Below are 57,671 nucleotides of genomic sequence, written 5' to 3'. Positions count from 1 at the left end.
CAGGGCCATGAGGCCCACGCCCTTCGCGGCCGCCAGGGCCTTCTTCGTCAACTTCTTCGGCGGCGCTCCGTCCACGCGGAACATGCCCAGCATGAGGTCCTCCAACATGACGGGGTACTCGGTGAACATGCGCCGCGTCTGCTCCATGAAGGAGGGGAAGCCGCGATAGAACCTCAGATCCTGCATCACGAAGCTCTCGTCGAGCAGCGTGCGGTACACGCCCAGGCTGGCGGCGCCGTAGTCGTCGGCTTCGCGCGCCTTGAGGATGGCCTCGGCCGCCAAGCGTCCCGATTCGATGGCGAAGTCCATGCCGCGCACGCAGTAGCCGGTGTTCAGCCCGAAGCCCGCGGCGTCGCCCGCGATGAGCACCCCGTCGCGCACGAGCTCGGGGACGGCGGCGATACCGCCCTCGAGGATCATGCGGCCCGTGTATTCGCGCAGGGTGCCGCCCTCGATGAGCGGCGCCACCACGGGATGGCGCTCCAGGCGCTTGAGCATCTCGGGCACCGAGGTGTCGCTGTGGTCGATGTCGCCGATGGTGGTGACCACGCCCAGCGAGATGCTGTCGCGGTTCGTGTACAGGAAGCCGCCGCCGATGTGCCCGTCGGTGCACGACCCGTCGAACAGCCAGGCGCAGCCCTCGCCCGGCGCGCAGCCGAAGCGATCCGACACCGTTTTCTCGTCCAGCTGGATGACCTCTTTGGCCGACACCGCCATGGCGTGCGGGTCGAGCGGCGCGACCATGCCCAGCTTCTGGCCCAGCAGCGACACCGCGCCGTCGGCCAGCAGCACCACCTTCGCCTCCATGTCGTCCTCGCCCGCATGCACGCCGCACACGCGGCCGTCGCGCACAATGAGGTCGTCCACGCGGATCTCGTTGACGAACAGCGCGCCCTCGTTCTCCGCTTGCTCGGCCAACCACTGGTCGAACGAGGCGCGCAGCACCGCGTACGAAGCGCACACCGGCGCGCCTAGAGACGTGCTCGCGAAGTCCATCGTGGTGGCGCTGTCGTCGGTGAGGAACGACAGGCGCTCGCGCGTGATCAGCCGCTCCACCGGCGCGGATGCCGCGAAGCCCGGTATGAGCTTTTCAAGGCTGTGACCGTACAGGCGGCCGCCCGTCATGTTCTTGGAGCCGCTGAACGGGCCGCGCTCCACCACGACCACCTCCACGCCGGCCTTCGCCAACGCGTACGCCGCCGCGCAGCCGGCCAGGCCGCCGCCGACGATCATGACATCGAATACTTCTTCATCCACCGGGTCGTTCTCCTCTTTCTCTCGATTGCGCGATTTACCGATCGCTGCGCTTCCACGACTTCTGGGACAGCGCAAGCGTGATGGGAACCAGGACGACGGCCAGCACGTACAGGGCGATGACCAGGATGAAGCACAGGTCGAACGAGCCCGTCGTGTCGTAGATCATGCCGTACACCAAGAACGACACGGCCGTTGCGATGAAGATGCCCGTGGACACCCAGGAGTAGATTTGCGAGTAGTTGAGCGAGCCGAAAGCCGCGCGCGCCAGCATGGGAGCGATGACCGTGAGGCCCGCGTAGCCGCCGCCGAACACCACCATGCCCGCGTAGAACAGGGCCACGTTCTCGCCGGCGATGTAGGCGAGCAGGATGCCGATGGCGCCGCACGACGCGGCGATAATGCCCGTGTACTTGACGCCGATCTTGTCGTTGAGCGCGCCCAGCAGCAGCTTGAACACCACGCCGCCCACCATGATGATGGACACGGCCATGGCGCCCGCGCTCGCGCCCAGCGCGCCGTGCGCGGCGAACGCGGGGATCTGCTGGAAGAACGCGGCGCACATGACGAAGATGCAGGCCACGAGAATGAGCAGGTAGAGGCCGGGCGACTTGATGGCCTGCGCCACCGTGGCGCCCTCGTCGGCCTCGGGGGCCGCGGCGAGCTTGTCGTCGGACGCGTCCTTCTCGCCCGCGCCGAACGGCAGCAGCCCCATCACCGACGGGCTCTTGCGCACGAACGCCACCGTCAGCACCACCGACAGCACCGTGGTTACGATGGACAGCGCGGCGCGCGCCGTCTGCCAGCCGAACTGGTTGATCAGCTCTTGCCCCACCGGGCTGGCCACGGCGGCCAGGATGGACAGCACCGCCGCCGTGATGCTGATGGCCAAACCGGCGCTCTTCTTGAACCAGGCGTTGATCAGGACGGGGGCCGCGAGGTACATGTAGAACGCCGACGTCACGCCGTACACGACGCCGTAGAGGTTCCACTGCCACAGCTCGGTGGCGTAGGCGCTCGCCCACGACGCCAGGCCGAAGGCCGCCGACACCGCGGCGAGGATCCAGCGCGGGTTGTACTTCTCCATCAGCTTGCCGGCGATCGGCGCGCACACGGCCGCGACGAGCGGCTGGATGGTACGGTACATGGTGGTGTCGGTTTGCGTCCAACCGAACTGGTCCATCACCGGAGCGACAAAAATACCCGAGGTGTTGCCGACGATGCCCGTCGGAATCGAATAGAAGCCGATGCACCCGATAACGACGAGCCAAGCCCACACGGCTCCTTTGGTACGTGCAGTGCCCATGTCCTCATCTCCTTGTCTCAAAATCCCCTGAAACTTCCGATGGAGAACAGAAAGCAAATACCGTGCCAAGTTGGAATGGGACGGGGGCGGGACAAGAGAGAGAGGGGGGGGGAGGCGGGGACGATGTCTCGTTCGGAATGCTATTCGGCGAAGCGGGGGGACGGGGAATGAGACATCGTCCCCGCCCCCCTGTCTCGCCCTATCTCATTCCGGCATGCTGTTTGCGTAAGATTCCGATATCAAATCAGATAATTATCAGATAACCTGGTAGAATGAATCGAGACAAACATGACAGGAGGCTGGTATGACGGTGATTACAAAAACCACAACTGACCTGCAACGCAACATCGGCGAGGTCTCGGCCCTGTGCCGCGAAACACGTCAACCCATCTACATCACGCGCAACGGCGGCGTCGATCTCGTTGTCATGGATGCGCAGGCATTCGACGAGGCCATGGAGCTGCGTGATTTGGCTTACAAACGCGAAATGCGCACGTTGGAGGGGATCAAGCAAGGCCGCGATGAGATTCGGCGAGGTCTCGGCAGGCCCTATCGCGAAGTGCGCGAAGAATTGGGCCTTTGATGGACGAGCTGCACGAGGAGAACGGGCCGGAAACCTACGAGGTGATCATATCCCCTACGGCCCTTGAGGCGATAAGCACCATTGCCTCAAGGGCCGATAGGGCGAGAATCGACAAGGTCCTCTCCATTCTCGACACCGTCCCCGGAATCGGACGCACGTACGATCCCGTATACGAAGCCGCGAGACCCAAGGAGCCGGTAATGGTAGCCTACGCTGGACACTACAGCATCTATTATGAAGTGTCCGACGATCGCGGCGAGGTGCATATCTACTATATCGAGGATCAGCGTCGCGACCCCTTATCCCGATTCAGCGCTCGACCCTGAGACGTCAAACCCGTCTCTTCCAGTATTCCCGGAATGACGGGGCGAGACATACGTCGCGCCCCGTCCCCCTATCACATTACCCGAAGGGGCCGTTCTCCTTCTTGAGGAGCTGCTCGTCGTAGAGGCTGGCGACGTCGTCGGGCGTGGCGCCCAGCTCTTCGAGGATGTCCTCGTTGTCGGCGCCCACGAGCGGCATGCCGCGCCAAATCTGACCGGGGTTGTTCTTCATGCGGGGCACCACGTTCACCCCGCGGATGGATTCGTCGTCGTAGGAGTTCTTCCACGACGTGAAGCTTTCGCGCGCCTGGTAGTGGGGATCCTGCTCGGCCATCTCAAAGGTGTAGATGCGGCTGCACGGAACGCCCGCATCCAGCATGATGCGCTCGGCCTCCTCGGCGGTGTGCGACCCGAAGAACGCCTCCATCGCCTCCTCCAGTACGTTACCGGCCTCGCTGCCGAACGAGATGACCGGCGTGCCTTCGGGGAACAGCTCGCTGCCGTACTCCAAACCGAACACGGGCAGTGCGGCGCGCACCACGCCGGGACCCAGGATGAGCGTGTAGATGGGCACGCCGTCCTGGCAGATGTAGGTGCCGTAGCCGGCGCTCGACGTGCTGTGCGACCCCTCGCGCACGGGCAGCGCGCCCGTGTTCAGGTAGTTCAGCGCATAGAAGCCCTCGCAGCGCAGCATGGCCTCGTACTGGGCAACGTCCACGCTGTCGCCCTTGCCGGTTCGCTGCGCGTTGATGTAGCCGGCCAGCGCGCCGATGCTGGCCATGAAGCCCGCGTAGTAGTCCGACACCTGGGGAAACGCGAGCACCGGCAGACGATCGGGATAGCCGTTCATCTCCATGAAGCAGCCGTAGGCCTGGCCGATGCCGTCGAACGAGGCGCGCGACACGTACGCCGGATCGCCCGTCTGACCGAAGCCCGAGATGTGCGCGATGGTCAGCTTCGGGTTGACCTCCCACAACGCTTCGTCGGTCATGCCCCACTTCGCCATCTGGCCGCCGCGGAAGCCGTCCACGAGGATGTCCGCCTGCTTGAGCAGCTCGAAGAACCAGGCGCGGCCCGCGCCGTCCTTCACGTTCATGCACAGCGAGCGCGTGTTGCGTCGCTCCATCTGCGTGCCCCACCCCTGCAACGCCTGATTGGTGGGACGCGAGGTGTCGCGGCCGCGCGGGCTTTCCACGCCGATGACCTCGGCGCCCAGGTCGGCCAGCAGGCTGCAGGCGAACGGGCCCGCGATGGCCATGGTGAGGTTGACCACCTTCACCCCTTGCAGCGGGCCGAACTTCGGGCAATCTTGAGCTTTCATACGGTTCCTCCTTCTCGACGTTGCCACCCAGGAGAGCGGCTGCGAAATCCACTGCAAAATTGATGCCAACATGGCATGATTTTTGCGATGATCGAGGCAAGGGATACCCGATCGATGCAGGAGGAGCGACTATGGCGAGCAAGGCTTCCGACCTCTATCAGAATATGGTTCGCGTCGACGAGCCCGAGGCGCGCATACAGGTGGAGCTGCCCGACGGCCTGCTGCCTCTGGCCCTCAACGTGGAGCTGCCGGGCGGCTACGTGTCCGAGGTGGTCCCGAGCGACGTGCGCGTGCCCCATACGGCGTCCACGATGTTTTCCACGGCCGACTCGTTCCAGATGGCCGCGGAGTTCCACGTCCTCATGGGGAACCGCCCGCTCGCGCGCGACGGCATCGAGCTGTGCCGCATCCGAGTGCGCAACATCAAGTGGAGCGGCGCGGGCGTGCCCCAGATCGAGCTGCGGTTCGAGCTGGACGCGACGGGCGTCTTGACCGTGTCGGCCGCGAACCTGGACCGGAGCAACGCGGAGATCGTCGTGTTCACCGCCGGAGACGTCGTCACCCAGAGCGACATCCAGCAGGCCTTGGCCGACGCGCGCGAGCACGAGGCGGCCGACCGGGCCACCCGCGACCTCATCCAGAAGATGCTCGAGTGCTACGCGTTCATCGGGGCGACGAACGACTACTACAGCGCGGCGAAGAAGAAGATGAGCCACGGCGCGAAAAGCACGTACAAGCAAACCCGCAAGCGCCTCGAGAAAGCGCTGAGTGTGGATGTTGCCGACGCGACCGACGACACGGTGGCCGAGCTGCGCGCCGCCGAAGCCGCCTTCCGCGCACAGCGTCAGCAGATCCTCCCCCTCTACAAGCAAGTGATGGACTGGTACCGGTAACGAAGGGCGAGGCTGCCTCGACGCCGTTTCCGAGCCACGCCCCCACGCAAACGGGCCGCCCGAGGGCGGCCCGTTGTGCGATTGGGTGCGAAGCGCGGGCGAGCTTACTTCTTCGCCCAGGAGCGGCGGCCCATCGGGACGATCACGAGCGAGCAGATGAGCGTCACCACGTAGAAGCCGATGATGAGGTAGAAGCAGCCGGCGAACGATCCGGTGATGTCGAAGATCTGCGCGTAGATGAGCGCCGAGAAACCGGAGAACACGTTGAGGCCGGTGGCCACCATCGAGAAGATGTTGGCGTAGTCCTTCTGACCGAACGCCTGGCGGCACGCCATGGGCGGCACGATGTTGAGCGCCGCGAAGCCGATGCCGAACAGGAACACGCCCACGTAGAACATCATGGCGTTGTCGACGCTGAACAGCACGATGGCGATGCCGAGCGCGCCGAAGACGCTGGCCACCACGCCGGAGACGCGGGCGCCGGTGTGGTCGCACAGCCAACCCAGGCCGAACTTGCCGAACAGCTGGCCGATCATGCACACGGTCACGCCCATGGCGCCCACGGCCGCGCCGAGCGCGCCGGTGGAAGCATAGGACGAGAACTGCTGCATCATGCCGGCAGCGATCACGAAGAAGCCGGCCATGATGATGAGCAGCCACAGCGCGGGATTCTTGCGCGCCTGCGCAGCCGTGGCACCCTCGTCGGCGGCAACGTCGATAACGGACTTGGCCTCGGACTTCGCGGATGCGACCTCAGCAGCGCCGTAGCCCCAGGGCAGCACGCCCATCTTCTCGGGCGACTCACGCAGCAGCGCCGCGGTCAGCACGACGGACGCGACAAGCGCGATCACGCTGATGATGATACGGGCGGTGTGCCAGCCGTAACCGCTGATCCAACCCTGGATAACCGGGCTCATGAACGCGCCCAGCAGCGACGCGCACACGCCGATGACGCCGATGACGGTGCCGTTGCTCTTGGCGAACCAACGGTTGATGAACGTCGGCGTGGCGATGTACATCCAGAACGCGGCGGACGCGCCGTACAGCACGCCGTACACGTTCCACTGCCACGGCTCGGTGAACCAGGCGCACGCGAGCGATGCCAGGCCGAACACGGCGGCGGCAGCGGTCATCACCCAGCGGGGATTGAACTTGGTGATGAGCTTGCCGGCGAACGGCGTGCAGATGGCAGCCACCCACGGCTGGATGGACATGTACAGCGTCGCGTCGGTGCGGGACCAGCCGAACTCCTCCATGACCGGCGACGCGAACAGGCCCGCTTGGTTGGCCACGAAGCCAAGCGGTATAGCGTAGAAGGCTACGCAGGCGATGGCGATCGCCCATGCGTAGTTGCTACCCTTCATTGTTTCAGATCCCATAATGCCTCCTTTGTCGAACGTAGAATCCCCAACGCTCTAGCGATGAGCAAAATCCATGCCATCGTTAGGGCGTCAGAGGATTTCCCTTTCCCTGCCTGCCCGGCGACGCGGCCCCGATCGAAGCGCATCGAGGCCGCCGATCGCCCGGCGCGTTATTCGCCCTTGCGCAGCACCCCCTTCTCGTACAGCAGCTCGATCTCCTCTTCCGAGTAGCCGAATTCGTTCAGCACGTCTTTCGTATCGGCGTCGTACTTCGCGCCGCCGCGCACGATCTTGCCGGGATGCTTCTTGAAGCGCGGGATCATGTTCACCTGCTTGACCGTCTTCTGCGTGATCTCGTCGTAGCAGTCGATGAACACCTCGCGCGCCTGGTAATGCGGGTCGTTCAGCATCATCTCGTAGGTCATGTGGGGGCTCACCGCCACGCCCATCTGGCCGAAGATCTGGTTGACCTCCTCAACCGTGTGCTCCTCGCACCAGCTGTCGAGGGCGGCGCGGAATTTCGCGGCGCGGTCGGGCAGCGGCTCATCGAGGCTCTTGCAGCCAGGCTTGCGCGTGATGGAGGGGTACGTGCCGAGCGGCTGGAAATCGGGATCGTCGGCGAACCCGAAGAACTCGACGAGCTTCTTCACCGGGCCGGCGCCGCCCACGGCCACCTGGCAGTAGCCGTCCTTGCACTTCTGCGCGCCGGCGCAGGCGCCCACGAGGTCTTCGTTGCCGATGCGCATGGGCTGGATGCCGTGGTTGATGCCGTCGGACAGCGTGGCGCCCTGCAGGCGCACGAGCGCCTCGAACTGGCAGCAGTCGATGGACTCGCCCTCGCCCGTCTCGCGCGCGCGGATCACGGCGGCCAACGTGGCCCATGCGCCCATGAGGCCGGTCATGAAGTCGCCGGTGAAGGGCTTGGTCACGCTGGGCGGGCTATCCGGGAATCCGTTGAGGTTCGAGTAGCCCGAGAACGCCTGGCCGATGGGATCGAACGACGCCTTGCGCACGTAATCCGGATCGCCCCAGTTGCCGAAGCCGGAAATATGCAGGATGACCAGCGCCGGGTTCGCCTCCCACAGCACCTCGTCGGTAAGCCCCCACTTCTCCCAGGTGCCGCCCTTGGACGACTCGACCAGCACATCGGCCCACTTCACCATCTGCAGCAAGATCTCCTTGCCCTCGGGCGAGGGGATGTTGAGCGTGATCATGCGCTGGTTGCGGCGATCGACCGACCATGCGTCGCCGTACATGCGGTACATATCGGGCGCCACCGTGCTTTCCAGCTCGATGACGTCGGCGCCTTGCTCGGCGAACAGCTCGCAAACGAACGGCGCCGCGATGACGGCGCCCGCGTTGAGCACCTTCAAGTTCTGCAAGTTGCCGAACTTGGGGCGATCCGATGACTTCATGTGCGTTCCTCCTTGTGTCCTGATCCCGTATCCTGCGTCGCCCGCGCTTGCGGGACGACAACCTTCTCTGGCCTCCCCATAGCAACTACCGTGCCAATCTTTCCCTCTTACTTTTGTGAATTCCGCGCGCGTCGATTCCCGACGGGTCGCTTTTTCGTATGCTGCTGGCAGGAAGACGACGACCGGAGGGCGAGCGGCATGATCATCGGCATCACCACCACGTATGTTGAAGAGGAGCAGAAGGACGAACGCGTTCCCGTGGAGCGCGTGACGGTGGAATACGTGCGGCGCGTGGCCGCCACCGGGGCGGTGCCCGTGCTGCTGCCGCCCGTCGCGGGCGGGGCGGATGCGAACCGCCGCGCGGCACGCGAGCTGGTGGAGCGGCTGGACGGCCTGGTGCTGGCCGGCGGCGGGGATCTCAACCCGGCGACCTACGGCGACGAGGCGCGCCTGACGGAAACCGTGTACGTGTTCGACGATCGCGACGCGCTCGAGCTGGAGCTGGCGCGCGTCGCCCACGAGCTCGACCTCCCCACCCTGGGCATCTGCCGCGGCATGCAGGTGCTCAACGTGGCGCTGGGCGGATCGCTGTACCAGGACGTGCACGCCTGCGGGCTCACCGACGCCGTACACCAGCAGAAGCCGCCCTATGACGTCGTCGCGCAACGCGTGGACATCGCGCCGGGAAGCGTGCTCGACCGCGTGCTGTGCGACGGCCCGGGCGGCGGCATGGTATCGGGATGCAAGGCGGGATGGCCCGCGTCGCTCGAGGCGAGCTGGGAAGGCGTCGCCCCCGCGCCGCGCTCGCTGCTGGTGAACTCGATGCACCACCAGGCGCTCGCCCGCGTGGCCGATCCGCTGCAGGTGTGTGCGGTCAGCGGCGACGGCATCGTCGAGGGCGTGGAAGACCCCGCGCACCGCTTCTACCTGGGAGTCCAATGGCACCCCGAGTACCTCGACAGCAACGCGTCGCTGTTCGAAGCGCTGGCCGCCGCCGCGCGGTAGGGGGGGCACCGGAGCTTTGCGGCGCCAAGGCATCCGAACGGAACGGATGTTTCACGTGAAACATCCGCACCGCATCCGCCCCTTTGTGAAGGTCGCTTGGGTTTCTGACGGGGAACAGGCTCGGTGCTATAATGCATTTAGTTTGATTATCAAAGCATTGACGACGCGCCCGGCGTAGGCGCGATCGAGGACGGAGCAGCATGGGCAGCACGATCATCGGATGCGGAAAGTCCCTCCCGAAGCTGGAAGTGGCGAACGACGACCTGAAAGCGCTCGTCGACACGAACGACGAATGGATCAGCACGCGCACGGGCATCAGGACCCGCCACGTCGCCGTCGAGGAAACCGCAACCGACCTTGCCGAAGCCGCCGCGCGCCAGGCCCTCGGCCTCGTCGAGGGCGGCTGGTGCGAAGGGGCCGTCGACCCCTCCACCATCGACCTCGTCATCTTCGCCACTATCACGCCCGACGTCGTGGTTCCCTCCGCCGCCGGCCTGCTGCGCCGCCGCCTGGGCCTCGAGCACGCCATCGCGTTCGACCTGAACGCCGCATGCACGGGCTTCGTGTACGGCCTGACCGTTGCCGAATGCATGATGGCCGGCTCCGCCTCCGGCACGCCGGGCGCGACGGGCCGCAACCCCATCCGCCGTGCGCTCGTGGTGGGCGCCGAGCGCCTCACGCGCGTCACGAACTGGAGCGATCGCAACACCTGCGTGCTGTTCGGCGACGGCGCCGGCGCCGCCGTGCTCGAGTGGGACGAATCGCGCCCGGGCATCATGAGCAGCTTCATCACGAACGCTGACGACGACACCAATGCGCTGACCTGCTCGTTCGCTTTCGATGCACCCAGTCCGTTCACCGTCGAGGGCGTGGATGCCGCGCGCTCCGAGGATGCCACGCTCTCCCGCATCGACGACGAGCTGGATATCGCCGAGCTCGTGGACGCCGGCGAGCCGCGCCAGGTGCTGCGCATGGACGGCCCCAAGGTGTTCAAGTTCGCCGCCGAGGCCATGACCGTCGCCGTGCACGAAGCGCTCGACCGCGCGGGCCTGACGCTCGACGACGTCGCCTGCATCGTTCCCCACCAGGCCAACGAGCGCATCATCAAGTACGCGGCCAAGAAGCTGGGCCGCCCGATGGACTTCTTCCAGCTGTCCATCGACCACACCGGCAACACGTCGGCCGCCAGCCTGCCCATGGCCCTGTGCGACGCCTACGCCAGCGGCCGCATCGCGCGCGGCGACAAGGTGGTGCTCGTCGCGTTCGGCGGCGGCTTCACCTCGGGCGCCGTGCTCATCGAGGCATAGCGACCCTCCCCCCCCATCATCATGAAAACGGGCACCCGCGGGTGCCCGTTTTCATGCTCTAGCGCTTCGGCAGCGCGCGCTTCACGGCGCGGGCGCACAGCACGGCCGCCACCGCCTTCAGCACGTCGGGCACCGCGAACGGCGCGATGGTCACGGCGAAGGCGGCGGCCAAATCGACCCCCACCACGGCGGCGTACTGGAAGCATCCGCACACGTACGTCACCACGATGAACGCGAGGCACGCCGTCATGTCCACGGCAAACGCCTTCGTCCCCCCGAGGCTCTTCGCGCCGCCCATCGCGCGCCCGAGCGCCTCCCGCACGAGCAGCGCCGCGACGGCGCCCAGCAGATACCCCCACAGATAGCCGCCCGTCGGACCCATCAGCATGCCGATGCCGCCGCGCATCCCCGAGAACATCGGCAGCCCGACGGCGCCCAGCACCAGATAGCCCGCGATGGCCGCCATGCACTGCTTCGGCGTGAGCGCCATGATGGCGAACATGAGCGCGAACATCTGCAGCGTCAGCAGCACCGGGCCGAACGGGATGGCCACCCATGCCGACACGCCCATGATCGCGATGGTCAACCCGACGAACGCGATGGAACGCGTGCGCGACACCCGCGCGGAACCCTGTTTCACCTTGCTTGCCTCCATGTGCTGCTTCCTTTCCCAAAGCTCAAATGCCGTTTTCAACAGCATCGCACTATAAGCAAGCCCCGCGGTTTTGTGAACCGCGGGGCTTAGCCAAGGGTGACAATCGGGATGAGCGATGCGGAAGCACGCAGTTTCCGCACGTTCCGCACGCACCGCACGCGCGGCGGCGCGGGCTAGAACTTCGCCTTCAGCTCGCCGCTCTTGAGCTTCCGCAGGCGGCCCATCTCCAGGATGATGAACACCACCGTGGTGAAGATGGCCAGGAAGTCGGCCGCAGGCGTGGCGAAGTACAGCGCATCGAGGCTGGTGAACTGCGGGAACCAACCCGGCAGCAGCATCGGCAGCACGACGAGCAGCGGGATGAGGAACAAGATCTGGCGCGTCAGCGACAGGAAGATGGACTTCAACGGCTGCCCCGTGGCCTGGAAGTAGTTCGAGCCCACGATTTGGAAGCCGATGAAGGGCAGCATGAGCAGCTGCACCTTGAGCGCGAACACGGTGAAGTCGCGCAACGACTCGCTCGTGATGCCGAAGAACCCGACGATCTGCTCGGGGAACAGGTGCACGAGCGTCCACAGCACCACGCCGATGCCCGTGGCGCCGATGATGCCGTACCACAGCGTCTTCTTCACGCGCTCGAACAGGTGCGCGCCGTAGTTGTACCCCAGCAACGGCTGGATGGCGATGGCCACGCCGATGAGCGGCAGCACGGCGAACATCGACACGCGCTGCACCACGCCGATGGATGCGAGCGCGCCCTCGGCCCCCAGCGGGCTCATGGCGCCGTACATGTTCAGCAGGTTGTTCAGCACGAAGTTCACCACGGCCATGCCCGCCTGCACCGCGAAGCTGGCCAGGCCGAGCGACAGGATGAGGCGCACCGTGCGCACATGCAGCGGCATGAAGCGCAGGTGCAGCTTCATGGGCACGTTCTTCGTGAAGATGAAGTACCACAGCACCGCACCGCATGAGATGGCCTGGCCGCACACCGTGGCCAGCGCGCTGCCCTGCACGCCCCAGCCCAGCACCATCACGAACAGGAAGTTGAAGATGGTGCACGACACGGCGCCGATGATCATGGTGCCCAGCGCACGGTTCGGCGCGCCGGCCGTACGGATGAAGTTGTTCACGCCCATGCCGATGCACTGGAACACGAAGCCCAGCGAGATGATCTGGATGAACGAGCGCGCGAACTCCCAGTCCTCAGCCGTGGCGCCCGACACGCTCAGCAGGCCGTCGACGCATGCGGGGATGTGCATGGCCACGGCCACCACCACCGCGAACGCGATGGACAGGCACACCGTGTTGCCCAGGCTGCGCTCGGCCTCGACCCGGTTGCCCTCGCCCATGCGCAGCGCGGCCAGCGCGTTGCCGCCGTTGCCCACGAGCATGGCGATGGCCATGAACACCGTCATGATGGGCATCGCCACCGTGGCGGTGGCCAGGCCGATCTCGCCCAGCGCCTGGCCGAGGAAGACGGAGTCGATGACGTTGTACGCGCCGTTCACCAGCATGCCGAGAATGGACGGGATGGCGAATTCGACGATGAGGCGCGGAATGGATGCCGTGCCCATGCGACTGACTTTGTCGTCGCGCCCCGGGCGCTTCGGATCCTTGCCGACGGGTGCGCCGGTGCTTTCTTCCGTGAAGTTGAGAGTGGGGTTCGTTGCTTCTGTTTCCATGAGTTCGCTGCTGCCTTTCAACCTTCTCCATTTTCGAGGAACGGCATATTGTAACCCATCATCTTGGCATCGCACAGCCCTGAAATCAGATACACCGTAAAGCAGCACCGCGTATGCTATATTGAACGGCGTCACCACGATGCATGGAGGTTGGGGGAACATGTACCGGATGAAGGAATTCGCAGCCATGACCGGGCTGCCGCAGTCGAAAATCCGCTTCTACGAGAAGCGCGGGCTGGTCCTGTCGGATCGCGAAGAAAACGGTTACCGCGTATTCACACCCGAAGACGCGTTCAAGTCAAATGCGTTTCGCGTGCTGCTTCAATACGGGTTCAGCATCGACGAGGCCGTCGCGATGCTCGACGCCCAGCAGGGCACCGAGGAGTTCGAACGCTCGCTGCTGACCCAGCAGGAGAAGCTCACGCGCGAGGCCGACCTGATCGCGTACCGCCTCAGGCGGCTCGAAAGCACCCTCGGCGCGATAAGGTCCGAACCAGGTTCAGAGTTCGAGCTGGTGGATGCCGCCGACCAGCTTTACATCAACACGTCGCACGGTCGCGACTTCCACGTTTCGCTCGAGCATGAGAAGACCATCTCGCAGTATTACGACTTGCTGAGCATCACCAGCTGCGCGCGCATCATCAAACGGGACGACCTGCTTGACCAGTCGCCCACGGTGAATCCCGATTACGTGCTGACGATGCCCGAACACGAGAGCCATCGGCTGGACAGCGACGCGTTCAAGCAGGTAAAACGACTGTACCTGGGAAAATGCATCCGCTTCAGAAGGCAGGCCACCCGAACGGAAAGCGTGCGGAAGGAAACGTTCGCCACCCTGTTCGCGTACCTCGACGGCCACGGCTATCAACTCCGCAACGACATCATCCTCTTCCCGTCCTTCCTCAACCTCGACGGTTTGGGAAGCGATATCGAAACGCTCTACGTGCCCGTCAGCTGAAACGGTCGAGGGGCTCCGGGGCGAAATCGCCAGCCGGAGCCCCTCAAGAAGGCGCGTTGCCGCAGCGCGTGCCGCTAGTACAGCGGCTCTTCGTCGGGAGCGTACACGTGGCAGTTCTCGCAGTAGTTGAACGTGATCTCCTTGTCCTTCTCGTGGCAGTTCACGCATGCGTTGTAACCGCCATGCAGGGAGTCGTGCGGATTCCAGTCGCCCAGATCGGCCGTGCGTTCCGCAAGCGCCTCGTAGCTGCCTCCGTGGCAGCTGAGGCACTGCTCGTCCGAAACGTAGGCTCCCGCTTCGCCCGACACCGCCTCGGTTTTCGCCCCGTCGCTCGACGAGGAGCTGGTCTGCTGCGGCGCGCATCCCGCCGCCGCGAAGATCGCCACCAGCGCAATCGCAGCGAAGGCGATCGCAACGCTACCGCGCACCTTGAATCGGCTCATGCCTGGCCTCCTTTCAACATATGCTCTACCGCCACGTAGCCGAACGTCGCCGCACGCCCCACCGACGTGCCGGGAATGTGGCGCGGATAGTTTCCTGCGTAGAAATTGCCGGACACGTTGCCCGTCGCGTACAAGCCCTCGATCACGGCCCCGTCCCGGTCGAGCACCTGCGTGTCGCCGTTGATGGTGAGACCGCCCACCGTCGCCAGGATGACGCTGTTCGTGACCAGCGCATAGTACGTGCCGCCCGTGAACGCGACGTTGTTCCCCGTGTAACGGTAATAGTCGGGATCACGCTCGAGGCCGTCTTCGAAGAAGCTGTTGTACCGCTCGACCGTGCCTTCGAGCGCCGCCGCATCGACATCGATCATGCCGGCAAGCTCGCTCAAGGACGACGCGCGGAACAGGTGGCCCTTCTCCTCGTCGCGCTCGAGCTGCTGCTCCGCGCTCGGCTCCTTCTCCAGCGCAGAAGCTATCATGGCCTGGTCGAAAAGGTGATAGCACTTCTTGCCGCGGCGAATCTGCATGTTGATGGCGTTGGAGATGTACTGGCGTGCCTGATTCTCGTTCACGAAGCGCTGACCGTCGGAATTCACGATGATCGAGTAGTTCATCGCGCCCGGGAAGTACACGCGTTTCTCGACGAACGTGGAGGGCGTGGCGTTGCTGAAGTTCATCACCGGATGCGGCAGCGAGTCCATGTCGGCGCCCACTTTGAGGCCCATCATGTGGCCGTCGCCCGTGGTTCCCCAACTGGGATTCCACCAGGAAGACGACTCGTAGTCTTCGGGACGGACCCACGTTTGCATCATCTCGGGGTTCGCGTCGTAGCCGCCGGTTGCCAGCAGCACGCCCTTCGAGGCGTTGATGCGAACGTACTGGTCGCCGCTTTTGGCGATGCACCCGGTCACGCGCCCGCCAGACTCGCGAACCAGCTGTACGGCCGGCATCTCGTAGCGGATGGAAAGGTTGTCGTAGGTCTCGGCGACCGCGCGCAGCTCCTTGCATACGTACAGACCGTACAGCCACGTGGTGCTGATGCCCTCGGGCATCTTGAAGTTGACGTAGCTGTCGATGACGGGGAAGCCGTTGTAGTTCGGTGCCTGATCGAACTTGTACAGCTGCCACCCGGACCCGCCCTTGTCGAGCATCTCCTGCCAGAAGTCGGCCATCTCGCCCGACCGGCTCACGTACGTCTCGATGGGGCCGGGGTCGACGCGCCAGTCGGCGGCGCGATAGATCTCGTCGCGCAGCTGGGCGGGATCGATCTCGATGCCCTGCTCCTTTTGGAACTTCGCACCGACCGCGCCGAAGCTCTCCCACGCCGAACGGCCCTCGGTCATCTTCTCGAGCGTGATGACGTTCGCACCCTCCACCGCCGCTTTCAAGCTGCCCATCAAGCCGCCGATGCCCGCCCCCACGATGAGGATCTCGCATTCCTCGGTGCTGGTTATCTCGGATTCGGCGATCTCGCGATCTTCGAACGCGATGGGGCCGCGCGGGCCGGGACAAGCGGCCTTGCGCAGCGGCAGCAGCGAGGCATCGTCCCCCAACACCCGGGAGTACAGGTTGCCCGCGCTTTCCTCACCGTCTGCTTGCGTGGCAGTGGCGCCGTCGTCCGCAAACGCCGCGCCCGCCCCGGGGAACGCGAGCATGCCCGCGGCGGCCGCCCCGGTCAATCCCGCTCCCCTGAGAAAATCGCGCCGTGATAATCTGGCTTGTTTCATCTCTCCTCCTTTGCGTGCGTTTCCCTCGATGCGCCTTTGGCGCACAAACCACGGTAGACCCTGAACCAGGTCGAGGGTCAAGCGGGAATTCGGGAACGAGCGGAGGACGACAGCAACCGCGGCACGCGGGCGCTACCTGAGGTGGGCTTCGCCTGATGAGACAGGGGTTTCGGCGCCGGACGCGTCGAGGAGGACGAGGCGGCCTTGGGCGTCGATGCGCCGCACGGCGCCTTCGGCCAAGGTGGAGCCCGCCCGATCGACGACGCTCACCGTGCGGCCGATGAGGCTCGCATGGGCGTTGAACTCGTCGACGAGGGCGGCGAAACCGGCGCGCGTCCATTCGTCGTACAGCGGCGAGAAGGCGGCGAGGAAGGCGGCGAGCACGGTTTCGATGGAGGGAGGCGCGGCGGGGACGAGGTCGGCCACGTACGCGGCGCGGTTCTTGCCGCCCACGTCGGGGCGCTCGTCCGGCGGCAGCACGTTCACGCCCACGCCCACGCACACGCCGCCGCCGTGCGCCTCAAGCGAGATGCCGCAGAGCTTGCCCTGCTCGCACACCACGTCGTTGGGCCACTTGATGCGAACGCTTTGCGCGGCGGCATCCCCCGCCAACGCCACGAGCGCTCGGCGCACCGCCATGCCCACGACCAGGCTCAACGTCGGCAGCTCGCGCGGCTCCACCTGCGGGCGCAGCAGCAGCGAGCAGTACAGCCCGCCTGCGGGGCTGGTCCATGCGCGGCCCTGACGACCGTACCCGGCAACCTGCCGAAGCGCGCGAACCACGAGACCCTCGGGTTCGCCGTCGTCCAGCGCGCGTTTGACCTCGTCGTTCGTGGAGGAGACTTCGTCGAGCAGAAGCACGCGGAAGGGGAAACCGCCCGGCGCGCCGCCTTTCCCCTCGCTCACAGCCGTACGGCCTTTCCCACGCACGCGCCGTCAGCCGTGACGGGAACGTCGTTGGCCAGCACGTGGCCCGGCACCAACTCCAGCAAAGGCTGCACCACGAAGTCGCGCTCCAGCAGGCGCGGATGCGGCAACGTGAGGACATCGGTGTCCACGACGTACAGTTGGTAGTCGAGGATGTCGAGATCGCAGGTGCGCGGCCCGTTCTCCACGGTGCGCACGCGACCCAGGCTGTTCTCCACCGCGTGGAGGTAGCCCAGCAGCTCCTTCGGCGGGATGCCCGTGCGCAGCAGCACGACGGCGTTCACGAACGCGTCCTGATCGAGGTAGTAGGCGGGCTCGCTCTCGTAGAAGCTCGAGATGTCGACGATCTGCGAGTCGGGCAGCGAGCACAGCTCGGTGATGGCCTGATTGAGCATGGCGATCTTGCCCTCGCGCTCCTCGCCCGGATGAGCCACGAGCGGCACGTTGCAGCCCATGCCGATGAGCGCGTACGGCCGCAGCCCTTCGAGCGCGGCGATCGTGGCGGCCACGTTGTGCGTACGCACCACGCTGGCCCCCAGCTCGCACGCCATGAGCGCCTCGGTGGCCGACACCTCGTCGCGCGCGGACGGCTCGTCGATCCCGTACGCCCAGCCCAGGAAGCTCTTGCGCGACACCGCCACCATCACCGGGTAGCCCAGGCGCACGAACTCCTGGAAGTTGCGCACCAGCTCGAGCGTCTGCGACGGCGTCTTGCCGAACCCGGGGCCCGGATCGATGCAGATGCGGTCGTGCGCAATGCCCGCCGCTTCCAGCGCGGCAGCCTGGTCGCGCAGCCAATCGCGCACGTCCGTCACCACGTCGTCGTAGGCGGGCGCGTCCTGCATCGTGGAGGGGTCGCCCTGCATGTGCATGACCACGAGGCCGCAATCGCTCGCGCGCGCCGCCTCCACCATGGCCGGATCGCGGAAGCCGGACACGTCATTCACGATGGCCGCACCCGCTTCCAAACACGCGCGCGCCACGTCGGCGTGCCGCGTGTCGATGCTCACGCACACGTCGCGCTGCGCGAGCGCGCGCACCACCGGCAGCACGCGCGCCAGCTCTTCGTCCACCGACACCGGCGCGGCGCCGGGACGCGTGGACTCGCCGCCCACATCGATGATGCGGGCACCCTCCTCCAGCATGCGCTCGGCATGGGCCAGCGCGGCATCGAAGCCGTCGTGCTGACCGCCGTCGGAGAAGGAATCGGGGGTAACGTTGAGGATGCCCATAACCATGGGCATCCTCGTATCGAACTCATAGGTTGAACAGCGCCAGATCATCGTTCGGTGCCGTCGCCTTTCTGCTCAGGGGCTTGCTGCGGGTCGGTTCCCTCGGCCACATCGGAAGGCGCGCGGAACGGCGGGTTCGGATCCTGATCGCCCGGCTCCACCGGCTCTTCCTTCCAGTTCGGATCGGCCAGATGCTCGTCGCGAGCACGCGCGGCGGCCTCTTCGGCCTCCTTGCGGGCGTTGATCTCGTCCTCGTGCTTGAGGTACTCGTCCCACGTGTTGTCCAGCAGGGCCAGGCAGGCCTCGCCTTCCACCGTCTCGCGCTCGAGCAGCACGTTCGCCATGAGGTCCATCTGCTCGCGATGGCTCGACAGAATCTCGTAGGCGCGGTCGTGCGCGTCCTTCATGATGCGGGCGACCTCGTCGTCGATGCGCTTGGCCGTCTCCTCCGAGTAGTCCTGCGTGTTGCCGTAGTCGCGGCCCAGGAACACCTCGTGGTTCGGCTGGCCGAACACCTGCGTACCCAGCTCGGCGCTCATGCCGTACTGCGTCACGATGGCGCGGGCCATCTTCGTGGCGCGCTCAAGATCGTTCGAAGCGCCCGTGGTGATGTCGTCGCAGAAGATCTCCTCCGCCACGCGGCCGCCCATGAACACGGCCAGCTCGTCGCGCATCTCGCCGAGCGAGTTGAGCACCTTGTCCTCCTTGGGGATGGACAGCGTGTAGCCCAGCGCGCGGCCGCGCGAGATGATCGAGATCTTGTGCACCGGGTCGGCGTGCGGCAGCGAGTGGCCGACGAGGGCGTGGCCGCTCTCGTGGTAGGCGATCGTGTGCTTGGTCCGCTCGTCCAGCACGCGGCCCTTGCGCTCCGGTCCGGCGATGACGCGCTCCATGGACTCGGACACTTCCTGCTGCGTGATGATCTTCTTGCCGCGGCGCGCGGTGAGCAGCGCCGACTCGTTCATGAGGTTCGCCAGGTCGGCGCCCGTGAAGCCCGGGGTGAGCTTCGCGACCTTCGACAGGTCCACGTCGCTGCCGATGGGCTTGTCCTTCGAGTGCACCTGCAGGATCTTCTCGCGGCCCTTCACATCGGGCGCGTCCACCACGATCTGGCGGTCGAAGCGGCCGGGGCGCAGCAACGCCGGGTCCAGCACGTCCGCGCGGTTCGTCGCGGCGATCAGCACCACGGAGTCGTTGCTCTCGAAGCCGTCCATCTCGACGAGCAGCTGGTTGAGCGTCTGCTCGCGCTCGTCGTGGCCGCCGCCGAGGCCCGTGCCGCGCTGGCGGCCGACGGCGTCGATCTCGTCGATGAAGATGATGGCCGGCGAGGCGTCCTTCGCCTGCTGGAACAGGTCGCGCACGCGGGACGCGCCCACGCCGACGAACATTTCAACGAAGTCCGAGCCGGAGATGCTGAAGAACGGCACGCCCGCCTCGCCCGCAACGGCGCGCGCGAGCAGCGTCTTGCCGGTGCCCGGAGGGCCCACCAGCAGGCAGCCGCGGGGGATCTTCGCGCCCATGGACTGGTACTTCGCCGGGTTCGCCAGGAAGTCCTTGATCTCCTGCATCTCCTCGACGGCCTCGTCCACGCCGGCGACGTCAGAGAACTTCACGTCGGGGCGCTCCTCGATGGATTTCTTCGTCTTCGCCTTGCCGAAGCTCATCTGCGAGTTGTTCGCCTTCTGCATCTGCGTGAAGAAGAACAGCAGCACGAGCGCGATCAGGCCGATGGGCAGCAGCGTGCCCAGCAGCTCCATGAAGGGGCTCGGCAGCGACACCTCATAGGGGATGTTCGGGTGCGCGGCCATGAGGTCGCCCAGCGAACCGCCGTAGTAGGTGGAGGTGAAGTTGTGCTCGGTGCCCAGCGTCGCCGCATTGATGTCGGTGGTACCCACGCCGCCGAGCGCCTTGCCGGTGTCGGGGTTCTTGATCGTGGCCATGCGCGCGTTGAGCGCCTGGAACGCCTCGTTGAAGGCGTCGGCGCCGGTGGAGCCCGCCGTGACCGCGGGGTAGTACGTGCCGGACACCGAGTAGTCGCCGGCGCTGTACACCACCTTCGTCGCGCGATCCTGCTCGACGGCCTGCACGAACTCAGACGTGATCAGGCGGTCGGTGGGCTTGGCGTTCGAGGACGACATGTTCAGGAACTGCTGGCCCACGAAGAAGGCCACCAGCATGAACAGGACGACCGAGATGATGGTCGTCCTCGGACTGGGCTGCTGGAACTGCGATTGTTTGTTTTGCTGTGCCATAGCGTCTTACTTTCCTTTTCTCACCGACTCGCGCTGCGAGAGGGACCGGGCTGGTGCCCGACCCGCCGTCGCACGCGGCCGATGCCGCATACCCTCAGTGCGCCGCACGGTTCGACCGAGCCGAACCGACCGCCCGCCAAGGCTGCTTCGCTAGTAAATCTCCGGCTTCAAGATGCCGATGTAGGGCAGATTGCGATACCGTTCTGCAAAGTCCAGCCCGTAGCCCACGATGAACTCATCGGGGCACTCGAAACCAATGTATTTGCAATCGATCTTCGCCTGTGCGAGCGTCTTCTTGCGAAGGAGCGTGGCCACCGCGATGGAGGCCGGCTGACGCGACGACAGGTTTTTCAGCAGGTACGTCAGGGTAAGACCGGAGTCGAGGATGTCCTCGGCCACGATAACGTGGCGACCTTCGATTTCGGACGAGAGGTCTTTCAGAATGCGCACCACGCCGGAGCTTTTCGCGCCGTTTCCGTACGACGAGATGGCCATGTAGTCCATCTCGACCGGAAGATCGATCTGCCGCGCGAGATCCGCCATGAAGATGGCCGCTCCGCGCAGCACCGAGATGAGGACGATGCCCTCATCGGCCGCATCGGCGTAGTCGCGTGTGATGGCGGCGCCGATTTCGCCTACGCGGCCTGCGATCTGCTCTTCGGTGAATAGGATCTCCGAAATGTCGTTGTGCACGTTCCTAACCTCTTCATCGCGTTTCGCTTCTGCCATCGCCCCTGATCGCATCACATGATCACGAAGCGACGGCGTCACGCTTACCTTGAATTCGGTTAGTGTACCATTGCCATCCCGGGAAAAGGAGACGATACGGTAACGCCAGCCCACCTGTCACGATTTTTACATTTCGCAACGGGAACTGGGACGATAGGTTGTGTTGGGCCGTTACGCCGGCGAACCGGCGAGGTCGGGGAATTCCTCGAGCAGGCGGCCGACGGGCAAGCCGATGACCGTGTCGAGCGCGCCGTCCACGCGCGCAACCAGGTCGGCTCCGGCCCCCTGCACGGCATAGGCGCCCGCCTTGTCGAACGACTCGCCCTTGCGCAGGTAGTCGGCGATCTCCTCGTCGGTCAGCTCGTGGAACGTCACGGCCGAGCGCTCGACGAACGTGCGAAAGCCCAGTGAGATCTTCTCGGGCTCGGGCGCGGCCACCATCCACACGGACACGGCGGTGAGCACCTCGTGGGTGCGGCCGGACAGGCGGCGCAGCATGCGCTTCGCGTCGGACAGGCTGACGGGCTTGCCGAAGATCTCGCCGTCGAGCACCACCATGGTGTCGGCGCCGATGACGGCGGCCATGCCGGTGTAGTCCTCGGCCAGCACCTCCTGCACCACCGCGCCGGCCTTGCGTTCGGCCAGCTTCTTGCACGCCTCGGGCGGGTCGGCCAGCAGGTCGGGTTCCAGCGTTTCGTCCACATCCGAGGAGTGCACGACGAAGCGCACGCCCGCGTCCGCAAGCAGCTGCTTGCGACGGGGCGAGGCGCTGGCCAGCACCACGTCGAGGGCGGGCATCGATTCGTCCGAGGAGGCCGAAGCCTCCGGGGCGTTTTGGGTGTTCTCTTCGTTTTCCATGCGACGCATTGTAGCGCAACCCCGGCGCAAGCGCCTAGCGCGAATGCTACGCGCGCTTTCTTCGGGCCCGGTAGGCGGCCATGGGCTCGATGCGCACGCCGTGCTTGTTGGCGCTGACCGCGAGGTCGCCTTGGATGTTGGTCACGTAGCCGCCGCGGGGCTTGCCGTCCGCCCCCTCGTCGAACGCGGCCAGCACCGCCTCGACCGAAGCCGTCTCCACGCGGGCGTCGCGTCCCAGCATCAGCTGCAGGGCGCGCAGCACGGCGCGGCGGCGCAGCGGCAGCGGCTCCGCGCCGAACGCGGGGGCCAGCACGCAGCCTGCGCCGTAGTCGTCGCCGAGCGCCTCGACGTGGCCGGCCATCAGCTCGTCCACCATGCGCTCCAGCATGTCGTCCTCGTCGGCGATGAGGTTCATGGTGCGGCCGAGCACCTCGAGCAGCTGGGGGTTGCGCTCCTTTGCGCGCGGGACGATCTCATGGCGCACGTAGGCGCGGAAGCGGTCGGTATGCGCGTTCGTCGCGTCCTCGCGCCACAGGTTGCCCTCGCCGTCGCAGGCCACGAGCGCGCCGACCTGCTTTCGCTCGGAAACGTACGCGCGCAGCTCCTCGCGGCTCGCATCGAGCAGCGGGCGCACCACGGGCCCGTTGCGGTACTTCATGGCGCGGAACCCGCCCGGCCCCGTGCCCACGATCGAGCGCATGTAGAAACTCTCCACGCGGTCGTCGGACGTGTGCGCCGTGAGAATGCGGCCGTCGGCGAGCGGCGCGGCCGCGTGAAGGCACAGGCTTTCGAGCGCCTCGTTCGCGGCCAGGTAGCGCTCGCGGCGGGCGACGGCTTCCACGTTCTCGCCCGTGCGCCGGGCCTCGCCCGCGATGTCGATGTCGCACGAGAACAGCGGGATGCTCAGCAGCTCGGCCAGCCGGGCGACGAAGCGCGCGTCGTCGTCGGCGTCGGCGGCGCGCAGCTGGTGGTTGACGTGCAGCATGGCCAGCTGCCCCAACATTCCTCGTTCCCGCAGGTCACAGGCGATGTAGGCGAGCGCCGTGGAGTCCGATCCGCCCGACACCATCAGCAGCGCCGGCGTATCGGCGTCGGCCAAAGCGCGCGCCGCCAGCACCTCCCCCACGCGGTCGACCAGCGCGTCCGTCCGTGCGGCAGCCATCACGCATGCACCTCCAAGAACCTCCGCTCGAATTCGCCTTCGGGCAGGGGGCGTCCGAACAGGAATCCCTGGATGTAGTCGAGCCCCATGCCGCCCACCACTTCGTACTCCTCATCGGTTTCCACGCCTTCGAGGCACACGCTGATGCCCACGGCATGGCACAGTTCCACCACGAACTTGATGAACGTGGCATCGAACGTGCTCGTCTGGATATCGCGGATGAAGGCCCGGTCGATTTTCACGATGTCGGCGGGCGAGGTCTTCAGCACGCCCAGCGACGAATAGCCCGTGCCGAAATCGTCCATGGCCACACGCACGCCCTGCATGCGCAGCTGGTGGAACAGCTGATGCGTGGCCTGGGCATCGTCGGCGAAACGGCTCTCGGTCATCTCCACCACGAGGCTCTCGGGAGGCAGCCCCGCCTCGTGCAGCGTGTCCACGATGAGCGGCACGAGGCCGTCCTCGTCAAGCTGGCGATACGAAAGGTTCACGCTCATGGTGAACGTCGGGATCACCTTTCTCCAGCGCCTGCACGTATCCACGGCATGCTGCAGCACCCACGTCCCCATCGGCACGATGAGGCCGCTCTCCTCGAGCAGCGGGATGAACTCGAGCGGCGACAGCTCGCCGTACGCGTCGCAGCGCCAGCGCGCGAGGGCCTCGGCGCCCACGACCCGTCCCGTGGCGGCTTCCACCTGGGGCTGATAGCACAGGCTGAACCCCTTGAACCCGTTTTCCACGCTGTCGCGCAGCAGCTCCATCAACTCGAGCTCGCGCGTGCGCTCGGCCAGGATAGGCTGCGAGAAGTTCACGCAGCGCTTCTTGCCGTGCCCCTTCGCGTACTCCAGCGCGTAATCGGCGTACTTCACGAGGCTCTCGTACGTCTCGGCATCGCCGGGGTACTGCGCGATGCCGCCGGACAACGTGCAGTAGAACTTGCGGCCCTCGTGGTCGTGTTGCCGTTGGAACATGCCGCCCAACTGGGCGTACGCTCCGCGCAGCACGTTGACGTCGTCGTTGATGATCACGGCGAACTCGTCGCCGTCGAGACGGTACACGCGCGCCTCCTCGGGCAGCGCGCTCTGGATGCGCTGCGCCACGAACCGGATGACCTCGTCGCCGAATGCGCGGTCGTAGCGGTCGTTGATATGCCGCAGGTCGTCGATGCCGAGCACCATGAGGCTGATCGTCTCGCTCGGCGCCGTCTCCATGCGGCGGCGCAGGTCGTCCTCGAACTCGAACCTGTTGAACAGGCCGGTCAGCGGGTCGACCTTGCTCTTCTTGCCCAGGTTCGTGATGAACCCGGCGAACAGCAGCGGCTTGCCCTTCGCATCGAGGATGAGCCGGCCGCGGCATCGCAGGCGCACCCACTCGCCCTTGCGGTTGATGGCGCGGTACTCAATCCAGTGGCGCGTGGTGCGCGCGTCGGTGATTTCCTGGTTCGATTCGAGAAACGCCTGCTTGTCGTCGGGATGCACCTTCGAGCCCCACACGGCCGCCGCGTTCTCCACCACCTCGGAGGGCAGGTCGAACTCCTCCACCATGGCGCGCGGATAGCGGAACACGCCAGTTTTCATGTTGCACACGTAGAGGTAGTCGTCGGTGCTCTCGACCACCGCGTCGTACAGCTTGCTCTCGTCGTACGAGAACGCGCTCAGGTCGACCGACACGCCCCTTCCCGACTGCTCGGCGCTGATCAGCGCGTTGATGTTGCGGTCGATATGGTAGCGGCGCTTCTCCTCGTACATGCGCTGGTCGGCCAGGGCCAGCGCCTCGTACAGCTCGAGCGGCGCCGCAGGGTCGATCTCGGCGATGCCGAAGCAGAACCCCATGTCGTACGGGGGATCGGTGCGACGCGGGAGCGCGGTGAGCGCCGTGCGGGCGCGTTCGACCTTCACGCGCGTCGAAGTCGCGTCGCCCAGGAACACGCACACGAACTCGTCGCCGCTCAAGCGGAACCCGTAGTCGTTCGGCCCGAATTCGGACCGCATGGCGTTCGCGGCCGAGCGGATGAGGTAGTCGCCCTCGGCGTGACCGTACTGGTCGTTCACGTCTTTCAGGCGGTTGATGTCGTACAGCACGATGGACACGTCTTCGCCCTCGACCGCAGCGCGCGCAAGCGAGAGGCCGAGGCGCTCCTTGCCGGCGCGGCGCCCCATCATGCCGGTCAGCTCGTCGGTGTTCGCCGACACGAGCGCGGTGATGTCCACCGATTGCTGCAGGTGCACGCGCGACCCGTCGATCCATTCCACCAGGCTGTCGTAGTTGCGGTACGTGCGGCCCGTCACGGGGCTCTCTTCGTCCCACTCCACAAGCGGCGCTTCGCTTCCGCAGCTCAACAGCTCATCGACGGGGCAAAACGCGCAGCGCTCGGTCAGGCCGCGCTGCAACACCTGCCAGCACACCTTCCCTTCGGGGTTCTCCACGCCGTAATCGTGCTTCATGAACCCGTTCATATACAGGATGCGGTCGGTGTTCGGGTCCGTCACGTAAATGCTCGTGCGCATGCCCTCGAGCACCGTGTCGAACACGAAGCTGTGCAGATCGGTGACACCTCCGTGGTTGTCGTCGGCGGTCAGTGGCGCATCGTGCCGCATCATCGGAGCGGCCTCGTCAGACTGCTCGCTCGGGGCAGACGATCGCTCGGGATCGCGCTCGCTCATCGCTGGCTCCTTTCAGGGGCGCCTTCTTCGCGCTCCACGAGCGCAATCGTTTCGACGTGGTCCGTATGGGGAAACATATCCACCGGCTGCACCATGCGCACGGCATAGCCGCGCTCCCGCAGGAAGGCCAGGTCGCGCACTTGTGTTTCGGGGTTGCAGGAAATGTACACGATGCGCTGCGGGGCCAGCGTCGCGGCGGCGGCGAGGAACTCCTCGCTCGCGCCCGCGCGCGGCGGGTCCATGAGCAGCACGTCGACGGCTTCGCCCGCGGCGGCGCGCTCGCGCATGAACGCCCCTGCGTCCCCCACCACGAACTGCGCGTTCTCCACGCCGTTGTGCTTGGCGTTCTCGCGCGCGTCGCGCACGGCCGACGCCACCGTGTCCACGCCGATCACCTGCCGCGCGCCGTGCTTGGCCGCCACGAGCCCGATGGTGCCCGTGCCGCAGTAGGCGTCGATGGCGCACTCGGTGCCGGTGAAGCCCGCCATCTCGATGGCCCGCTCGTACAACACTTCGGTCTGCACGGCGTTCACCTGGTAAAACGATTGCGACGAGATGCGAAAGCTCAACCCGCACAGCTTGTCCAGGATGAAGCCCGGGCCGTACAGGGTCTGCTCGCGCTCGCCGAGGATCACGTTGGTCTGGCGCTCGTTCACGTTCTGCACGACCGACGTGATGCGGGGGCAGCGACGCACGAGCTCGCGGCAGAACGCGCGCGACGCCGGGAACGTGCGGCCGTTCGTCACGAGCGTGACGAGGATCTCGCCGCTCGTGTGGCCGACGCGCACCACCGCATGGCGCAGGAATCCGGAGCCCGCGTCCTCCCGGTACGGCTCGATGCCGAAGCGCCCCATGAGGTCGCGCACGGCTCGGATGATGCGTTTGGCCTCCTCGTTCTCGATGAGGCAGCCGTCGGTGGGGACGATGCGGTGCGATCCGGCCGCGTACATGCCGCAGAGGATTTCGCGGTGCGGCTTCTGACCGCGCTTCGCGGTGCCGCCTTGCAGCTTGCGCCCGGGCGCGTAGGGGGACACCACCTTGTTGCGGTAATGGTAGGGCTCGTCCATGCCGATGATGGGTCGCAGCGCGGCCGGATCGGCCACGTCGGCGAACAGGGCGGCCACGCGCGCGTCCTTGCCCGCGAGCTGTTTCGCGTACGGGACGCCGATATGCTGGCAGGCACCGCACTCGCGCTCGACGGGGCACGCAGACGCCGTCGACGCAGGACGCGGAGCGGGCCGCACGCTACCAGACGAGGAACTTGGCATTGTCGATGCTCCAATGGACGTCGCGAATGAACCGCTGCAGCTCTTCCCCATCGTGCAGCTCGAACAACCTGACGATTTCGGCGTGCTCTTCGTTCGCCTTGCGCAGCAGGCCGTCCAGCTCGTCCTCGCCCACATTGGCGTACTCGCGCTTCATGAAATAGCGGTTCATCTGGTGTATCAGACCGATGAGGCGCGAGTTGCCGCACTTGCGCACGTAGCTGTCGTGGAAGTCGTGCTGCAGGTCGTCGTACTTCTTGAAGAGGCCTTTGTCGATGGCCAGCTGCATGGAGCCGTGAAGGAACTGCAGCTGCGCGATGTCATCCTCGGTCATCTCGTCGACGGCGAGCAGGGCGGCACGACCGTCGAGCGGCCCGATGATCTCCACGATCTCGCGGGCGCTGTCCTCCGTCACGCGCTTGACGGAAAAGCCTTTGCGCGGCACGTTCTCGAGATACCCGTCGGCGGCAAGTTGGATGAGCGCTTCGCGCACGGGCGTGCGGCTGACGCCGAGGGCATCGCATATCTGCTGCTCGCTGATCTTATGGTCGTCGGCGAGGGTGCCGCCGTCGATGAGGTCGACGATGTGGTCGTACACATGGTCCTTGAGCGATCGGTACTCGTTCGTCATATCATCCGCCTGTCGTACAGCTATCGTGTATACCAATATACCACAAGCGCTCGGGCGCGTTCGCGAGCGGCTGGCCCGCGCGCGAGGAGGACCCGCCGCGCGTGCGCCCGCATCCCTCCCTGCACGCATGGCCGTCGAAGCGCGCCGCAGCGTTTCAGCAGCAGAATCCGCTCGAAGTAAGCATTTTTTTCGTTTTGCGCACCCAGGAGCATCGAATGGGCGAAACGGCTGGGTGGGTCATTGCAGCAAAAACCTTGTGACCTGGGTATATGCAAAACACCCTTGAAAGCCTCCGGGAGCGAACAAGCGAAAATAGGGGCCGAAGCCTTTGCATGGTACGCAAAACGTAAAAATTGCTTGGAGCTCCGCGATTTCCGCGTCGAACCGTCACCGATGCATGACCGACCAGGTGCATGCGCCCGATAGCGCAGGAGCCACTTCGAGACCGCGGCGATGGGGGCGACCCGAGCGACCCGGGCCCCGCCCCCATCGTCGCCTTCTTCGTCGCCGTTCTCTTGAGCGGCTCCCGTTCCCTCGTCGGCGCGTCCCTCGTCGGCGCGTCCCTCTTCCCCGCTCCCTCTTCCCCGACCCCCTCATCGCCTCGCTTTTCACCGCCCCATCGTCGCCCCCGTCTTCGCCCCTCTCATCGCCCCCGCCCCTATCGCCGCCCCTCTTCCCCGCGACCCCGCTCACCCCTCCCTCGTCGGCGCGTCCCTCTTTTCAACGAATTCCAAAAACTTTCCGCTTCCCCTTGATTGTATACAATATACAGAATACAATGTGCGGCATAGGAACGAACGGAAATAATCTCTTACGAAAGGATTCCGTTATGACCAAGTTCTCCAACGTCATCGTCCGCCGTCCTGCCAAGTCCATGGTCGAGGGCATCACCTCCGCCCCCGAGCTGGGCAAGCCCGACTACGAGCTGGCGCTCAAGCAGCACGACGACTACATCGCGGCCCTCAAGGAGTGCGGCGTCGAGGTGACCGTCCTGCCCGCGCTCGAGCAGTTCCCCGACTCCTGCTTCGTCGAGGACCCCGCGGTCATCACGCGCAAGGGCGCCATCATCACGAACCCGGGCGCCGACAGCCGCAACGGCGAGAAGGACGAGATCGAGCCGGCCGTGCGCCAGTTCTTCGACGACGAGCACGTGAAGCACATCGTGAGCCCCGGCACGCTCGACGGCGGCGACGTCATGATGGTGGGGGATCACTTCTACGTAGGCCGCTCCGCCCGCACGAACGAAGAGGGCCTGCGTCAGTTCTTCGAGATCCTCGAAGGCTGGGGCCTCGAAGGCTCCGAGGTGCCGCTAGAGTTCGTGCTGCACCTGAAGACCGGCGTGAACTACCTGGAGGACGGCAACATGCTGGTGTCCGGCGAGTTCGTGACGAAGCCCGACTTCGAGCAGTACAACCGCATCGAGATCCCCGAGGACGAGGCGTACGCCGCGAACTGCATCTGGGTGAACGGCACCGTCATCGTGCCCGAGGGCTACCCCACCGTGCTGAAGGCCGTGCAGGACGCCGGCTACGAGACGCTGACCGCGGACACGTCCGAGTATCGCAAGCTCGACGGCGGCCTGAGCTGCCTGTCGCTGCGCTTCTAACCTGACGGGTTTCTGCGGCCGACGCCGCAGAAACCCTCTTCCCCTCTTCACATCGCCGCATACGGCGCGCTGCGGCTTCGCCCGGCGCGCCGTTCCATATTCGACGCGCGCACCGCACTGCGCCGTGCGTCAGCATTCCCTTCGACCCCTTTGAAAGGAGGGGCTATGTCGAGCGCTGCCTTGAAAGCCTCCGACAAAGGCCAGATCATCGATCCGAACGGCCTGGACCTATTCCGCCTCACCATGATGGTGATCACGGCCAGCATCTGCGGAGGCATTTTCGCGCTTGCCGGCGACATGGCCGCGGGCGGCGCCAGCACCGGTGCCGTGCTCATCAGCTGGGCCATCTGCTTCGTCGGCGTGTTCTCGCTCATGATGTGCTTCAACGGGCTGTCGCAAGCCCGGCCCGACCTCACCGGCGGCATCTACGCGTACGCGGCGGCGGGCTTCGGCGACTTCGTCGGGTTCAACTCCGCCTGGGGCTACTGGGTGTCGGCATGCCTGTCGAACGTGTCGTTCGCCATCCTGTTGTTCTCGGCGCTCGGGTACTTCTTCCACCCGTTCGAAAGCGGCAACAACCTGCTGTCGTGCGTGTGCGCCTCGGCGTTTCTGTGGCTGCTCGTGTGGCTCGTGTCGCGCGGCGTGAAGGAGGCGGCCGGCATCAACGTCGTCGTCACCATCGCGAAGCTCGTGCCGCTGGCGCTGTTCGTGCTGTCCATCGCGCTGCTGGGAAAGTTCGACCCCGCCATCTTCATGGAGAACTTCTGGGGCGAGCCGGGCGGACCCGACCTGGGACAGCAGATCGTCTCCACCATGATCGCGCTCGTGTGGGTGTTCACCGGCATCGAGGGCGCCGTGGTCATCTCGGGACGCGCGAAGTACGCCCGCGACGTGGGCCGCGCCACGGTCATCGGCTTCATCTCGGTGTTCGTGCTGTACCTCACCATCTCGCTCGAAAGCATGGGCGTCATGCCGCGCGAGCAGATGGCCCAGCTGGCCACCCCTTCGATGGCCGGCATCCTCGAGCACGCCATCGGCCCCGTCGGCGCGGGCATCGTGAACCTCGGCGTGGTGCTGTCGCTGCTGGGCGCGATGCTGGGCTACGTGATCATCGCGGCCGAGACGCCATTCGAGGCTGCGCGCCAGGGCGTGTTCCCCAAGTCGTTCGCGCGCACGAACAAGAACGGCGCGCCCATCGTGACCGTGCTCATCTCGGCCGGCATCACGCAGCTGTTCCTCATCGTGTCGGTGTTCTCGTCATCCACGTACCAGTTCTTCTACGCGTGCGCCGTGTCCACCATCCTCATCCCCTACGTATGCTCGGCGGCCTACTACATGAAGATCGCCTGGAAGAAGGAACGCCTGACGCCCGACCAGGTCAAAAAGGCGCGCGCGTTCGGCACCGTGGGCTTCGTGTACACGGTGTTCCTCGTGTGGGCGGCCGGGTTGGTGGGCATCATGATCACCACCATCCTGTTCGCGCCGGGCATCATCGTGTACGCCCTCGGCCAGCGCGAGCGCGGCGAGAAGATCCTGCCGAACGTGGCGGACAAGGCGATAGCCGCCGTTATCGTGGTGCTCATGGTGGTGTCGATCGCCCTCATGGCCACCGGCACGATCCAGGTGCTGTAACGTTTCGCCAGCCTGGCGGCCCGTGCGCACGGGCCGCCAGGGCATGCGGTTTACGGCTGCGTGACCGATAAGCCCCCTGCCGATGACGGCGTGCTATAGTAGTGCGGTTGTATCGCCGCATATCAAGGAGCACGTCATGAACTTCATCATCCGCTGGCTCGTCACCGCTATCGCCGTGGGCGTGGCAGTGTGGATCGTCCCCGGCATCGAGCTGCTCGGCGGCTCCGACGCGTGGGTGGGCATCGCGATCTTCGGCCTGATCCTGTCGCTGATCAACATCAGCATCAAGCCCATCATGCAGGTGCTCAGCCTCCCGATCAGCGTGATCACGCTGGGCATCTTCTACCTCGTGGTGAACACGCTCATGCTGTACATCGCCGCGTGGCTGGCGAACGGGATATTCCAGGTGGGGCTTGTCATCGACTCGTTCGGCAGCGCGTTCGTGGCGTCGATCGTCATCAGCATCGTATCGGCGCTGGTAAACGCGTTGGTTGGCAACAAGGACTAGCATCCGGCCCCCTCTGGGCCGCGGGCGGCACCGTCGAAACTCGACGGTGCCGCTTTCGTTTTGCGTGAATTCTGAGTGCAGCGCGCCCCTGCGCCCAGGAGCAGCCGTACAATAGGCGCGACTAAGACGGGCGGGTCGCAGGCGCAGGGCGAAGAGCCGCGCCGATCCGCATACTGGTGAGGAATTCGAATCATGGAACAGCTGACCGACGCCGCTTCGGGCGTCTCCGGGTGCGCCTCCGCGCCCTCTCCCAACGATGCCTCGTGGCGGACGAAGGCCGGACGGGCCGGCAAGCGCGGGGCGCGCCTCGTCGTGCAGCTCGGCGTGGTGGTGGCGGTGTACGCCGCGGGGTGCGCGTTGGCTTCGGTGCTGCCCATCCAGCTACCGGGCAACATCGTGGGGATGGTGCTGCTGCTCGCGCTTCTGGGCACGGGCTTGCTGAAAGCTCGCCATGTGGGCGACGCGTGCGACTGCCTGCTCGACAACATGTCGCTGTTCTTCATCCCGGCCGGCGTGGCCATCATGGGATGCTTTTCCCTGCTCGAGGGCAATGCGGCTAAGTTCGCGCTCGTGTGCGTGATCACCACGGTGCTCGTGTTTTTGGCGACGTCGTACACGGTGATGCTCGTGTCGCGGCTGCTGGCGAAGCGCGATGCGCGCACGGCCGACGAGGAGGCGTAGGCGCATGGACCCGATGGTGTACCTTGCGCTGACCCTGGCGCTGGGAACCGCAGCCTCGTTCGCGGTGTTCAAGCTTTCCGTGCTGCTGTACGAGCGCGTGAAATCGCCGCTGCTCAACCCCCTGCTGGTCACCGTCGCGTTCATCATCGCGGCGCTCGTGGCGCTGCGCATTCCCCTGGAATCCTACGAGCAGAGCGTGCAGCTCATCTCGTTTCTGCTGGGACCGGCCACCGTGGCGTTGGCGTACTCGGTGTACCGGCAGCGCCAAACGCTCAAGGACCATTTCGTCCCCATCTTCGCCGGGTGCCTCGTGGGCTCGGTCGTGTCCATGACGAGCGCCTACGCGCTGTGCAAGCTGCTGGGCCTCGACGACACGCTGGCGCTGTCGTTCATCCCCAAGTCGGTAACCACACCCATCGCCATCGCGGTGTCGCAGCAGCTGGGCGGCATCACGTCCATCACCGTGGCGGCCGTCATCGTCACCGGCATCCTGGGCGCCATCACCGCACCGCTCATGGCGCGCCTGTTCCGCGTGCGCGACGGCATCGCCAAAGGCGTGGCCATCGGCACGTGCAGCCACGCGGTGGGCACGACGAAGGCGCTCGAGATGGGCGAGCTGGAAGGCGCCATGAGCGGCGTCTCCATCGCGGTGTCGGGCCTGCTGACCACCGCCATCGTGATCATAGCAAGCTGCTTTTTGTAGGGACGGGCGATCCTTGCGTTCGCTTCCAGTTTGCTGGGGTTTTTGACCGCAATAAGGGAGCGGCTCCCGATCCGCAAGGACAAGGAGCCGTAACCAAGTAGCCAAACCGCCGAAGCGATTCGAGAGCCGTGGGGAGTTAGCTGCGGCTCGCCTTCCATTATATTCAACTGATTTTTTTATCTACAAGCGCATTGATTGGGAAATAACAACGTGTTGTTCGAACGGATGCTTTTGGATCGAAACCTGCGAACTAAATCTCGTCGCGCACAACCCCTAGTTTTAGCCTTCCAGACAGCCTAAAGAATCGAAAGAGCGACAGGAGCCTCACGAGACGTTTTTATGCACGAGTCTTCATCATTTTATCGAAGCTGGTGTGCATGTTTTAAAGCTTCATTACTAAGCATCGCACTAATGCTCAGCATGCCGCAGCCTTGGCCTAGGCATTGATCAAGGCTGCGACAAGATTGAATTACGAGCCAACAAAATCATAAGACCCGTACGAAAGCGGCACCGCAGATGCCTATCTTAGCGCTGCTGTAATAGCGCTATATGTCTTGGGTGAAACTGCGGCGGGACCACCAAACACGAAGGAGCGCAGGACGTTTGCTTTGTTCTCTTTCAAGAAGCCGTCCACGTTCGATCGATAGCCATCGGATACAAGCACGAGCGCCGAATTGTTCTTGCCACAGAAAGCGGCACCCGCTAGCGCGTCATAGTAGGAGTCCCCGGTGGCTATGCCGACATTTGCGGCCGTCATGCCCTCGCCAAGGCACCACTTTGCAATCGCTCCGGAGGTTTCGTAAGCGGTCGGGCCGGCAAGGCGCACACACGAGAAACCCTTGAGCTGCTGGGACTCAAGCTGGCTTGACAGGGCTGCAGTACCCCCCACTATAACGATGCGTGAGAACCCGCCGGATTTGAGTGCCGCGAGCACATGGGAGTCAAGCTTGTGAGTGGAGGCGTTCGCCAGGAAGATAGGGGCGCGCTTGGCGAAACCATAGGGCGACACCGACAGCGCGTCTTGAAACGTCTCAGACGTAGCCACGACGGCCGTGGTTCCCCACGAACCTTTGCCTTCCTCGAAGATCTTGAGAGCAGTGTCGACCGCAACACCGCCCGCGAGCCGCTTCACGGTCTTCACGCCAGATAGAGACTTCAGAGACGACTCCACCTTGGCCGACACAGCCGCCACGCCGCCCACAATATAAACCTTGCTCGCCTTCAGCCTCTTGATCTCGGAGGAAGTCTGGGTCGAGAGCGCATTCCCATCGGTTAGAAGGATGGGGCAGTAGTTCACGCCAGCCAGCGACGAGGCCGCCAATGCATCCCAATAGCCACCGGCTGTAGCAACGATCACCGTTCCGGACGAGTCAAAACCCTGTTTGGTGATGGCAGCCATCGTGTCCAAGGCGATGTCGCCTGCCAGACGGGATGGCGGCACACTCTTGTACTGAGGCAGAACCACCTTGTCGTTCGTCCCAAAGCGATCCGTAAGAACCTTCGTGTCGGCGATGTAGTTATCGTAACAATAGAGTTCCTTGAGTGCCTTGTTGGCTGACACATCGAGCTTTGTCAAAAGGTTGCCCCAGCAGCTGAGCCATCCGAGTCTTGGGTTTTTGGAAACGTCAATTTGAGTTATCGAATTCTCATAACAGCCGAAGTTGAGAAGCCGCACACACCCGCTCACATCGACGGTGTTGAGACCATTGCCGTCGCAGATCACGTATTCCAGCTTGCCGTTGGCGGACAGGTCGAGATCAACCAGGTCGTTGCCTCGCAAGACTTCGCCCTCACCCAGATCCGTATGGGTGTTTTTGCCGCATGAGAGGTTGACGAGCTTAGAGTTCTTGCTTACGTCGAGCACGGTTAGATTGTTCCCCGCGCAGTAAAGCCATTCAAGGTCGGGAAGACTGGAGAGGTCGAGTGTCCCGAGATTGTTCTGTTCGCAATCGAAATCGGTCAACTTGGAGGAAGCTTTGGGGAGGGAGAGGGTGCGAATGTCCCAGCCTGGGCACCAGAATTTGGTAAGCTCGGTAGCCGCGCTCGCATCTAGCGTCTCAATGATACGGCTGCCCGTACGCCCTAGCACCATATCCACTTGCTTGACGGCAATACTCCACGTCGTTTTTGCATCATAGCGGACAGGAAGCGTTTTAGGAATGGAGACTTTTTTGGACGACCCTATATACCCTGTGACCTTAATCTGAGATTGCTCGGGTCCTGAATTCCAGTAGTTCTCCACTCGATACACCAACCCTGAAGCGGTTTTGTAGCATTGGGGGAGCACTGCCGCGCTCATGCCGTCATACAGATTGCCGGTATCCATCTCGGTACCGTACTTCGCTACCAGATCTTTCGCGTTGTCGAGCAGGTTATACGTACATTGTAGGTTAGGATAATAGTGCGTACCTTTGTTGGTGATCTTCGTATTCTTTGAAAGATCGAGATGGGTGAGGAAGTTGTTAGTACAGTAGAGATTCGTTAGATTGGGATTGCGGGACACGTCGAGCGTTGTCAGGCGGTTATATGAGCATTGCAACCTTTCCAAAGACGTGCAGTTACCAACATCAAGCCTGTCAAGGCTTCCACCCGCGCACATCAGTTCTTTAAGTTTAGGGTTGTTCGACACATCTAGCGACATCAAGTCCTGTGTTGAGAGACACTCCAGAGCAGTTGCCTTCGATGCATCCAGATGGTACATCTGACCAGTCTGGGATGCCGGATAGGCATTAAAGGACACTACGTCGACACCGTCGATCTTCTCGGGAATAGTGATTCCGTAAGACCAGGTGGCATCGACAATGTAAACACCCGTCCCGTAATTGCCGGTCGTGTTCTGATAGGTGTACGTTACGCCATCGACGGTAGCGGTCTTCGACGCAGATTGCTCGAAGACCTGCGCATCCTCGTCGGACTCGCCGAACACCTGCATCTCCGAATCTACGCCCTCAATCGCAGCCAGCCCGATACCGAATGGCCTTTCGAGCGGAAGTGACGCGGTCTCGGAGCTATCGGGGATATCGGGAATGGCGAGCGTGGAAATGTCCAGCTCGCTTGCAACGTCTTCGTCAACTTCTTCGGCACTCAACGCTTCTGTCGCACCATCAGCATCCGCCGCTTCCTGCACGCTTGCCGTCGACTGCTCGATCTGCGCATCATCGGCTGTTGTCTCACCTTCGAAAGGCAGTGCCTGAGGAACGTTCGCGCCGTCCTGGGTTTCCGATACAGGGACATCGGCGTCGTTCGCCCCCTCGTCCGCAACAGACACCTTGTCGCCTTCGCCGTCGGCCTTTTGAACAGCGGCTGTTTGCGCGTCTCCCCCCAACTCCTCCGCAAATGCAGCGACCGGGCACAAACCAAAGACGAGCGACATGCTCACGAAAACAGAGAAAACGCCACGCCCCCTCGCATCCATCTCCCCTTTTGACCTCAACACGCCGATCACTCTCCTTGATGGGAAACGACAAAACGCCTCTTCAAAGTGTACCGTGCGCGCTTCGCATGCGCGAGTATGAGATATTACGAAAAATTGGTATTTCCTTACATCGCCGCCGAGACGTCGAATGATCTCGCGAAAGCCGCTCTCGCAGCATTTGCCGATCGTCAGACCAGCGCGATCTTGTAGATCTCGCGGGCGTCGTCCATGGTGAGCTTCTTGAAGCTGCCGAAGGGCTCGCCCTTGTTCTCCTTGAGCGTGGGGATGAGCTTCTCGATGTCGCCCTCCTCCATGTCCAGCTCCGCCAGCGTGAGGGGCATGCCGAGCGAGGCGAAGAACGAGCGCGTCTCGTCGATGGCCGACAGCGCATCGGCGTCGACGTCGCCGGTGGGCGCCAGGCCGAACACCTCGCGGCCGTAGTGGGCGAAGCGCGCCGGGTTCTCAGAGTAGACGAACTCCATCCAGGCCGGGAACATCACCGCGAGGCCCGCACCGTGCGTGATCTCGGGATAGAGCGCCGACAGCTCGTGCTCCAGGCCGTGCGTCGCCCAGTCCTCGTGGCGGCCGACGCCGGCGAGACCCTGATGGCACAGCATGCCCGCCCACATGACGTTCGCGCGCGCATCGTAGTTCTCGGGCTCCACCATGACGCGCGGCGCCTCGGCGCGCACGGTCTTCATGAGCGACAGGCACAGGTTGTCCGTCACCGGCACCGCGCCCACGTCGTCGAAGAAACGCTCCAGCAGGTGGCAGAACATGTCGGTGAGGCCCGCGGCCGTCTGGAACGGCGGCAGCGTGAACGTGAGCTCGGGGTTCATGAACGCGAGCTTCGGGCGCTGCGCGTTGTTCGGGTAACCCGACTTCATCTGCAGCTCGTCGTTCGACACCACCGTGTTCTTCGACGCCTCGCTGCCGGCAGCCGGGATGGTGAGCACCACGGCGATGGGCAGCACGTCGTTCGTCTGCCGTTTCGTCTCGAAGAAGTCCCACACGTCGCCGTCGTAGTGCGCGCCCACGGCGATGGCCTTCGCCGAATCGATGACCGAGCCGCCGCCCACGGCGAGCACCCAGTCGATGCCGTGCTCCTTGCACAGCGCCACGCCCTCGCGCACAAGCGTGATCTCGGGATTCGGGCGCACGCCGCCCAGCTCCACATGCTCGACGCCCGCCGCGTCGAGCGACGCCTTCACGCGATCGATCAGGCCGCTTTTCACCGCGCTCTGCCCGCCGAAATGCAGCAGCGCCTTGCGCGCCCCGCGCTCGGCCAGCTTCGCGCCCACCTGCTCCTCCGCGCCTTTGCCGAACACGAAGTGGGTCGGCGACACGAATTCGAAGTTCTCCATAGACGATCCTTTCCGCAGTGCGTTCACGTCCCGTTGATTTTTCGTAGTGCAACGTATCGTATACTACTACCAGCGATACTCTCAGGAAAGGATACCCTATGCCGAACCCCGATGCGCGGTTGGTGAGAGGTGTAAGCATCGCCGTGATCGTCCTGTCAGCGTTGGCGCTTGCAGGATGTCTGCTGTTGCTCGTCGTGCTGGGCATCGGCGGCGCCGTGCTGAGCGACCCCGGCTCGTCGTTCATCGTCGCGCACAACGATCCCGGTTTCGTCGAGAGGTTCTCGTCGAGCTCCGACGCGGAAGCAGCCGCCGTGCTCACGGCCCTCGGGCTGGGCTTGGCCAGCATCGGCGTGATCTGGCTGGTCATCTGCCACGGCGTGGTGCTGGTCGCAGGCATCATGGGTCTGCAGGCGTCCGCGCGCCCCGAGAAGCTGGGCACCGCGTTCGGTTGGGCCATCGCCGGCGCCGCGCTCTCGCTGCTGGGCGGCAACCTCATCACCATGGCGCTGCTCATCATCGCGGCCGTGTACCTCAACAAGCTGCGCACGCCGCCCTACCAGCCGCAGGCGCCGATGCCGCCCGTGCCTCCTTACCAGCCGTAACGAGAAGCGCCTCCGAATGCGGAGGCGCTTCTCGCGTGCCTGTTACGCCGTAAGAACCTTCAGCAGCTCGGCTGCGTCGCGGTAGAACGGAAGACGCGTTTCGGCGGCCACCGCGGCGGCGAAGCCGGGCGCCCACACCGCCACGTGCTCGGCGAGGAAGGTCTCGTACGCCGCCTGCGGCGATCCCCCGGGCAGGTCCGCGCTTGCGGGAAGCGGCGACTCGTCGTCCGGCGCGATGCCCAGCGAGCGAAGGGCGAGATGCTCGAGCAGCTCGCACTCGGTCGCGATATGATCGAGCGGCTCGTTCGTCCCCTCGGGCCTGGCCAACCCGCACGACTTCATGAAACGCTCCACCGCCATCGAGTGCGGGTTCACGAACAGGAGCGCCTGCACGCCTTCTTCCTCCGCGCGCCGCACGCCCTCGTAGGGGCTGACCGCCGGCTGGGGCGAGCCCACGAACAGGCGCGTCGCCTCAACGCGCAGCGCCTTCAAATCCTGCACGCTCTCGGCTTCGCCCGCGCCGAACGACTCCGGCAGCTCAAGTCCCAGCGCTTCCGCGACCTCGCGCGCCGCATCGGTCCACTCGCCGGACGCCACCGCCTCGGCAAGCTCCTCCGTCGGATACCGGAAGCTGAACGCCGCCAGCTCCCACGCAGCCGCACGCGCCTCGCCGCCGTTCATGTCGTCAACCATGTGTGCCCTCCTCTTTTGTCAGCCCAAGCTCGTCTCACGCGCGCAACCGCGTAGGACGCGTACACCATACCGTAAAACGCGAGCGCCGCCGACGCATCCGGCGACCCCGCCGCAACGGGTACCATCATATAGCCAAGCATATGGAAGAATATCAGCGCGAAGAACGCATATGCTAGCCATTGCACACGCTTCCACGAATTCGCCTTCATCGCACGCTTGACCGCTTGCAGCGACGTGACCGCGAGAACGGCCAGCAGCACGATGAGCACCACGGCGATCCCCAACGACGCGATCACGGTCGGCCTGAGCGAGCCGAGCGTCCCCACCATGCCCGCGTAGCTCGCCAGATACGGGACGACATGGGCGATCATCAGGATGGTGGCGACGATGGAGAGCTCCCCGCGCACAGGCTGCAAGGCCTTGCGCACGGCCGAACCGTCCCGAAACGCCCCCACGAACATCACGATGGCGAGAAACGCGAATCCCACCTGCCCCTTTTGTATCGCGAACGCCGCCGCGCGCACGAAGCCGTCGGCAACGGGATGGTACGTGAAGTACACGCCGAAGCACGCCGTCGCCGCGGCAAGCACGTAGAACGCCGACGGGCTCGCCTTGATGGCGTTGTGGAACAGCGCCACGAACGCGACCGAAAACGCCAGCGAGATCACTTGACTCATGATTGCACCTCCTCACGCCACGTGCTGCTTGGGTGGGCGCCCCGCCCGAGGAGGGAGGGAAGGTCGGGCGGGGCGCCGCACGCGCAGCATCTAGCGCAGCAGATAGACGTTCGGACCGGTGCCCGCATCGGCCAGCAGCTGCTCGGCGTTGCTTTGGGCAGCCAGCTTCGCCACCTCGGAATTCGGATCGTCCAAGTCGCCGAAGAAGCGCGCGCGACCGGGGCACACCTCCACGCAGAACGGCACGTCGCCGTCCTTCACGCGATGGTGGCAGAACGTGCATTTCTCGGCCGTGCCCGCCAGGTGCGCGGGGGCGTTCGCCGCGCCGAAGGCGAAGTCGGCGTACTGCACGGGGTCGCCCTCCTGCAGCGAGCGCACGCCATAGGGGCAGGCCTCCACGCACAGGCCGCAGCCGATGCACTTCTCAGCATCGATCATCACGATGCCGGTTTCCTCGTCTTTCCACGTCGCGCCCGTCGCGCACACCGCCACGCAGGCCGGCTTGGCGCAGTGCTGGCACGACAGCGTGTAGGACGACATGCTCATCTCGCCGCCGTACGTGCCGGCCGGAGAATCGGGGTTCTCGCCGCCCTCGTTCACCACTTTGTTCCACCACATATCCTGCGGCAGATTGTTCTCAACCTTGCATCCCACGACGCACGTGCTGCACGCGATGCACCGCTTGACGTCGATAACCATTCCGTATTGCGTCATCGTTACTCAACTCCTTCCCAAGCGCGAATGCCCACCAAGCAGTCCATGAAGCTCTGGTTGACCAGCACGGCGTCGGTCTCGCGCGAGAGCGGCTCGGACCAGCCGCCCGCCACGTGCTGGTCGGATTGCCAGCTTTTCGGGTACACGAGGGTGCCCGGACGGATGGCCTCGTTGTACACGAGCTTGGCAACCGCATGGCCATGGTCGTTGTAGCATTCAACCAGCACGCCGTCGGCCAGACCGGCCTCGGCGGCATCGGCCGGGTTGATCTTCACCGTAGGCTCCGGATCAAGCTCGCGCAGGATGCGGTTGTACGACCACTGGCCGTGCACGCGGAAGCGCGGGCGCTCGGACATGAGCACGAACGGGTACTGCTCGGCCAGCGGGTTCGTCGGCCACGCCTCGCGGGGCTCGAACCAGGTGGGAAGGTGCTCGCGCGACAGGTCGGGCGTCTTCCCCGTCACGCCGTACGGCGTGGGCTTCTCGACGTAGAACTCCGCGCGGCCCGACGGCGTGGCGAACGTGAGGTCCTGCCACTGCATGAAGTAGTCGCCGTACGCGTGGATGGCGTTCTTCTCGCACAGCGCGTCGTACGTGATGCCCTGCTTCGCGGCCAGCTCGCTGTCGAAGTACTCGCGCAGGAACGCCTCGTTGCTGTCCGGGAACAGGTTGTCGTCCAACCCGAGCGCCATGCCCAGCTTGCGCATGATGTCGAGGTCGCACAGCGCCTCGCCCAAAGGCTCGATGGCCTTCTCTGAGTGGATGACATGGTAGGTGTTGCCGCTCGTGATGGCATCCTCGTACTCGAACCAGTGGGCGCACGGCAGCACGTAATCGGAGTAGCGCGCCGTGTCGGTCATCATGTAGTCCACGGTGACCACCAGCTCGAAGTTGGCGAAGATGTCGTCGCGCAGCGCGTTCGTGTCGCACCAGGTGCACAGCGGGTTGCCCGAATACACCCACAGCGCCTTGGGCGTGATGGGAGCGCCGAGGTACTGGCCGCTCGCGAACACTTCGGGCATGTTCATGTACGCGATGGTGGGCGAGGTCGCCGGCGTTGCGGGCGAGGTCGCGGCCTTGTTGCCGCCCGCCCACGACATCCACACGGCCGAGCTGTAGTTCGCGCCCGGCTTGCCCAGCTGGCCGGCGAGCGCCGCCATCGTCGCGCCTGCGACGTGAGGAGCAAGGCCGTTGTCGTAGGCCTGCGTGCCCCATCCGACGCGGTGCGTGACCGGGCCGTCGCAGGCGAGGCGCGCCAGCTCGACGATGGTTTCCTCCGGCACGTCGCACATCGTGGACGCCTGCGCGGGGGCGAACTTCTCGATCTCGGCTTTCAGCAGGGTGAACGCCGTATGCACGGCGATGCCTTCGACGTCGAACGCACCTTCGATCGCCGCGTTGGCCACCGTCGAGAGCTCGGCGGCGGCACCCGCGTCCTCGTCCCACACCGCGTACGGGTCGATGATCGCCGGCTCGCCGGTCGTGGGGTCGATATCGCCCTTCGTGGGCTCCACGCCCAAATCGCTCATGCGCAGGAATAGCCCGTCGGCATCCTTCACCAGGAACGGAGCCACCGTATGCTGCTTGATGAAGTCCCAGTCGACCAGGTCTTCCTCCAACATGACGTACATCATGGACATGATCAGCTGCAGGTCGGCGCCGGGGCGGATGGGTACCCACTTGTGCGACTTCGCGGCCATCTGCGTGTAGATCGGGTCGATGCAGATGACGTTCGCGCCCGCCTCGATGGCGTCGGCGACGAAGTGCCAGTCGTGGATCTGCGCATCGGTCAGATTGTTGCACCACAGAAACAGGTTCTTCGCGTTCACGTAATCGCGCTGGTCGTTGCCGGGCCACGGCGAGCCGCCGTACCCGAACACGCGCATGATGCCGTACATGTTGCCGGCGTCCAGCGGGCCGCTCATCGTGGACGCGTTGATGGTGCCGAACAGCTTGCCCGGCGTGCCGCTCGTGGCGTGGTACACGCTCGAGCCCGAGGTTTTGAAGATGGACGAGTCGCCGAACTCCTCGCGATAGCCCTTGATCTTCGCGGCGATGTCGTCGATCGCCTCGTCCCAGCTCACGCGCTCCCACTGGTCGCTGCCGCGCGCGCCCGTCTGCTTCATCGGATACAGCACGCGATCGGGATGATAGATGTTCTCATTGCTGACCAAGCCGCGCAGGCAGATGCGGTTGAACTCGGGGCTCGGAAAATCGGCCGGAGCCGTTTTCACCAGCTTGCCGTCGCGCACCGTAGCGGTCATCATGCAGGTGTTGAAGCAGTTCGGACGGCAGCACACGTTGAAGTGCTCCTCGTTGACCTGCTGCGTTTCGGCCGCGCCGTCGTCGGAGCCCGATGTGCTCGGCGCGCACCCCAGTGCCGTGCCGGCCCACACCCCTCCTGCGACAACCGCCGTCGACTTCAGAAAACTCCGCCTCGTGAGGCCTGACGTTTCATTCGTCCAAGACATGTCTCCCCCTTCGAAATCCAGGGCGAACGCGCATGGGTCACCACGCACGCACGCATTTCGAGAACCCTCTTGCCGTGTCAGGATTGGCCAACCCCTCTAGTTTTCATATGAAAACACTTTTCATATGAAAACTCAAGAGGCTACGGGGGATTGCATTATTCTAGTTTTAGATGATTCCCCGCTCAGGTTATTTCGCAGGCTTCGGGGAAGACGCTTCGCTCACCTTGTCGGCGAACCCCTCGTTCCACGAGCTGGGCACCACGACCGTGCCCTTCCCCTCCTTGACGCCCTCGTAGAGCAGGTACATTTTCCGCAGCTCAAGCGCCGTATCGTCGTCGTAGGTGTGCGCGTAGCGCTCGATCATCGCCGAGATTTCCGGCTCGGCTTCCATGAGGATCAGGCGCGCTTTCTTCTTCTGCTCGGCCTGCGCCTCCAACGACATGACGTCCTGCAACTCTTCGGGCAGCAGGATGTTGCGCACCTCCACCGACAGCACCGTGATGCCCCATTCCGACACCTTCTCCTCCAGCAGTCGCTTGAGTTCGCGGTCCAGCTGATCGCGGCGCGCCGTCACCTCGGCGGCCGTCGCGCGGCCGATGGCGTCGCGCAGGATGGTCTGCGCGGAGAACAGCAGCTGGTTGGCGTAGTCGTCCACCGCGACGCATGCGCGCTCGGCATCGTGCACCATCCAGAACACCACCGCGTCCACGTCGAGGGGCACGAGGTCGGTGGACAGCGTCTCCTCCGCGCCGAACGCCGTGGTGCGGATGCGCACGTCGATGCGCATCGTGCTGTACTCGATGAACGGGATGGTGAAGAACAGCCCGGGTCCCTTCACGCACTTCAGCTTGCCCAGGCGCATCACCACCATGCGCTCCCACTGCTGCGCGATGTGAACCGACGATGCCACCACGATGGCGGCGAAGACGGCCACGGCGATGGCGAAGAAGCCGATCTTGCCGCTGGCCAGGTAGAATACGCAGCACACGACCAGGAAAGCCGCCACGATGATCATCGCCTGGAGGAAGTACACGCCGTTGCGCGACGCCCGCTGCATCGGGTCGCCCTCGCCCGGCGGCGCCACCGTCACGCGGCGCGGCTTCCCGCTGCCGTTCTCCCTGCCCTCGTCGTTTCGTTTCATCCCCATGAACGTCCTCCCCCTTACTCGTGCGACGGATACGTGCCGGCCTCTTGCTCCAGTTTGCGGACGCGCGTCCTCATGGCGGCCTCGATGTCGCGGTTCGACAGCCCGATATCCGTCAGCGCGGCGATGCACTCGTCGAGCGCTTGCTCGATCGCATCGGCCTGCTCCCTGCTCTCCCCCGCGTCGAACCCGTTGACGAACGCGCCCACGCCGCGCTTCGACGTGATGTAGCCGTCGTTCGCCAAGCTCGTGTACACCTTGCTGACCGTGTTGTAGTTGATCGAGAGGTCGATCGCCATCTCGTGGATCGTCGGCAGCTGGTCGCCCGGCTGGTAGTGCCCCGAGTTGATCAGGTACACCAGGCGGTTGCGCAGCTGCATCCACAGAGGCACGCGGCTTTCTTCGTTCTTCTCGAAGTGAAACACGATCGGTTGTCCTCATTCCCCGCTTATCTCGCACCTGACTATCTATCGTGATCAGAGTACACCAACGGCTCACGCCGCCGCCAGAATACACCACCGCAGCACGAACCCGCCTACCAGCACGAGCGCCGCCGGAACGAACGGATGGACGCGCAGCGTGGGCACCTTGCGCGCCAGCACGTACAACACGAGCGGCGCGACGATGCCGATCGCCACGAGGCCGGCCCAGAACGGGACCGCCGCGCTTCCGCCGATCAGCCGCCATGCCGACGCAGGTGCATCCTGGAGGCTCGCCAGCACGAAGGCCGCCAGCACGAGCAGCTCCACCACCAGCACCGCCGCATCCGCCAGCGCCACGCGGCGCATCGCGGGCGCGAAGCTGTCCCACGTTCTCGTGGCGACGGCGCACAGCGTGACGGCCGCCGCGCCACACGAGAGCGACGATGCCAAAAACAGCGGGATGAGCAGCGGCGATCGGAAGAGCGGCACACCCGAGAACGCCATGAGCAGCAACGCGGTGTACGTCATAACCGCGCACGCCAGCACGAGGTGAACCGCCGCGACGATGCGCATCGCCAGCGGAGGAACCGGGAACACCCGCAGCCATGCCAGCCCCGAGAACACCCCGCACAGGATGGTGGCCGCCAGCGTGTAGGCGCCCACCGACACCACCGAAAGCGTGGGCTCGGTGAGGAGGATCAGTATCTCGTCGGGTCGCCTCATGTCGGCGAGCAGGCAGAACGCGCCCACCGTGCACACGGCCGAAGCGATGAGGAACCCGAAGCCGAACAGCCGCCGCGGCGCGATGCCCGCACGCTCCGTCGCGAAGCCCAGCACGTTCAGCACGCAGCAAGCCCCCGCGCCCATACCGCCCAGGAAGAGATATGCGACGATCAGGTTGTTGAACATGGTCCACGTTCCCGCTTCGACGTACACGACAACGCGATTATAGCAGTCTGTCAACCAACAGCGACCCGCCACGCGAGCACGCCGGTTCGCGCGTTTCCTGCAAGGTTCTCGAGTTATGCACCCCTTTGGCAACCCCGCTGGGCGCTCGGAAAGAGAGCCGAGCTCGAAGCGTGCGCAAAATCCCAGGTGAATCTGCTCACTTCGGTCACGGAACCCCCGCTGCCCGCCGAGAGAGGGTGCATAACTCGAGGACAGGTCATTTTTAGGCCCTTTTCAATGACAGAGGGGTGCATAACTCGACGACCCGGCACGGCGCCGCCGCTCCAGACGCCGAGCACGAACGCCTGGCGCGCAGCGCCTTACCCCAGCGCCACGTCCAGGATCATCATCACGAGGAAGCCGGCCATCACGCCGAGGGTGCCGGCGTTGGAGTGCTCGCCCAGGTGCGCCTCGGGGATGAGCTCCTCCACCACGACGTACATCATGGCCCCGGCCGAGAACGCCAGCATCCACGGCATGTACGGCGAGATGAGCCCCGCGAACAGCACCACGAGGATGCCGAACACAGGCTCGGCCAGGCCCGACAGCGTGCCCAGCGCGAACGCTTTCGGCGCGCTCATGCCTTCCTGCAGCATGGGCAGCGCCACGGCCGCGCCCTCGGGCACGTTCTGGATGCCGATGCCGATGGCCAGCGCCACGGCCATGCCGAACATGCCCGGATCGCCGCCGTTCTGCGCCGCCATGGCGAACAGCAAGCCCACGCTCATGCCCTCGGGGATGTTGTGCAGCGTGACGGCCGTGAACAGCAGCGTCGGACGATCCCACTTGCTGGGCAGGCCCTCGGGCTTGCTCTCGCCCGGATGCAGGTGCGGCAGCAGCTGGTGCAGCACCATGAGGAACACCACGCCGATGGCGAAGCCTCCCGCTGCGGGAATCCACCCGATCTGTCCCGCCTCCTCCGCGCGCTCGATGGCGGGAATGAGCAGCGACCACACGGACGCCGCCACCATCACGCCTGCGGCGAACCCGAGAAATACCTGTTGAAACACCATGCTGTTGCGCTTGCGGAACAAGAACACCGAGGCGGCGCCCAGCGTGGTCATGAGAAAGGTGAAGCCGGTTCCGCCGGCGGCCCATAACAAAGCAGTTTGCATTACCTGCTCCTATCGTATTCGTTCGAAGGTGCGTATCGGCGCAGCGGTGCCGTGGTCGGCGTCGCGCCATTCTGTGGTACCAGCACAGTGTACGCCAATAAACGATGAGGGCCTCGATGCTTTTTCCCAGCGTTACCTACGCGCATACCATCGCCGAAACGCAACGAGACCGGGGAGTGATCCCCGGTCTCATCGAAAGGAATACCGACAGTACCGCTTGGCTGAAAGCCTACTAGCCCATCGCTTTCGCGATGTTCGTAGCAATACCTTACGAGACTGTTTACTTGGCGAAGATAGTCTTTATTCGTTCGTATTGCGATTTTTTTATCAACTGTCGGACAACGCAGATTGTACGCTCTTTTGTTCTCCTTGCGAACCCCCGCAAGCGTTTTTGTGCAGGTGAACAACCAAATCGTTGCTATCCGTCACCCCGCCGTCAACGCCTTGTTGAAGCCGGGTAAGGGGCTCGCTTGTCCTCCGGGCGCAAAAAAAAACGCCCCCGGTTGGCCGGGGGCGTTTTTGGCGGTGAAGTACGGTGCGCGCTTACGCGGTGGCCAGAGGGCTCGGGACGGAGTAGACGCGCGCGGCGTTTTCCTGATCGAGGTCGTAGAGGGCCTTCGCGTCGGAGCCGAACAGCTTCATGCGCGTGATCATCTTGTCGGCGTTGTCCTCTTCCTCCTGCTGCTCCTCGATGAACCAGTCGAGGAACTTCATGGTGCGGTAGTCCTTCACCTCGGCAGCAGCGGCGTAGATGTCGTTGATGAGGCTCGTGACGTACTTCTCGTGCGTGAGGGCGGCCTCGAGCGGCTCCAGGAAGTTGGTGAACTCCTTGTCGGGCTGGTCGATGGCCAGCAGCTTCACCTTGCAGCCGTTCTCGTGCAGGTAGTTGCGGAAGATGAGGGCGTGGTCGCGCTCTTCCTTGGCCTGGATCTCGTACCAGTTGGCGAAGCCTTCGAGGCCCTCCTCCTCGTAGTAGTCGGCGAAGGACAGGTACAGATACGAGGAATACAGCTCCTTGTTGATCTGATCGTTCAGAAGTTCATACACGCGTGCGTCCATGGGCATCTCCTTCTTCGTTCGTTCGGGGAGCGAACCGGTAATGCACCCCGTTTCATCTGCATATATGATAGCGCTCCTCCTACTTGCAGACGAGATTGGCGCCCGTGCTCGCGTCAAATCAACACAGCGCCGATGGCTCGGCGCGCGGCTATTCGAGCTCCTCGACCAAGTCGAGCAGCTCATCCTCCGCGCCCGCCTCGCACACGGTTTCGCGCACGGCTTCGCACACCCCGTGACGGCGCCCCGCGGCCGCAACCATCTCGCTCAGCACCATCGCCACGAGATAGACCGACAGCGCGCTCGACCACAGCAGCTGCGCCTGGCCGCCGAACAGCTGGAACGCGATCATGCCCGCCGCCACGCTGGCCGCGCAGCTGGAGCAGAACGCGGCGAACACCTTGGAAAATCCCACCTCGGAGCTTTTCGCCATCCACAGCAGCACCACGAGGCCCAGCACGTTCATCAGCGCCACGCCCAGATAGGAGGCGACGGAGAACAGCATCGACCCCGAAAGCGCTCCCGTTGCGTTGACGAGGGGGCACGCCAGCAAAAGCGCCGCCGAAACGGGGAGCGCCACGCGATAGAACACCTGGAGGATGCCGTCCGTCGCGCGCGAAGCGTGCGCGACGACCCACCACACAACGACAGTGAGCAGCAGATACGCCACCGGCTTGAAAGCGACGTTCACCGGGCCGGCGTCGACGCGCTCGGTCCACAGCGTCAGGCCGATGGTGAAGAAGTTGAACATGAGCCCGGCAACCGCGGCCCAGCCCTTCTGCATGACCTCGCGCATCGTTTCGAGCGGTTTCACCACGACGGCGCTGCGCAGCCCCACCTTGATTTCGTCGGCCTGCACGATCTGGCTTGCCAACAGCGGCAACGCACCGCACGACACCAGCACGAGCATGCCGAGGCAGAACAGGAACGGCGTGCCGGCGTGCGACACCACGAACCACCAGCACGATGCCGCCAGAAACGCCAGCATGGTGTTGAGCAGCGCGCCCTGGTAGGAGAACAGGCGGTAGTAGCGCCCCCATTGGCGCAGCAGGCACGTCAAGCCGAAGCCCAGAAACAAGCCGGCCCCCACGGCGCTCGCCTCGATGGGAAGCACCTGGTACAGCAGCGCGCACAGCACGCCCGCCACCGATGCGAGCAGCCCTGCGCCGATCGACCAACGCCGCTTCTCCCCGTCGTGCGCCGAAACGAACACGACGACGCACAGCACCACCACGCCCGCGAGGAACGAGTGGATGAACAGGTCGGACGCGCCTTCGATCGCATAGGCGCTCAGCAGCAGGTTGTCGGCGTGCAAGCACAGCGCGAACCCGGCCAGAACGCAGGACATAGCGAGGCCGACAGGCGACCATTCGCGAGCATATTTCGTGATACCGTTGATCAGATTACCCTTCCATGAAACGCCTTATTATAGTGCAAGCACGGCGAAATCGCAGGTAACAGATGCGGGCGAACACTCTCGGCGAAATACGGCAAGAAGCTCATCCTGGATGATGTTTTTCATCGTGCCATATTCCTATAGCGACAAAAGCGGCCTGCACTCAACCGCAACCTACGGCGGCACGCCCTACGGGCCCCACCGCCCATCCGCCCGTGACCGTCAGCGACTACCAGGTGACCTTCGCCCTACCCGCGATGGCGTCCTGCGCCGGTTCGGCCATGCTCGACTTCACGATTGGGCAGACGCCGCTCGTCTCCCGTGCCGAGGGTGCCGCCATGCGCCGCGGGCAAACCGGTCCGCCAGACTCTTGAGCACCGGCTCCACCGCTGCTCCCTCGTCGGCCACCACGCGGAAGAACCGGTACGCGGCGACAGCCGACAGCACCTCGGAGAACACCGCCACCGCCTCGTCCTTGCGGCCGAGCGCCCAGCGCGATTCGGTCGCCCGCGCGCTGGGAGGCTTCGACGACGGCCAGCTGTTCGAGCCGGACGTGAGCGTTCCTTTCGCGACGATTGGCGCGAGTATGGACGCCACCGACGTTCCTTGGGGCACGCAACGGCTGCACCCCTCCACCTGGAACGTCGAGCTATTGAGCGATTCCGGCGCTACCGCCATCGCCGACGGCTCGTAGACGGCACCCCCCCCCCTTCGAAGAGGTGTTGCCCACGGACGGCATGGTCGCGATGGCACCTATCGTTTGACAGCAACGTTTGCTCGCGAGCGCTTCGAGAACGGGGGCTGGGTGGACGCCGGCGCGCCCCATGCCCTGAGCCGAACGTTCACGATCCACGACCAGCATGTGATCACGGGGCTGGAAGAACCTGCGGAGCCGGGCGCCGTACCCGACGGCGGCTCGATCGGTGCGGGCATGCTATCATTGTGTGAGCCGCGTGATCCCGGACGAAAGCGAGAACACTCCTATGACCCGCAATCATCCCATCGATCGACGCACATTCGTTTCGGGAGCCTTTGCGACAGGCGCGCTCGTCGCCGCCGGCGCGGTCGCCTGCGGATGCGCAGCCAACCCGGGCGATGTGCCTGCCAGCACCGCCGCGCCCGACCTCGACGCCATGCGCAAGGGCGCGACTGCGGCGACGGCCGAGGCCAATCAAGCCGTGTACGCACTGCTCGACTTCTCCGACGAACGCGAGCGGGAATTCGCCAGCCGCGGCCTCATTGCCGCACCCGAATCGCTTGAGATCGTCGACGAGGACGGTAAGCTGGTTTGGAACCAGAAGGCGTACGCGTTTCTGGACGACGCGGACGGCCTCCCCGCCGAGGCTCCCGACACCGCCAATCCCAGCCTCTGGCGCAACGCCCAGCTCAACCACCTGTACGGCCTGTTCGAAGTCATGGACGGCATCTACCAGGTGCGCGGCTACGACATGACCAACATCACGTTCGTGCGCGGCGAAACCGGGTGGATCGTGTTCGACCCGCTCATGAGCGTCGAATGCTCTCAGGCGGCTTTCGCGCTGGTCACCGAGAACTTGGGCGAGCGCCCCGTCACCGGCATCGTCATGAGCCATCCGCACGTCGACCACTACGGCGGCATCAAAGGCATCGTCAGCGAGCAGGACGTGGCCGAGCGCGCCATCCCCCTCATCGTGCCGCAGGGTTTCGCCGAGCATGCCGTGGCCGAGAACGTATACGCCGGCAATGCCATGGGCCGTCGCGCCAGCTATCAGTACGGTGTCATGCTGGAGCCGGGCGCGCAGGGCAGCCTGAGCATCGGCATCGGTTTGGGACAGTCGAAGGGCAACACCTCCTACATCGCCCCGAACGACGTCATCGCCGCCACGGGCGAGACGCGCGTCGTCGACGGCGTGCGCATGGAATTCCAGATGACGCCCGGCACCGAAGCACCTGCCGAGATGAACACCTGGTTTCCCGATCTGAACGCCCTCTGGGTGGCCGAGAACTGCACCGGCACCCTGCACAACCTGTACACGCTGCGCGGCGCCGAAGTGCGCGACGGCAATGCCTGGGCGAACTACCTCATGGAGACGAAAGCCCGTTACGGCGCCGAGGCGCAGGTGACGTTCCAGGCGCACAACTGGCCGCACTGGGGCACCGACCTCGTGAACGAGTATCTGCAGAACACGGCCGCCATGTACAAGTTCATCACCGACCAGACGCTCATGTACCTCAACCTCGGCTACACGCAAAACGAGATCGCGAACATGATAGAGCTGCCGGCCGCACTGGAGAAGAACTGGTACACGCGCCAGTACTACGGAACGGTGGCGCATAACGCCAAGGCCGTCTATCAGAAGTACATGGGCTGGTACGATGCGAACCCCGTGAACCTCCACCCGCTCGCGCCCGTCGACACCGCCAAGAAGTTCGTCGAATACTTCGGCGATACGGATGCGGTGCTGGCACGCGCCACGCGCGACTTCGACGACGGCCACTACCAGTGGGTGGCGCAGGTGACGAACATCCTCGTGTTCGCCGACCCGACGAATCAGCAGGCGCGCCTGCTGTGCGCCGACGCGCTCGAGCAGCTGGCCTACACGGCAGAATCGGGCCCATGGCGCAACGCCTACCTCACCGGCGCGAAAGAGCTCCGCGACGGCGTGGATGCCGACCCGAAGTACCGGGCAACCGGCAGTCAGGACGTGCAGAAAGCCATGACGCCGGATATGATGCTGGACTACCTGGGCATTCTCGTGGACGCGAACGCCGCGCAGGATACGAACCTCATCGTGAATCTGGCGTTCACCGACGAAGACCCCTACCTGTTGACCATGCGCGCTGGCGTCGTGCTGTACGAGCGCAACGCCCAGTCCCCCGATGCCGACGCCACGCTCACCATGCCACGGCTGGGAATGTTCGCCATCCTCAACCGCGACGAGGAAGCGCAGCGCGCCATCGTCGTCGAGGGCGATCCGGGGGTCATCGCGAAGCTCACCGAACACCTGGTGTCGTACGACTTCTTCTTCAACATTGTAGAGCCGTGAGGACGCCTTCGTCCTGCAAGCTGCTTAGCAGTTTCGTTCGAAGTCTCAGGTTGGCGCTCGAAAAGCCAGGTTCCCGATATTGCAGCCTCTTTCCAAGGCAGCGCGCCACGCGATGGGCAACATGCTCCATCTCTACGCGACTTGCGATCTGCAGCGTGGTCACTGTCACCACCGTAACACCCAGCGCATCCAAAGCTGTGCGGCGAGAGGAGTCGCTTGCAGCGTTGCGGGAGCCCAAATGCTCAAGATCGCTGTCGTATTCCACGGCCAGCTTCGCTTCGGACCAATAGAGGTCGCAACGGTAAAACCTCTTGTCAGTCACGGCCTTCGCCCGAGCACTCACATCAATACGGCAGTTCAACTGAGGCAACGCGAACCGATAGCCGCCCAAGCTGTGGGGAAGGCACAGCAGCATGGCCAGCACCGTTTCTCGAGGAGACGCAGATCCGTCAGCAGCATAGCGCAGCGCACGCAACGCCTTTTTCCTCCCCCGCACACCTTCGGACTTACCCACGTACGTTTTGAGTTTCGCGATCGTGGTCAGAGGGGCGCATTCTCGCACGTTGCCCGTGGAAGTGTCGTACGTTCCGCACAGTTCGTAGGCCAAATCGACGAGCCGAACGAGGTCGAACGAATCGACCACCTGCAGAAAGGTGAGTTCCGACGAGCAAACGCAGAAGCCGTTCCGCGAATCGAGTATTGCGTTTCTGCTAAAAATTCTCGTTTGTGAACGATTTTGGCAAGAACATTTGAAGCGGTATGAGAAAAACACCGGGTCGCAAAATCCATAGCATGCGAGAAATCGTTCACAAACGAAAATTTTTAGCAGAATCGGTCCTCAAGGAGCATTTCCGGGGAACCGTTGCGCTCCATCGCCCCTTCTACCCCGTCTCAACGCAAGCGCGCCGCCCCCGGAGGGGCGGCGCGCGACGAAGCGGTTGTGCGGGGACCCGCTACAACATGGGCACCACCATGGTCAGCGGCAGGGCCGCGACCACCACGAGGTAGCGCAGCAGGAAGCCGCCCACCAGCACGCCGGCGTCGGAGCCGAAGCTGATCCAGTGGGCCGCGCGGCTCTCCTCGAACTCCTTCGGGCTGAAGAACAGCAGCCACGTCTCGAGCACGGTGGGCAGCACGAGGCCGATCGCCACGAGGCCGATCCAGAACAGCGGCGCATGCTCGCCCACCAGCAGGCTCATGACCGAGTTCCAGCCGGCCGTGGAGTTCGTGCACGTGATGAACAGCAGCGCCGCCACCAGCACGAGCTCGATGATGGGCAGGCAGAAGTGGAACTTCTTGAGCACGCCCGCGCGGTTGAACTCGTCGGCATGGCGCACGATGCCCACCACCAGCACCGACGCGGCACCGGCCGACAGGGCCGACACGAGGAACAGGATGGGCAGCAGCGCGTTGTTCCACAGCGGGAACGTCTTGCACACGCCCAGGAGGGCGCCCGTGTACATGGCCACGGCGATGCCGAACGCCACGCCGGCGATGTCGAGCCACACCGGCACCGGCCTCTTCAGGCGATCGAGCACGAACGCGGCGAGGGCCACCACCGTGAAGCCCGCCAGGAACACGACGCCCCAGGTCATCACCGACCCGAAGTTCGTCAGCAGCAGCGCGAAGCGCAGCGGGTTCATGAAGCCGGCGTGCGCGTCGAACATGAGCAGCACGAGGCCGACGATCACCGCGGCGGGGGCGATGATGTGCCCGATCTTGCGCATGTTCACCGCCTCGGGATGGCGCCAGCCCAAAAAGGCCGAGGTCACGAACGCGCCGCCGCCGAGACCGGCGAGGAACAGGTACCATGCGATGATGGCGCCCCAAATAGGTTCAAACGTCATCGTTCATCACCTCACGTAGAATACTTTGGACTTGGTTATATCCCCGGCGATGGGCTGGGCGTGCGTCCGGTTGATCTCGCGGACCAGCTCGCCGTTCGGGTCGTCCAGGTCGCCGAAGATGCGGACGCCCGTCGGGCACGCCGTCACGCACGTGGCCATCTCGGTGCCCGACTCGAAGTTGGACGCGGTGCAGAAGCGGCACTTGTCCACCGCGCCCGTCTCGCTGTTGCGCACGCGCACCTGGTAGGGGCACGCCGCCATGCAGTACAGGCAGCCGATGCAGCGGCCCTGGTCGACGCTCACGATGCCGTTCGGGCCGATATGGGCCGCGCCCGTCGGGCACACCGACGCGCAGGGGGCGTCCTCGCAGTGCATGCACTGCAGGGGGACCGTCTCGACGCCCACGCTGGGGTAGGTGCCCGTCTCCTTCTCCTCGTAGCGGATGAAGTCCTCGTCGGGCAGCAGGCCGTTCTGGCGCTGGCAGGCCACGCGGCACGCGTAGCAGCCGATGCACTTCTTCGTATTGATCAGCATTCCGTACCGTGCCATCATGCACCTACCTTCTTGACCGTGACGACCGCTTCCTGGGTCATCGCCCCGCCGTAGGCGGGCTCAATGTGGAACGGCACGAAGTCCATCTGGCGCAGGCCCACCTCGTAGGCGGTGTGCTGGTCGGGCGAGGAGCAGCCGTAGTGGCTGGGCATGTACAGCGCCGTCGGGTTGATGCGCTGGGTCACCTTCGCCTGCGCCTTGCCCGTGTGCTCGCCGCTGGACACCTCCACGGTGTCGCCGTCGGAGATGCCCCATTCCGCGGCCTTGTCGGCGTTGAGCCACACGCGGTCGAGGCCGTACTTCTTCGTGATCTCCATGAGGGACTCGATGTTGGCCGTCTGGGTGTGCGAGTGGATGGCCTGCTTGCCGCCGATGAGGCGCAGCTCGTTGCCCATCGGCATGGTCTGGGGCTCCACCCACACGGGGGTGCGGGAAAGCCCCGCCTTCTCACAGGCGTCGCTCGCGAACTGGATCTTCTCGGTGGGCGTCTTCCACTTCGGCACGCCGCCGTAGGAGAACTCCTTCTCGGGGAAGTAGGCCGTGCCGGTCTTCTTCAGCGCGTCGAGGGACAGGCCCACGCTCTTGAGCTCCGCGTCGGCCAGCTCGTCGACGCCGAACTGGAAGTACTCGCCCACGCCGCACGCCTCGGCCAGCTCGCTGAAGATCTGGTCGACCGGCTTCGTGTTCGGGTGCACCTTCTCGATCACCTGGTCGCGCAGGGCCACGGCCGGCACCTTGCCGCCGATGAACTCCGGCAGCTCGAGGCGCTCCAAATAGGAGGTGTCGGGCAGCACGTAGTCGGCCGCCATGCAGGTCTCGGACATCTGCACGTCGATGGCCACGCACAGCTCCAGGCTCTCCATGCACTCGGCCAGGTACGCCGTGTTGGAGTAGCCCGCCACCATGTTGGAGTTGTAGAAGAACATGCCCTTCATGCCGCCCTTCTTGGCCTGGTCGGCCGCGAAGAGGTTGACGCCCATGCTGGACAGCGCCAGCGGGTACTCCTCGGTGCCGGCGATCTTGGCCTCCACCTTGGGCACCGACGGGAACTTCTCCTTGTCGACGTCGCCCGCTGACACGCTGGGCAGCAGCAGCGCGCCGCCCTCCTGGTTCCAGCAGCCGAGCAGCGTGTTGAAGCAGCACACCGCGCGCGCCGTCTCGCCGGAGTTCGCGTACGAGCAGCCGAACGCGCCGCGCCAGCTGGGCTCGATGGACGCCGCGGGGGCGGCTTCGGCGAACGAGGTGGCGAGGCGGACGATGGTGTTGGACGGGATGCCGGTGACGCCCTCGGCCCACGCCGGCGTGTGGTCCTTGATGGCCTCGGCCCACTCCTCGAAGCCCACCGAGTTGGCGGCGACGTACTCCTTGTCGTACAGGCCGTTCGAGATGAGCACGTTGGACATGGCCAGCACGAGCGCCAGGTCGGTGCCGGGGTTGATGGGCACCCACTCGTCGGCGAACGCGATGGAGTTGTTGCAGCGCGGGTCCACCAGCACGATCTGCGCGCCGTTGTCGTGCGCCTTCTGCAGCGCGTGGACCGAGCTCGGGCGGATGGCGTCGGCGTAGCTGCGGCCGATGAACATCGTCATCTTCGAGTTCTCCACGTCGCTGACGTAGTCGCCCGCGCCGATGACCTGCGTGAACCCGGAGTTCTTCGACAGGTTGCAGGCGGCGCCGTGCGTGTAGACGTTCGGGCTGCCCAGCGCGTTCATGAAGCGCTTGGAGTAGTACTTGCCGGACGGGCGCGGGTCCTGCACGATGGCGAGCGCCTCGGGGCCGGAGGAGTCGATGATGGACTTCACCTTCTCGGCGATCTCCGCGTAGGCCTGCTCCCACGACACGGCCTCGAACTCGCCCTTGTCGTTCTTCTTCAGCGGATCGGTCAGGCGGTCCTTCGAGTAGGCGATGTCGGCGTAGCCGTAGCCGCGGGCGCACAGATGGCCCTCGGCGTAGGGGTGGTCCTTGTCGGCGATCATCTTGGCAAGGCGGCCGTTCTCGACGTATCCGGTGAACCCGCATTTGGTCGAGCAGGCGTTGCACAGCGAATGGGCAGTGGACACTTCCCTGCGCCATCCCGCAGCATGCGCCTGCTCCCAGGAACCGAAGCTCATGAAGCCGGCGCCGGCCGCGACAGCCGCGACCCCCGCACTGCCGGCCAGGAAGCTCCGCCTGGTTATAGCGTTCTCAGACATAGCTGTTTCCTCTCTATATGCATGCACGTGAATTCGATCCTGTCCGGCGTCGTTCATGCGCTCATCTCCACCGGCGACTTCTGTGCCCAAATGCCCATGAGCACGTCGACCAGCCCGATGTAGAAGCTCGCGTCGTCCTTGAGCGCGAGCAGGCGCATCCGATAGGCGGTCAGCCATGCGAAGCGTTCGGCGAGGAACGTGCGCGCCTCGCTCTGCAAGCCGCTTCGCAGCAGCACCGCCAGCAGGTCGAGCTCGAGCGCCAGGTGGTCGGGGCACGCCGCGAACTGCGGCGGCACCTCCAAGCCCAGGCGTTCGACCAGGTCCTGCATGTACGACGCCGAATCCCCCATGTACGACCCATCTCGCCGCGCGAGCGGGGAGGGCGGCGCGCCAACCGGCCGCAAGCGGTACAGGGACTCCACCGGCATGGCCGATTCGGGCAGGCCTCCGGTGAAATGGCGCGCGGCGAACGCGCGCTTCTCCTCGTAGCTCGGAGGGCGGAACAGGGCGTCCACCTCGCCGACGGAAAGGAAGTCCTGCAAGGGGCAGCGCCGACGCGCTTCGGATATCGGGGTCGGGGAAGTCCCGAGGGCCCCGTCGTCCTGCAACGCCCGGCGAGCGGCGTCGAGGAAGTCCGGCCACGCGGTGCCGGCCACGACGCGCTTCCACTCGTCCTCGTCGACGGGCGCGAAGCACGCGGAGAGCACCGAGAACATGACCTCGTCTTCCATCATCGCCCTGCTTCCTTTCTCGTTCGCTTCATGGGATGAATATCATGGATAGGGACGCGGATCGGGCGCCCGTCACGCCTGCACGAGGGTCGTCGTCCTCACGACGCCCTGCTCGATGACCTTCTGCGCGATGTCCTCCCAGTCGATGAACTTGATGGCGCCGTTCGGGCACTGCTCGGCGCAGCGGCCGCAGCTGACGCACTTGGTGGACACGCGGCTCTCGG

Annotated in this window: 50 protein-coding genes (1 of these 50 running past the window's edge); 13 read left to right on the top strand and 37 right to left on the bottom strand. The window is 64.7% G+C overall.

Features of this window, described 5'->3' with window-relative positions; genetic code table 11:
* Both H8S61_RS15665 and H8S61_RS15660 read right to left on the bottom strand, forming a co-directional pair.
* Positions 1-1,257 carry the 5' portion of an FAD-dependent oxidoreductase gene (locus tag H8S61_RS15665; RefSeq protein WP_186939638.1) on the bottom strand. Its footprint begins 36 nt before the window's first position, so only the first 1,257 of its 1,293 coding nucleotides appear in the window; it begins with the start codon at positions 1,255-1,257; the stop codon falls past the left edge of the window.
* A gap of 34 nt (positions 1,258-1,291) precedes the next feature.
* The gene (locus H8S61_RS15660) at positions 1,292-2,560 is read right to left on the bottom strand and encodes an MFS transporter (RefSeq protein WP_186939637.1); all 1,269 of its coding nucleotides are present in this window, start codon (positions 2,558-2,560) and stop codon (positions 1,292-1,294) included.
* Positions 2,561-2,864: 304 nt separating this feature from the next.
* Here H8S61_RS15660 and H8S61_RS15655 point away from each other — a divergent pair, with 304 nt between their 5' ends.
* On the top strand, positions 2,865-3,143 hold the full coding sequence (locus H8S61_RS15655; protein WP_160941018.1) for a type II toxin-antitoxin system prevent-host-death family antitoxin: 279 nt from the start codon (positions 2,865-2,867) through the stop codon (positions 3,141-3,143).
* A complete protein-coding gene (locus H8S61_RS15650; RefSeq protein ID WP_186939636.1) occupies positions 3,143-3,469 on the top strand; it encodes a hypothetical protein in 327 nt (108 codons plus the stop codon). The genes H8S61_RS15655 and H8S61_RS15650 overlap by 1 nt, the downstream gene beginning before the upstream one ends.
* A gap of 76 nt (positions 3,470-3,545) precedes the next feature.
* Here H8S61_RS15650 and H8S61_RS15645 read toward each other — a convergent pair whose 3' ends face one another.
* Positions 3,546-4,787, bottom strand: a complete 1,242-nt coding sequence (locus tag H8S61_RS15645; protein WP_160941016.1) for a CaiB/BaiF CoA transferase family protein — start codon at positions 4,785-4,787, stop codon at positions 3,546-3,548.
* A 131-nt stretch (positions 4,788-4,918) separates the two neighbouring features.
* Here H8S61_RS15645 and H8S61_RS15640 point away from each other — a divergent pair, with 131 nt between their 5' ends.
* Positions 4,919-5,680, top strand: a complete 762-nt coding sequence (locus H8S61_RS15640) for an Hsp70 family protein (RefSeq protein WP_186939635.1) — start codon at positions 4,919-4,921, stop codon at positions 5,678-5,680.
* Positions 5,681-5,784: 104 nt separating this feature from the next.
* Here H8S61_RS15640 and H8S61_RS15635 read toward each other — a convergent pair whose 3' ends face one another.
* Positions 5,785-7,059, bottom strand: coding sequence for an MFS transporter (locus tag H8S61_RS15635; RefSeq protein ID WP_154332410.1), 1,275 nt, complete (start codon positions 7,057-7,059; stop codon positions 5,785-5,787).
* A 152-nt stretch (positions 7,060-7,211) separates the two neighbouring features.
* Entirely contained in the window at positions 7,212-8,456 is a 1,245-nt protein-coding gene (locus tag H8S61_RS15630) for a CoA transferase (RefSeq protein WP_160941014.1), read from the bottom strand.
* Between the two features lie 198 nt (positions 8,457-8,654).
* Here H8S61_RS15630 and H8S61_RS15625 point away from each other — a divergent pair, with 198 nt between their 5' ends.
* Both H8S61_RS15625 and H8S61_RS15620 read left to right on the top strand, forming a co-directional pair.
* Positions 8,655-9,461, top strand: coding sequence for a gamma-glutamyl-gamma-aminobutyrate hydrolase family protein (locus H8S61_RS15625; protein WP_186939634.1), 807 nt, complete (start codon positions 8,655-8,657; stop codon positions 9,459-9,461).
* Positions 9,462-9,661: 200 nt separating this feature from the next.
* Entirely contained in the window at positions 9,662-10,768 is a 1,107-nt protein-coding gene (locus tag H8S61_RS15620; protein ID WP_186939633.1) for a 3-oxoacyl-ACP synthase III family protein, read from the top strand.
* Positions 10,769-10,826: 58 nt separating this feature from the next.
* On the opposite strand, the gene H8S61_RS15615 is transcribed toward H8S61_RS15620, so the two are convergent.
* The gene (locus tag H8S61_RS15615; protein ID WP_186939632.1) at positions 10,827-11,423 is read right to left on the bottom strand and encodes a biotin transporter BioY; all 597 of its coding nucleotides are present in this window, start codon (positions 11,421-11,423) and stop codon (positions 10,827-10,829) included.
* A gap of 173 nt (positions 11,424-11,596) precedes the next feature.
* Complete coding sequence (locus H8S61_RS15610) at positions 11,597-13,105, bottom strand: MATE family efflux transporter (protein WP_160941010.1); 1,509 nt, start codon at positions 13,103-13,105, stop codon at positions 11,597-11,599.
* Between the two features lie 139 nt (positions 13,106-13,244).
* Here H8S61_RS15610 and H8S61_RS15605 point away from each other — a divergent pair, with 139 nt between their 5' ends.
* Positions 13,245-14,063, top strand: coding sequence for a MerR family transcriptional regulator (locus tag H8S61_RS15605; protein WP_366458590.1), 819 nt, complete (start codon positions 13,245-13,247; stop codon positions 14,061-14,063).
* A 74-nt stretch (positions 14,064-14,137) separates the two neighbouring features.
* Here H8S61_RS15605 and H8S61_RS15600 read toward each other — a convergent pair whose 3' ends face one another.
* The 11 genes from H8S61_RS15600 to H8S61_RS15550 all read right to left on the bottom strand — a co-directional run bounded on the left by H8S61_RS15600 (position 14,138) and on the right by H8S61_RS15550 (position 27,952).
* On the bottom strand, positions 14,138-14,506 hold the full coding sequence (locus H8S61_RS15600) for a cytochrome c3 family protein (protein WP_160941008.1): 369 nt from the start codon (positions 14,504-14,506) through the stop codon (positions 14,138-14,140).
* A complete protein-coding gene (locus H8S61_RS15595) occupies positions 14,503-16,233 on the bottom strand; it encodes an FAD-dependent oxidoreductase (protein ID WP_160941007.1) in 1,731 nt (576 codons plus the stop codon). Before H8S61_RS15595 ends, H8S61_RS15600 begins: the two co-directional genes overlap by 4 nt.
* Before the next feature lie 132 nt (positions 16,234-16,365).
* Positions 16,366-17,139 carry a biotin--[acetyl-CoA-carboxylase] ligase gene (locus tag H8S61_RS15590; protein ID WP_366458588.1) on the bottom strand — a complete coding sequence of 258 codons (774 nt, stop codon included), beginning with the start codon at positions 17,137-17,139 and terminating at the stop codon, positions 16,366-16,368.
* The gene (gene folP, locus H8S61_RS15585) at positions 17,136-18,443 is read right to left on the bottom strand and encodes a dihydropteroate synthase (RefSeq protein WP_186939630.1); all 1,308 of its coding nucleotides are present in this window, start codon (positions 18,441-18,443) and stop codon (positions 17,136-17,138) included. The genes H8S61_RS15590 and folP overlap by 4 nt, the downstream gene beginning before the upstream one ends.
* Entirely contained in the window at positions 18,440-20,644 is a 2,205-nt protein-coding gene (ftsH, locus tag H8S61_RS15580; RefSeq protein ID WP_244977602.1) for an ATP-dependent zinc metalloprotease FtsH, read from the bottom strand. The genes folP and ftsH overlap by 4 nt, the downstream gene beginning before the upstream one ends.
* Before the next feature lie 150 nt (positions 20,645-20,794).
* Entirely contained in the window at positions 20,795-21,337 is a 543-nt protein-coding gene (hpt, locus tag H8S61_RS15575; protein WP_160941090.1) for a hypoxanthine phosphoribosyltransferase, read from the bottom strand.
* Between the two features lie 207 nt (positions 21,338-21,544).
* Positions 21,545-22,231, bottom strand: a complete 687-nt coding sequence (locus H8S61_RS15570; protein WP_160941004.1) for a Maf family protein — start codon at positions 22,229-22,231, stop codon at positions 21,545-21,547.
* Positions 22,232-22,277: 46 nt separating this feature from the next.
* Complete coding sequence (gene tilS, locus H8S61_RS15565) at positions 22,278-23,393, bottom strand: tRNA lysidine(34) synthetase TilS (RefSeq protein ID WP_186939629.1); 1,116 nt, start codon at positions 23,391-23,393, stop codon at positions 22,278-22,280.
* Entirely contained in the window at positions 23,393-26,056 is a 2,664-nt protein-coding gene (locus tag H8S61_RS15560) for a bifunctional diguanylate cyclase/phosphodiesterase (protein WP_186939628.1), read from the bottom strand. The genes tilS and H8S61_RS15560 overlap by 1 nt, the downstream gene beginning before the upstream one ends.
* Positions 26,053-27,324, bottom strand: a complete 1,272-nt coding sequence (gene rlmD, locus H8S61_RS15555) for a 23S rRNA (uracil(1939)-C(5))-methyltransferase RlmD (protein WP_186939627.1) — start codon at positions 27,322-27,324, stop codon at positions 26,053-26,055. Before rlmD ends, H8S61_RS15560 begins: the two co-directional genes overlap by 4 nt.
* Positions 27,302-27,952 (bottom strand): GntR family transcriptional regulator, encoded by a 651-nt coding sequence (locus H8S61_RS15550; protein WP_160941000.1) that lies wholly within the window; start codon positions 27,950-27,952, stop codon positions 27,302-27,304. Before H8S61_RS15550 ends, rlmD begins: the two co-directional genes overlap by 23 nt.
* A gap of 829 nt (positions 27,953-28,781) precedes the next feature.
* On the opposite strand from H8S61_RS15550, the gene H8S61_RS15545 reads away from it, so the two are divergent.
* From H8S61_RS15545 to H8S61_RS15525, 5 genes are all read left to right on the top strand, one after another.
* On the top strand, positions 28,782-29,558 hold the full coding sequence (locus H8S61_RS15545) for a dimethylarginine dimethylaminohydrolase family protein (RefSeq protein ID WP_186939626.1): 777 nt from the start codon (positions 28,782-28,784) through the stop codon (positions 29,556-29,558).
* 165 nt (positions 29,559-29,723) lie between these two features.
* Entirely contained in the window at positions 29,724-31,190 is a 1,467-nt protein-coding gene (locus H8S61_RS15540; RefSeq protein ID WP_186939625.1) for a basic amino acid/polyamine antiporter, read from the top strand.
* A 136-nt stretch (positions 31,191-31,326) separates the two neighbouring features.
* Positions 31,327-31,698, top strand: coding sequence for a phage holin family protein (locus H8S61_RS15535; protein ID WP_154332424.1), 372 nt, complete (start codon positions 31,327-31,329; stop codon positions 31,696-31,698).
* Between the two features lie 192 nt (positions 31,699-31,890).
* Positions 31,891-32,379 (top strand): CidA/LrgA family protein, encoded by a 489-nt coding sequence (locus tag H8S61_RS15530; protein WP_154332425.1) that lies wholly within the window; start codon positions 31,891-31,893, stop codon positions 32,377-32,379.
* 4 nt (positions 32,380-32,383) lie between these two features.
* The gene (locus H8S61_RS15525; RefSeq protein ID WP_160940996.1) at positions 32,384-33,082 is read left to right on the top strand and encodes an LrgB family protein; all 699 of its coding nucleotides are present in this window, start codon (positions 32,384-32,386) and stop codon (positions 33,080-33,082) included.
* Positions 33,083-33,602: 520 nt separating this feature from the next.
* On the opposite strand, the gene H8S61_RS17795 is transcribed toward H8S61_RS15525, so the two are convergent.
* Positions 33,603-36,527 (bottom strand): cell wall-binding repeat-containing protein, encoded by a 2,925-nt coding sequence (locus H8S61_RS17795; protein WP_186939624.1) that lies wholly within the window; start codon positions 36,525-36,527, stop codon positions 33,603-33,605.
* A 158-nt stretch (positions 36,528-36,685) separates the two neighbouring features.
* The gene (locus H8S61_RS15515) at positions 36,686-37,861 is read right to left on the bottom strand and encodes an iron-containing alcohol dehydrogenase (protein WP_186939623.1); all 1,176 of its coding nucleotides are present in this window, start codon (positions 37,859-37,861) and stop codon (positions 36,686-36,688) included.
* A gap of 98 nt (positions 37,862-37,959) precedes the next feature.
* On the opposite strand from H8S61_RS15515, the gene H8S61_RS15510 reads away from it, so the two are divergent.
* A complete protein-coding gene (locus H8S61_RS15510) occupies positions 37,960-38,463 on the top strand; it encodes a hypothetical protein (RefSeq protein WP_186939622.1) in 504 nt (167 codons plus the stop codon).
* 42 nt (positions 38,464-38,505) lie between these two features.
* Here H8S61_RS15510 and H8S61_RS15505 read toward each other — a convergent pair whose 3' ends face one another.
* From H8S61_RS15505 to H8S61_RS15455, 11 genes are all read right to left on the bottom strand, one after another.
* Entirely contained in the window at positions 38,506-39,156 is a 651-nt protein-coding gene (locus H8S61_RS15505) for a TorD/DmsD family molecular chaperone (protein WP_186939621.1), read from the bottom strand.
* Positions 39,141-39,833: a ferric reductase-like transmembrane domain-containing protein gene (locus H8S61_RS15500; protein WP_186939620.1), complete on the bottom strand. Its 693-nt coding sequence runs from the start codon at positions 39,831-39,833 to the stop codon at positions 39,141-39,143. The genes H8S61_RS15505 and H8S61_RS15500 overlap by 16 nt, the downstream gene beginning before the upstream one ends.
* A gap of 90 nt (positions 39,834-39,923) precedes the next feature.
* Positions 39,924-40,547: a 4Fe-4S dicluster domain-containing protein gene (locus H8S61_RS15495; RefSeq protein WP_186939619.1), complete on the bottom strand. Its 624-nt coding sequence runs from the start codon at positions 40,545-40,547 to the stop codon at positions 39,924-39,926.
* 2 nt (positions 40,548-40,549) lie between these two features.
* Positions 40,550-43,018: a molybdopterin-containing oxidoreductase family protein gene (locus tag H8S61_RS15490; RefSeq protein WP_186939618.1), complete on the bottom strand. Its 2,469-nt coding sequence runs from the start codon at positions 43,016-43,018 to the stop codon at positions 40,550-40,552.
* A 187-nt stretch (positions 43,019-43,205) separates the two neighbouring features.
* Positions 43,206-44,165, bottom strand: a complete 960-nt coding sequence (locus H8S61_RS15485; protein WP_255466657.1) for a slipin family protein — start codon at positions 44,163-44,165, stop codon at positions 43,206-43,208.
* A gap of 14 nt (positions 44,166-44,179) precedes the next feature.
* A complete protein-coding gene (locus H8S61_RS15480) occupies positions 44,180-44,587 on the bottom strand; it encodes a GntR family transcriptional regulator (protein WP_160940989.1) in 408 nt (135 codons plus the stop codon).
* 69 nt (positions 44,588-44,656) lie between these two features.
* Entirely contained in the window at positions 44,657-45,493 is an 837-nt protein-coding gene (gene nrfD / locus H8S61_RS15475) for an NrfD/PsrC family molybdoenzyme membrane anchor subunit (protein WP_186939617.1), read from the bottom strand.
* A gap of 359 nt (positions 45,494-45,852) precedes the next feature.
* Positions 45,853-46,647 (bottom strand): ZIP family metal transporter, encoded by a 795-nt coding sequence (locus H8S61_RS15470; protein WP_160940987.1) that lies wholly within the window; start codon positions 46,645-46,647, stop codon positions 45,853-45,855.
* A gap of 543 nt (positions 46,648-47,190) precedes the next feature.
* A complete protein-coding gene (locus tag H8S61_RS15465) occupies positions 47,191-47,706 on the bottom strand; it encodes a ferritin (RefSeq protein WP_154332435.1) in 516 nt (171 codons plus the stop codon).
* Between the two features lie 148 nt (positions 47,707-47,854).
* Positions 47,855-49,051 (bottom strand): hypothetical protein, encoded by a 1,197-nt coding sequence (locus H8S61_RS15460; protein WP_255466656.1) that lies wholly within the window; start codon positions 49,049-49,051, stop codon positions 47,855-47,857.
* Between the two features lie 339 nt (positions 49,052-49,390).
* On the bottom strand, positions 49,391-49,696 hold the full coding sequence (locus tag H8S61_RS15455; RefSeq protein WP_186939616.1) for a hypothetical protein: 306 nt from the start codon (positions 49,694-49,696) through the stop codon (positions 49,391-49,393).
* A gap of 500 nt (positions 49,697-50,196) precedes the next feature.
* Between H8S61_RS15455 and H8S61_RS15450 the strand changes: the two genes are divergently transcribed.
* Positions 50,197-52,125: an alkyl/aryl-sulfatase gene (locus tag H8S61_RS15450; protein ID WP_222617750.1), complete on the top strand. Its 1,929-nt coding sequence runs from the start codon at positions 50,197-50,199 to the stop codon at positions 52,123-52,125.
* Here the strand turns inward: H8S61_RS15450 and H8S61_RS15445 are convergent.
* The 6 genes from H8S61_RS15445 to H8S61_RS15420 all read right to left on the bottom strand — a co-directional run bounded on the left by H8S61_RS15445 (position 52,106) and on the right by H8S61_RS15420 (position 57,660).
* Positions 52,106-52,897 (bottom strand): hypothetical protein, encoded by a 792-nt coding sequence (locus tag H8S61_RS15445; protein WP_186939614.1) that lies wholly within the window; start codon positions 52,895-52,897, stop codon positions 52,106-52,108. The genes H8S61_RS15450 and H8S61_RS15445 overlap by 20 nt on opposite strands.
* Before the next feature lie 181 nt (positions 52,898-53,078).
* The gene (nrfD, locus tag H8S61_RS15440; protein WP_186939613.1) at positions 53,079-53,972 is read right to left on the bottom strand and encodes an NrfD/PsrC family molybdoenzyme membrane anchor subunit; all 894 of its coding nucleotides are present in this window, start codon (positions 53,970-53,972) and stop codon (positions 53,079-53,081) included.
* A 6-nt stretch (positions 53,973-53,978) separates the two neighbouring features.
* Complete coding sequence (locus H8S61_RS15435; RefSeq protein ID WP_186939676.1) at positions 53,979-54,521, bottom strand: 4Fe-4S dicluster domain-containing protein; 543 nt, start codon at positions 54,519-54,521, stop codon at positions 53,979-53,981.
* The gene (locus H8S61_RS15430) at positions 54,521-56,716 is read right to left on the bottom strand and encodes a molybdopterin-containing oxidoreductase family protein (protein ID WP_160940981.1); all 2,196 of its coding nucleotides are present in this window, start codon (positions 56,714-56,716) and stop codon (positions 54,521-54,523) included. Before H8S61_RS15430 ends, H8S61_RS15435 begins: the two co-directional genes overlap by 1 nt.
* A gap of 53 nt (positions 56,717-56,769) precedes the next feature.
* Positions 56,770-57,450, bottom strand: a complete 681-nt coding sequence (locus H8S61_RS15425; RefSeq protein WP_255466655.1) for a molecular chaperone TorD family protein — start codon at positions 57,448-57,450, stop codon at positions 56,770-56,772.
* Positions 57,451-57,519: 69 nt separating this feature from the next.
* Positions 57,520-57,660, bottom strand: a complete 141-nt coding sequence (locus H8S61_RS15420) for a 4Fe-4S binding protein (protein WP_366458611.1) — start codon at positions 57,658-57,660, stop codon at positions 57,520-57,522.
* Positions 57,661-57,671 lie beyond the last annotated feature (11 nt).

The sequence above is a fragment of the Eggerthella hominis genome (assembly GCF_014287365.1).
Taxonomy (GTDB): domain Bacteria; phylum Actinomycetota; class Coriobacteriia; order Coriobacteriales; family Eggerthellaceae; genus Eggerthella; species Eggerthella guodeyinii.
This window is presented reverse-complemented; position numbering and strand designations above follow the sequence as displayed.

Bases quoted from the DNA above. Each gene is read 5' to 3' on its own strand.
- H8S61_RS15660 (WP_186939637.1), bottom strand. From the start codon at position 2,560: ATGGGCACTGCACGTACCAAAGGAGCCGTGTGGGCTTGGCTCGTCGTT.
- H8S61_RS15655 (WP_160941018.1), top strand. From the start codon at position 2,865: ATGACGGTGATTACAAAAACCACAACTGACCTGCAACGCAACATCGGC.
- H8S61_RS15650 (WP_186939636.1), top strand. From the start codon at position 3,143: ATGGACGAGCTGCACGAGGAGAACGGGCCGGAAACCTACGAGGTGATC.
- H8S61_RS15645 (WP_160941016.1), bottom strand. From the start codon at position 4,787: ATGAAAGCTCAAGATTGCCCGAAGTTCGGCCCGCTGCAAGGGGTGAAG.
- H8S61_RS15640 (WP_186939635.1), top strand. From the start codon at position 4,919: ATGGCGAGCAAGGCTTCCGACCTCTATCAGAATATGGTTCGCGTCGAC.
- H8S61_RS15635 (WP_154332410.1), bottom strand. From the start codon at position 7,059: ATGGGATCTGAAACAATGAAGGGTAGCAACTACGCATGGGCGATCGCC.
- H8S61_RS15630 (WP_160941014.1), bottom strand. From the start codon at position 8,456: ATGAAGTCATCGGATCGCCCCAAGTTCGGCAACTTGCAGAACTTGAAG.
- H8S61_RS15625 (WP_186939634.1), top strand. From the start codon at position 8,655: ATGATCATCGGCATCACCACCACGTATGTTGAAGAGGAGCAGAAGGAC.
- H8S61_RS15620 (WP_186939633.1), top strand. From the start codon at position 9,662: ATGGGCAGCACGATCATCGGATGCGGAAAGTCCCTCCCGAAGCTGGAA.
- H8S61_RS15615 (WP_186939632.1), bottom strand. From the start codon at position 11,423: ATGGAGGCAAGCAAGGTGAAACAGGGTTCCGCGCGGGTGTCGCGCACG.
- H8S61_RS15610 (WP_160941010.1), bottom strand. From the start codon at position 13,105: ATGGAAACAGAAGCAACGAACCCCACTCTCAACTTCACGGAAGAAAGC.
- H8S61_RS15605 (WP_366458590.1), top strand. From the start codon at position 13,245: ATGCATGGAGGTTGGGGGAACATGTACCGGATGAAGGAATTCGCAGCC.
- H8S61_RS15600 (WP_160941008.1), bottom strand. From the start codon at position 14,506: ATGAGCCGATTCAAGGTGCGCGGTAGCGTTGCGATCGCCTTCGCTGCG.
- H8S61_RS15595 (WP_160941007.1), bottom strand. From the start codon at position 16,233: ATGAAACAAGCCAGATTATCACGGCGCGATTTTCTCAGGGGAGCGGGA.
- folP (WP_186939630.1), bottom strand. From the start codon at position 18,443: ATGATCTGGCGCTGTTCAACCTATGAGTTCGATACGAGGATGCCCATG.
- ftsH (WP_244977602.1), bottom strand. From the start codon at position 20,644: ATGGCACAGCAAAACAAACAATCGCAGTTCCAGCAGCCCAGTCCGAGG.
- H8S61_RS15570 (WP_160941004.1), bottom strand. From the start codon at position 22,231: ATGGAAAACGAAGAGAACACCCAAAACGCCCCGGAGGCTTCGGCCTCC.
- tilS (WP_186939629.1), bottom strand. From the start codon at position 23,393: ATGGCTGCCGCACGGACGGACGCGCTGGTCGACCGCGTGGGGGAGGTG.
- H8S61_RS15560 (WP_186939628.1), bottom strand. From the start codon at position 26,056: ATGAGCGAGCGCGATCCCGAGCGATCGTCTGCCCCGAGCGAGCAGTCT.
- rlmD (WP_186939627.1), bottom strand. From the start codon at position 27,324: ATGCCAAGTTCCTCGTCTGGTAGCGTGCGGCCCGCTCCGCGTCCTGCG.
- H8S61_RS15550 (WP_160941000.1), bottom strand. From the start codon at position 27,952: ATGACGAACGAGTACCGATCGCTCAAGGACCATGTGTACGACCACATC.
- H8S61_RS15545 (WP_186939626.1), top strand. From the start codon at position 28,782: ATGACCAAGTTCTCCAACGTCATCGTCCGCCGTCCTGCCAAGTCCATG.
- H8S61_RS15540 (WP_186939625.1), top strand. From the start codon at position 29,724: ATGTCGAGCGCTGCCTTGAAAGCCTCCGACAAAGGCCAGATCATCGAT.
- H8S61_RS15535 (WP_154332424.1), top strand. From the start codon at position 31,327: ATGAACTTCATCATCCGCTGGCTCGTCACCGCTATCGCCGTGGGCGTG.
- H8S61_RS15530 (WP_154332425.1), top strand. From the start codon at position 31,891: ATGGAACAGCTGACCGACGCCGCTTCGGGCGTCTCCGGGTGCGCCTCC.
- H8S61_RS15525 (WP_160940996.1), top strand. From the start codon at position 32,384: ATGGACCCGATGGTGTACCTTGCGCTGACCCTGGCGCTGGGAACCGCA.
- H8S61_RS15515 (WP_186939623.1), bottom strand. From the start codon at position 37,861: ATGGAGAACTTCGAATTCGTGTCGCCGACCCACTTCGTGTTCGGCAAA.
- H8S61_RS15510 (WP_186939622.1), top strand. From the start codon at position 37,960: ATGCCGAACCCCGATGCGCGGTTGGTGAGAGGTGTAAGCATCGCCGTG.
- H8S61_RS15505 (WP_186939621.1), bottom strand. From the start codon at position 39,156: ATGGTTGACGACATGAACGGCGGCGAGGCGCGTGCGGCTGCGTGGGAG.
- H8S61_RS15500 (WP_186939620.1), bottom strand. From the start codon at position 39,833: ATGAGTCAAGTGATCTCGCTGGCGTTTTCGGTCGCGTTCGTGGCGCTG.
- H8S61_RS15495 (WP_186939619.1), bottom strand. From the start codon at position 40,547: ATGACGCAATACGGAATGGTTATCGACGTCAAGCGGTGCATCGCGTGC.
- H8S61_RS15490 (WP_186939618.1), bottom strand. From the start codon at position 43,018: ATGTCTTGGACGAATGAAACGTCAGGCCTCACGAGGCGGAGTTTTCTG.
- H8S61_RS15485 (WP_255466657.1), bottom strand. From the start codon at position 44,165: ATGGGGATGAAACGAAACGACGAGGGCAGGGAGAACGGCAGCGGGAAG.
- nrfD (WP_186939617.1), bottom strand. From the start codon at position 45,493: ATGTTCAACAACCTGATCGTCGCATATCTCTTCCTGGGCGGTATGGGC.
- H8S61_RS15470 (WP_160940987.1), bottom strand. From the start codon at position 46,647: ATGCAAACTGCTTTGTTATGGGCCGCCGGCGGAACCGGCTTCACCTTT.
- H8S61_RS15465 (WP_154332435.1), bottom strand. From the start codon at position 47,706: ATGGACGCACGCGTGTATGAACTTCTGAACGATCAGATCAACAAGGAG.
- H8S61_RS15460 (WP_255466656.1), bottom strand. From the start codon at position 49,051: ATGTCCTGCGTTCTGGCCGGGTTCGCGCTGTGCTTGCACGCCGACAAC.
- nrfD (WP_186939613.1), bottom strand. From the start codon at position 53,972: ATGACGTTTGAACCTATTTGGGGCGCCATCATCGCATGGTACCTGTTC.
- H8S61_RS15435 (WP_186939676.1), bottom strand. From the start codon at position 54,521: ATGGCACGGTACGGAATGCTGATCAATACGAAGAAGTGCATCGGCTGC.
- H8S61_RS15430 (WP_160940981.1), bottom strand. From the start codon at position 56,716: ATGTCTGAGAACGCTATAACCAGGCGGAGCTTCCTGGCCGGCAGTGCG.
- H8S61_RS15425 (WP_255466655.1), bottom strand. From the start codon at position 57,450: ATGATGGAAGACGAGGTCATGTTCTCGGTGCTCTCCGCGTGCTTCGCG.